This window comes from Candidatus Goldiibacteriota bacterium HGW-Goldbacteria-1, assembly GCA_002839855.1.
Classification (GTDB): domain Bacteria; phylum Oederibacteriota; class PGYV01; order PGYV01; family PGYV01; genus PGYV01.
This window is the reverse complement of sequence record PGYV01000011.1, coordinates 1-55,798: the sequence shown is the minus strand read 5'-3', so window position 1 is coordinate 55,798 and position 55,798 is coordinate 1. Positions and strand designations below refer to the sequence as shown.

Here is a 55,798-nt window from a genome sequence, read left to right as displayed (position 1 = left end):
CCGTTTCAGTTACTGTCTGTGTAGCCGTTTCGGTTATTGTCTCGGTAGCCGTTCGAGTAGCAGTTTCAGTTACTGTCTGCGTTACAGTCTCGGTTATTGTTTCTGTATTTGTCCGGGTAACGGTTTCAGTTACAGATGCAGTTACTGTCTGCGTTGTCGTCTGCGTTACCGTCTGCGTATTTGTGCCCGTGACACTGGGCGTAACCGAAGACGTCACGGTTGGAGTGGGTGTTTTATCTTCCTGAGTAGGCGTGGGTGTGGCGGTTAAAGTAACAGTCCGCGTTATTGTCCTGGTAGGAGTGGAAGTTGAAGTAATAGTAACAGTAGGCGATATTGTAAATGTTACCGTGATAGTGGGAGTAGGCAGGTCGCTTGTAAAAACAACAGTATCACTGATATCCCTGTCCGGTACAGCATTGGACCCAATAAGCGTAGTGCTTCCCGGCACAATTATATTTGTCTGCGCGCTTTCATTATATACGGAAACTGTCCCGAATCCAGAAGCGTCAGTTGTTCCGGTTACAGATGCAGTATTAAGTCCTGATACCCCCGATAAAGTTGATGAAATAAACATCGCGGCACCCGAAACATTAACACTTATTGCCTCAGCTGAATTAACCCTGTTTTCATATCGGTCAACCACATACAGATTAATTGTGACAAGAGCGCCAATTTCCACATACTCCTGCGTGGAAAGCGCCCTAATATGATCCGCATTACCCGGCAGCCATGTAAGAACAATATTTTCATCCCTGTCCGGCATTGAAACTGAACCCGCATAAGAACTATCCGGCGAAACAGTAACACTTTCAGCCGTGTAATTGATTACTGTAAATGAAGCTTCTCCTGTCAGAATGTCAGTTTGTCCTGTAATAAGGCCGGTCCCAATCCCCGACACTCCCGTTAACGTGGAAGCCGTGAATGTCGCATTGCCTGAACACGCAACAGAAACAGAATGCGCGCCGATTACGGTTAATCCGTCGCCGTCCACCACTTTTAAAGTAAGCGGCTTCTGCGCGCCCGCGGTTAATGTGCCGCCCGCGCTGTCTTCTATAACTACATGGTCGGCTCCCGCCGCTACAAATCTGACTTCAGTGCTTTCATCATAAAAAGGCGCACCCCACGCTGAAGAGTCCGGAGTAACTGTTATAATACCTGTAACTGAACTTTTTAAAACCAAATCAGCATATCCGGATAAGTTTGTCTGTCCGTAAACAATACCCGTGCCGGCGCCGCCCCATCCCGCGGGAACGCTGTCAAAATATCCGCCGGCGCCTGCAGTAACTGTTACATGCCTTGCGGCGCCTATTGTATTGCCTTCAACATCTTCAAGATATATCCTTATGGGCTCGCCTGTGCCAGCCGCGCCCATAACTGCAATGCCGTCATCAGCGCGCGCTGAAATGTGGTGAGGCGGAAGAAATATAAGGTATGTCTTTTCATCCCTGTCAGGAAATGCCTGTGACCCGGCAAGGGCAGACTGCGGCGTCACTGTTACCGGTTCCGCTTCCATGTCATTTACATAAAATTCAGCGTAGCCTGATAAATCAGTATTCCCGTAAACCATATTGCCGCCGGGCGCTGACCAGCCAACCGGAACAGAGACAAAATAAGCATTATTATTCATCGTAACTGTTATCGCCTGCACCACAGCCATTGAATTACCGTTTATGTCCACCACCTGCGCGCTCATCATAAAAGGCTCGCCGGCAGGAAGATTTTTGCTCTGCGGATACAGCCTTATGTGGTCAGGCGCGGAAACCGAGAAATAATATGACCTTCCGCTTTTGGCTTGATTACCCTCCACCCCTTCCACGTAAGCGTGCCACACACCTTCCGGCCCCGCGGGCGGAATAACAAAATCATTATAAAAAACTTTATATCCGGTGCCCTGGCTGTCATAATCCATCGCAGCGTATGCCGACACCGTAACACCGGAAGGGTTATAAATAATGATATTCGCCCCTGCAACGTCATAAGCGCCAAAAGGGTCTGAAACCTGCGCGGCAAATCTTACCGTCCCGCCGGACGCATGCGCGTCTTTTGTATTCCCCGCGGCGTCATAACTTTTAATCCAATCAACACCCACATATTCCGTTGTATAAACAGCAAGATTGGAGCGTTCCGTTGAGTTATGATAAATATTAAAATGAGAATCGTTGTTTCCCGTGTTTTCAAAACGAAGTACAACTTTATACCCGGCAGGTATTTCAACCGGCGCGGTTATATTCACATTCCTTGTGTACACAATCTGCGCTCCGTCAGCCCTGTTTATGTTGTTGAAAGCCGCCGTTCCTATAAGAGCGGAGTTGAATCCGTTAGTATAAAACAAATACGCGGTGCCGTTCATACTTACGCCGCCCGTACTTAATATAAGAGTGATTGGAATATCCTGGGTTATCCTAAGCCCCCGGTATAATTCGGGAGAAAGCGCAAACGTCACGCCCGTGTACCTTGGCACCATTGTATAACTTACCCCTTGGGCTCCGCCTGCCGCGGCTGTATCAGTAAGGGTGGTAAGGCTTCTTATATGCACTGCCGGCGATTGAACAGGCCCATGCAGCCACAAAGTCTTATTTACAGCGTCTTTATAAGCGGCTGTTGTTTCTTCAGATACTTCGCAGGAAACAAACGGGAAATTAATACCCGTAAATAAAAGTTTTGTTATATCTGTTTCGCCGCTTTCAGCGGTGCCGGAAACCTGTTTTCTGAAAACTATATGATAATCATCGCCGTTATTTATATGAATATCCGGCTTCCCGTTTCCGTTGGAATCATAAGCCGGGTTTACGTAATCCCACGTTCCGTCCCCGTTTGTATCGCCGGCAATCTGAACCGAATCACTGCCGTTTAAAATATATGTCGGCCAGCTCTTTGTATGCGAAGAAATACTGATATCAAAATTACTGTCAGCTCCCGAAGTATTGCTTGCCGTCAGGTCAATATCACCGTGCTGCCCGACAGACACAACCTGGGATGTCTGCGGGTTAACCGACAGCCCGCCGACAATTATTTTAACTGTTTTACTGTCGTTATTGGTGTTCATATCGGCAATGCCTGTGTCGCCCGCAAGGTTTGTGTACATCTTTATTGTATATTCACCCGCAGGCACTGTGCTTATATCAAACCTGCACCCCGCTTCTGCCTGCTCTGACGTCGGCACTATAAGATTGACAGCCGTAAAAGTGGAATCAACAGGGTTGAATCCTGCCGGCCCTGTGATGCTTATACGGACAGGCAGGTCTGTCCAGTCCCTTAACCCGTAATTTACAGCAGTCCCGGTTATCATTACATATCCGTCGCTGTTCTGATAAGCCCTGCCGTCCGCCGGGCTTGTTAAAGCCAAAATTCCGGTATCATGCAGTTTCCCTTTTCCGTAATCTATTTCATTCTGCATATCTGTCTGCGCCTGTCCGTTTAAGGTATTTCCATATCCCCATATAATTTCCGCCACAGACCTTTGCCCCGCCTGAATGGCTCCAAGGTTCCATTCAAGTGCCGTTGAAGCCTTTCCTGAAAAAGAATTTGAATTTGTAAGAGCCGCCTGCCTTATTTTCAGCCAAAGCTGATTCTGATTGCTTGCCTGATGCGCCGCGCTTGAAAGAAAGCCTGAAAATCCGCCGTAAGAAATAACGCTTCCCGAAGAATTGTATCCAAGCATGGTGTCATTAGCCGCGTCAAAAGAACAATCATTTCCGTTTTCAGAACCATTCAGGCTCCAGTCACACCCCTGAAAAAACCTTACATTAACTGCCGTACCCGGCCCGTTGTTGGTAATATAATAAATTGTCGCAAACCATTTTCTATTGCCCCTTATTATTGTCTTTTTATTTACAAGAAAAGGAAGTTCTGTGCCTCCAACTGTCGTCTGAAAAACAGTGCTTATTACAGCTTCTGTCTCACCCCACGGCGTATTATTAAGGTGAGTGTACGTTGTGCTTGTGTGGGTAAAATCCCTGGTAACAGATGTGGAAGGGTTGCCGTATTGAAAAGTATTTCCGCCATAAGTGTACCTAAGCGCAAGCTTGGCGCCGCTGTCTGTGGAAAAATCCTGTCCAAAACCGTTATCCCCGCTTCTTCCAAGATGGTCATATAAATCAATTCCATTTATTACATCAGCTTCCCCGTTATACGGATAAATAATAGCCGACATCTGGCCGGCGCTTTGCAGCGGCTCTTCAACCATTATGGAAAAATTAGGCTGCGGCGGCGATAATACAACTGAATAACCGCTTACAGGGTCATCATAAAAATAAACGTGCCCCTTATCAAGATACCACTTAATATCACTTTCATCATTTATAATTTCAACGCCGTCGTCCCTTAATATTTTCCTTACCCTGTACCCTTTAGGCACCGGCACTTTCATGCGGTACCACTGGCCGTCTTTTTTGCCGGACAGCTCCGCGCGATAGAGCGTGTCCTTAAGTTTACGGACCTTTACCGATGCTTCTCTGTAATTCTCATGCCCTTTAGGCGCGCCTTTTCTGCCGGCAAGTTTTTGAAGTTCAGAAGGTTTTATAGTTGTTTCGGAAACACGCGCGTTTCCATTATTAATTTCACGCTTACTTCCCCCCACCACTTCACCGGTTTCATCAAACGACCTGTAGATATATACTTTTCCCGCAGGGTCATAAGCGGTGTAATTTTCCGCCCCATTGGAAACACCTGCAAAAACAGCACAAAACGCGCATAGAAATATAAACACACGCGTGATACATGCTAACCGCGAGCGCTCTAATAAAGCGCCTGTAACCGCCCCCGTTTTAAACATAACTTACATATACACCAATTCCTTAAGATTTTCAGTGATATTAATCATTGATGCCTTTGATGCGCCTTTACAAATTCCACAGCTTTATATACTTCCCTTGTCACATCGGCCATAAACTGCATTTCCATTTCCTTTAATTTGGTAAAAATATGCCCCCTGTCCGTTACTACATATCTGGCAGGAAGGTTATTTAAAGCATACGCAAGTATATCCATCTTACACCTGTCGCACTTGCATATATCTTCCCTTGACTCAAACTGTTCTTCAATATTTCTTCTGGTGATGTCTTCCATATAATTCTTGAGTATAAAGCCTTCTTTTTCCGCCTGCATTTTCCCTGCCTCCGTTTATATAATTATATTTTTTAATAATTCCTTTATTCTTTTTAAACAAATACCCTTGTCTGAAAACTCTTTAATTTTTCTGCATATAAAAACATCTTTTTCCGTATAAATACGCCTTTGCGCAGCCCTCATTGGAAGTATCAGCTGATGACGCTCCCAATTTCTTAATGTCTGTTGGTGTACATTTAGAACCTCTGCGGCCTCATTAATAGAATAAATTCTTTTATACAACTTAACCGCGGGCATAACTGTATCTTCCATAATTAATAACATCCTCCTTATAATATATACATTATAATTATACTTTTTTAGCATGCCAATTGTCAAGTACTTGATAACACTTTTCGAAATACCCTTTATTTATAACAAAATAATCTTCTGCCCTGTGAAATTGTTAATTACATACCTGCCGCATCAAAGAACCGGATAGTGACAAATATACATAAACCCTTTGTATTTTATGATAAAAAATCATTTTCCTTTACTTTTATCCCGTCATCTTCTATAATTAAATATGTTAATTATGTAAATCAGGGAGGTTTTCATAGTGAAAACAACACACCGATTATTATCCTTAATTTTTATTCTGTCATTTCCTTTCCTTATCTATTCATCTGTAACTTCTGTTACTGTGCAGAATTACGGCTATGCCGGCCAGTACCTTCAGGCCACAAGTACTGACAATCCGGTTTTCCACCTTAAAATAAACGCCGATGCGCAAGGCGACACACTTACACATTTTGCAGTGCAGAATTACAAAGACAGCTGGTACATAGGTTCTGCAGTGGAACCGGATTCAATTGCGCCAAACAGCGTTAAGTTATGGTATATGCCTGTTGACGCGCCGGAATTTGACCCTGCAACAGCGGTGCTTGTAGGCACGCTTCCTTCCGATTTCACGCAGACTTCAGGCAATAATAACTGGTGGTATAATAATTTTAATTTTGTGGTATCAAACAATTCCGGATTATGGGTTACAGTTGATATTTCCGGATCACCCGGCCAGGGCACAGTTGAATTTCAGGGTGAAAATATTTCCTTTAACTCGGGAACGGCGGATATTTTGGACCTGCCTTCATCGCCCCCTGTAATGCTTATCACTCAGACCACACCCGCGGACCTGCTGGAAATAACCCACGACGCCGGCACAATGCAGCCCGCGATTTCAACAGGCCAGGAAAATATTATCCCGTTTTCCTTCAGATTCTATAACGCTTCGGGGCCAAATTCCGCTCCTATAGTGGCGGCAGGGCTTACCTTAACCGTGCAGACTTTTTCACCGCTGGGTGTAACACTTGCCCCGTCAGCGCTTATACAGTCAATAAAACTTCAGGACAAAAATTCAGGGACAGTTTACGGCACCGTGTCAGGCGCGTCAATCCCATCTTCCACAAACCCAATTGAAATACCGCTTTCCCTTCTTAACATACCCGCAGAAACAACTATTACGGCAAACGTCGTAATAAGCGCGGTTTCATCAACAATAACCGCGGGAACTAACTTTATCATTTCACTTAACGAACCTTCTTCCTTTTTGGCTTATGATTTTTATACTATAAAAACCGTCACAGTTGCAGCTTCAGCCGTTGACACAACGGGTTTCCCTATCTATTCAAACTTCACCACTCTTCAAAAAAACTGCAGCGAAATCAGCGCATCATTTACGGATATAATCCCTTTGACCATAAACGAAGGGCAGGTCAATGTGCCCCTTGTAAAAATGATTCTTAACAACCCGGGCAATTCACTTACAGCTTCCGGCCAGGTTTACAACCTGAAACTTCAGGTTACCGACAATTCCGGAACGCCTATCATCCCCTCATCACTTTTTTCAAAGATATCGGTAACAGACCTTTCCGGAACAATAATTTACGGCATTAAAGACAGCACAATTGAATCTTCCGGCAGCATAATAAACATACCCCTTATAAATTCAGTTGGAATTGCTTCCGCATCATCAGCCACAGTTACAGTCAGGGCCAATATAAGTTCTTCAACAACCGCAGATGATTTCAGAATTGTAATTGTGCCGTCTTCGGATATACTTGCGCGCGACATTAATTCATTCTCGCCGGCTTCTGTCACATCAGCTTCATCCGTGTACACTTCGCCTTCAGCCCTGCTTTCAAGTTCGCTTAAAGCCGGCGTTACGCCTTTAATGCCAAAGACACTTTATTCAGGACAGGCAGATGTTGCAATAATGCAGATATCTCTTTCATCCCCTCTTTCATTCGGAGAAGGCAATACAATAATGGCATACGGTATAACCCTTACCGCCCGCAATATTGACGGCGCGTCGGTCAACGCGGACGCATTTTTCTCCTCAATTAAAGTCTCAATTCTTTCGCCGGCAGTTTCCGATTCGGCCGTGATATCAGCGTTTTCATCAGACACGATATACATACCTTTTTCATCGCCTATTCCTTTAACATCCACCGCTTCTACAATAATCACTGTTACAGGCGATATCAAAGACAACGCGGCAGCCGGCAATGTCCGGCTGGTACTTAATTCCGCCGCAGCAATCGGGGTTTATCAGTATCTGGACCCGCTGAAACCGGTGGCTGTATCAGCTGCATTAGGGCAGACATTCCCGATGAGTTCCGGTACAGGTGCAATTGCCGGCGCTTCTGAAAAACTATCTTTCTCTACATATCCAAACCCGTTCAAGTACGGGTCAAAAGCAGCGCTGTCATATTATCTGGACACTGCTTCCGAAGTTACAATAAAAATATATGACCTTGCCGGACGCATGGTAAGGACAATAATGGAAAATAACATACTGCCTGCCGGCGCCCGTGAAAATGACTTCTGGGACGGCAAAGACAATAACGGCAGGACTGTCCTGGCAGGGACATATCTTGCCAAAATAGAAGCAGTATCTGCCGGAAAAACAAAAACCGAAACTAAAAAAATAACGTTAATAAAATAACGGGGAGTCAAAAATGAAAACAAAAATACTTATTATTCCTGCGTTAATAATAATTACCATATTACCCGCAGCGCTTTTTTCCGGAACCCTGTCATTCTTTAATGACATAAGCGCTAAAAACTCTTCCCTTTCCGGAAGCGGTGCGGCTTTTTCCAAAGAAGCTTTTTCTTCTTTTGTTAATCCTGCCGGCCTTGCGCTGCTGGAAAAACAGTCAGTCTCTCTTGCATTTTATAACTTGTTTGAAGGTTCTTACATCAGCGCGGCTTCTTACGCGATGCCCATATTAGAAGCCGGCACTGTTTCTGTATCCGGGCTTCTTCTTGATGCCGGCATAATAGAAGAACGCGACATTAATAACATAGTAACAGGTGAATTCAGCGATTCTTATAAATCGGTATTGTTATCATACGCGTATACCATGTTTCATAATTACAGCGCCGGCATAACTATAAAGTATTTAAATCATGATTTTTACGGCATATCTTCGTCAGGCTATGGAATGGATATGGGAGCTCTTATTAAACTGCCGTATGATATACGCCTTGCCGCAGGCATTGTTAACCTGATTAAACCTGTTTTTTCATATAATTCTTCATCGTCTGATACTCTAAGTTTACAATACCGCGCTTCTCTGGGCTATGAAATACCGGTGATAAATGATATACAGGGTATGCTTCAGCTTAGTGCCGGCCTTTCAAAAGAAGAATTCAGCCCTGATATGCAGTGGTCAGCAGGCGCATCCTATTCAGCATATGGAATTGGCACGGTTTCAGGCGGCTTAAATTCAGAAGGATTTTCAGCGGGTGCTTCAATTACATTATACGGATTCACGGCGGATTATGCTTATGTAAAAATGCCCTATGATTTTTCACACCGATTCGCCCTGTCTTACGGCTTTGGCGACGATATCAGGGCGGCCGAAAACAGAATTAAAGACCAAAAAGAAAAATTAAGGTCAGAACTTGTGACAAAAATAAAAACCGAAACGCTTGATTCCTTGAAACTTGATATAGAAAAAGCGTTATATTCACAGGACTATGACGCAGCCGCTGCCGCAGCCGATAAAGCACTGGCATGGGAGCCTTCCAATGCATTTTTTACGGCTAAAAAAGATGAAATTACGCTTTTATCAAAAAGAAAACAACTGTCATCTTTATTTGTCGAGGCTGATAAACTTATTGAAGACAAACTTTATATTGACGCCATGGTATCTCTTAAAAGCATCCTGGATATAGACCCTTCCAACAGTATTGCCTGGAAAAAATTCCGCGACACACAGGAAATCGTAAAAAAACTTGGCCAGGAAAATATTGTTCAGGAACAGAAGAACCGGGTTGTTATACAGAAAAATTTTGACGCCGGCCTTGATCAGTATACCGCCGGTAATTACGCGGCTGCCATTGAACAGTGGGATAAGGTCATAAAGGCCTCCCCGCTTCAGCGCCAGGTATATAATTACATAAAAAGTGCGCAGGATAAAATCCGCACAGTTGAAGTTAAAGCCGAAAAGCAGAAATCAGAACGCGAAAAAACCATTTCATCGCTTTACAATAAAGCAGTGCTCCAGTACACAAAAGGGGAATTTCAGGAATCAATGAAAACATGGCAGCAGCTGCTTGAACTTGACCCCGATAATGCGGATGCCAAGACAAATATGAAGAAAATAACGGAAGAATTTAAAAAGGTACAACAGCAGGAGCTGGGCTGGTAATTTTAAAAATCAGCCCGCAAAAGCAGTGAAAAAGTGTTTTGTTTTATTATACATATAGATAAATTTTCCCGGGACATCCTTTAAAAAGTCCATATAATTTACCTTTTCGGATAAAAGTGAAAATATCATTGCAATCACAAGTACATTCATCAGGTACACAAAAGACAGCGAAAAGAATATATTGCTGTCTTCGTGAAAATCACTCTGTGCTGTCTTCATTGAATAAAGCGTAAGGGCTATATGAAAAGACAGGCTGGCCCCTATTAAAAAAGCAATATATGGCAGGTACTGTTCTTTAGCGATAATATAGACCGCCAGAAATATGAATGTATAAAGCGGAAAAAAATACGGCGCCAGCGTAATTACAAAATTTGTCCTGTTAATAAGCACCCTTCCCCCGCTGGCTGACACTTCAAGTTTTTTTGCCTTTCCGCCAAAAAGAAAAGCCCAGAAAATATGAGTTAATTCATGCGCCATAACGTGCATAAAAACAGGTTTATATAACACAATATGAATAATTAGGTACACCGCAAAACCTATAAAGAATCCCAGTTCAATGCGTGAATTTATCGTAAGATTTTTAAGGATATCCGTAAACGCAAGTGTGACAGGAAAGCACAGGATTATGGTTATTACCGTAAGTGGCAAAGCAATCATTCTGTTTTTCATTATTTAATTACTGTCACACTCCGCCGATGGCGGAAAGCCTTTGATTTATCTCGTCAAGCCGCTTTTTAGCGGTATGATTTTCCGCATCAAGCAGCAGAATAGCTTCCAGTTTTTCTTTTGATTCCTTCAAGGAACCCTTTCCATAAAGTTCCATTGCCTCTGAATAAATCTTCTTTATTTCATCTTCTATTACCGGTGTTAAATCTTTTATGTACTTAAGGGCAAACTCACTGCTTGGGTCGATTTTAAGTATTTTTCGCGATAAAGACATGGCGCCTGCCAGTTCCCTTGCACCATAGGCTTCTTCCACATTTTCGTGCAGTTCTTCAAGCCTTAACTTTAAACAGTTTTTTATTTTTTCATGATAGTCCTTGGCCTTTTTATCAAGAGGCCTTTTTTCAATGACTTTTTTTATCTCTTTAATCGCACCAAGGTAATCTTCCGACGACAGGCATTCAATACATAATTTAAAAGCCTCAGCTGCCACTTCCGATTCCACATCATTGCCGAATTTTTCTCCTAAAAGCGCTGATTTTATTTTTTCATAATTTTCCGCTATTTCTTTTGAATCGGGTTTCAGGTCAAGTCCCCGCTTCAGATAAAGCATACCCTCAATAGGGTTGCCTTTGTCATTTTCTTCCATCCCGCGCTTATATAACGCTTCTATTTCACGCTTAAGTTTAAGTTCGGCGGCCTTATGCCGCGCACCCGCTATGTAGGTTTTTGCCTGCATATTATTCTGGTCAAGTTTAAACACTTCCTGCCATTTTAGGACGGCCGCTTCTATGTTGCCGGTTTTATAAATTTCCACGCCCTGCTCAAGAATTCCCGGTATCTGCGCGGCACGGCCTATGTTTTCTTCGGCGCTTTTAATATACGACTTAAGCTGCACATTGCCCGGGTCAAGGCCAAGCCCTTCCTGCCATTTTACAATCGCGCCTCTGATATTTCCCTTTTTATAAATAAGCATGCCTTCATTAATTATGGTCCTTACATTTTCCTGATGCTGTTCCGAATTTAATCCGGCTTTTGCCGCCTTTAAATTTTCTGCCGCTTCCTTATTATCAGGAAATTTTAGAAGCAGTTTTTCAAATACCAAATGAGCTTCACCAAATTTTCCGGAATCTAAAAGCTGCTTTCCGTGCTTTAATTCTGATGTCTGTTCTTTGCTTCCCTGCTCTTTCATCATGGTGTCAAGTATAGACTGTGCGGACGATTTGCTTGAAGTAATACCTTTCATGGCAAGGTCCAGTTCCTGCGGCGAAGTGGCGTTCTTCTTTGCCTCTTCTATTGTTATCAAACCCTGCTTATACAGCCTGATAAGAGACTGGTCAAATGTCTGAAGCCCGTCTCTTTCGCCGTCTTTAATCATGTCTTTTATAAGCCCAAGCCTGCCTTCTTCAATAAGCCCTTTAATTGTCGGGGTGACTATCATTACTTCTGCCGCCGGAACGCGCCCCACGCCGTCCGCTTTTGTGACAAGCCTTAAAGAAATGACAGCTTTTAAAGCGCCGGCAAGCTGCGACCTTACCTGCACCTGCTGTTCCTTGGGAAAAAAATCAAGTACCCTGTTTATTGTCTGTATTGTATCCATCGTATGCAGCGTGGAAAAAACCATATGCCCGGTCTCTGCCGCGGAAATGGCTGTGCCCACAGTTACCATGTCCCTCATCTCGCCTATTAATATTACATCCGGGTCCTGCCTTAAAACATAACGCAGCGCGTTTCCAAACGAATCTGTATCAAGGCCCACTTCACGCTGGGTAATACTGCTGCGCTTGTCTGTATGCACAAATTCAATGGGGTCTTCTATGGTGACAATATGATGGTAATAAGTTTCATTAATGGCATTTATCATAGCGGCAAGAGATGTAGATTTTCCGCTTCCTGTTGTTCCGGTTACAAGTACAAGCCCCCTTGGATAAAGGGCAATTTCTTTTAAAACAGGCGGCATGTTTAATTCTTCAAGTGTGGGAATTTTTATAGGTATGGCCCTCATTACAACTTCCAGTTTCCCCATCTGCCTGAAAGCGTTTGCCCTGAACCTGGCCACCCCTTCAAGATTATATGCCAGATCCATTTCATTGGTCTCTTCAAATTTTTTACGGGTTTTTTCATCTGTCATGGTCTGTATTATTTCGCGCATATCCGCGCTTGATAATATTTCCATTTCAAGGGGGGTAAGCCTGCCGTCAACCCTCATTATTGGCGGCCTGCCTTCTTTCAGATGAAGGTCAGACGACCGTTTTTGTATCATTAAATGGAGCAAATCCCTTAGGTTCATCAGTAAAGCTCCCTTATTTTATTTAAAAGGTCATGCTTACGCCGAACCTGTGCGTGTTTTCAAGCATCACGTTCAGATAGTGCTGGTAAGCGTAATCAACAGAAAAAGTTTCCATTTCAACGCTTGCTCCGGCGGCAATTATGTAGCAGTCATTGTTGGGGTCTACCGTAATACCGCCCCTTAATGCCACTTTCTGTACCTGCATTGAGCGGTCAAGAAGAAAACCATATTCAACAGCGCCCGAATAAGCGCTTATTTCCGGAGAACCTTTGGAAGTCTCATCAGCTTTTATCTCGCCTGCAAGTAAAAAATCCGCGGTTATTCCGTAATATGCCCCCAGCCTTAAAGAGTACGGCACTTTTTCAGCCAGTCCGCTGCTCCATGTAAGCTGTGAAATTATGTCTTTAGCGGTAAATGCGACCGCAAGATTCTCTTTAAAAGCGGCATGTACGGAAGCGTCCGCTGAAAAACCTGACGCGCTTACTGTTTTACCGTCCACTTTCAAATCGCTGTTATTTCCAAGATACTTAAGGTTAACGCCCACAGAAACCTTGGGGTACTTATATTTAATCATTCCAAAATACTGGTTTACCTGCATCCCCCACGATAAAAGCGCTGTTAATTCCGACCAGTCAAGTTCCGTATCACCGGTGAATTCCGCGCCAAACTTAACCGAAGTATAGCTGATGCTTGCCCCCAGCGCGCCGTAACCGCCGGTGTCGCCCTGCCCGTAAGCGACAAAAAAGTTTGAAATATTGCCTTCGCCTATGCCCAGCATTGACGGCACATAAGTTAAGCTCATGCTTTTTTTCTTGTCCAGCATAGCAAGCGCCGCGGGATTCCACCACGAAGCATTGCCGTCTGATGCTATCGCGGTATAAGCGCCGGCAAGCCCTGTGGGCCTTGTCCCGGCCTGCGAATCAAGAAACGTACCGCCCTGAAAATCTGACTGCGCCGCGGATAAAACACCGCCGGATAACAATATGGATATACCACATACAAAAAATATCATCTTCTTTTTCATCTGTTTTATCCTCTTCCCCGGTTATTTTATTACAGCTATAACCCTTGAAATATTCTCTTTTCCCGATGTTTTTTCAATCTGCATCTTTATTACGTATACGCCGTTTTTCACATACGCGCCGGAATCATTCTTGCCGTCCCACGCATAATAATATTTCACTTCAGCGCCGTAGGGATTAAGGTCATTTCCCGTAAACAAAGCGGTATCAGATGAGTTTTTGTATTCGCTTTTCCTTACAAGGGCTCCATTTAAGCCGTATATTGCCACCTTAATATTTTCCACCCCGGTAATGGAATCCGTATAATATATCTTTGAACTTTCCTTTACGGGGTTAAAACCTTTTGTGCTTGAAAATTTAAAAGTAGCCAGAGGAACCGCGGGAGTTACATACATAAGGGCAAATACGTTATTTGCCGTAATTGACGTAACAGAAAATTCAAAATAATGGTCTGTGCCGTTGGTAATGGCATTCCCGGGATTTACCACCTGCGTCCAGACATTGCCGTCCCATCTCCATACTGTGATATTTGTTTCATCCATGCCAATGGCAGTCAGCGTATTTATTTCAGGGGTTCCAAAATGCAGCCTTACAACTACATTTGCCAGCTGCTGATTTATGGTAAGCGGCAGCTGATGAGGTGAATTTAAAGCAAAACTTATGGGGCTTCCAAGAACGGTGTTTGATGACGGAAGCGAAGGCGCCGTTACGTTGGATACCGTAATGGCTGTGGGAGAAACCGCCGTGCTTCCCTGGTCTAATATTCCCGCGCTTGGCTGTACAAGATCTGTTATTCTCATACATGTGGCGCTTGTTTCACCAGAACCTGTCAGATTTACATACGTAACGTTTGCTGTTGTAACATAAAAATTATAGGAATATGCGCCGGGGTAATCGTTCTCCGAAATCGCGGTAATATTAACGGTGTAATTGCCGTCCGCCAGACTGACCGACGGGGTAAACGACAATATGTTTGTCCCCGAAACGTGCGATACAGAACCCTGAACATTGTTGCCATTTGAATCCTTTACCACTATTGTGGAAGAATTCCAGTCAACCAAAGACGTCCCGCCGGACAGTATAACCGCGCTTATTTTAGACACCACAAAATTAACCTGTGTTGAAGTGGAATCTGACAACGCCAGGGTGGAACCGGTTGAAGACTGCACGGTGGCTCCGTTATTTGGCACGTATGGTATTGATGTATCCGCAACCGTAAAGCTGAAAGTTTTTGCCTCTCCGATATTATTTGCCGCATCCACAGGTATTACCATAAAAGAATACAGGCCGCCCATTGTTATAGGGCTGTCCGGTTCATACTTTATGGTCCATGAACCGTCGGCATTGGAACCGCTCCACGTCACTTTTCCGCTTACGCGCGTCCCATAAGGGTTGTACAGAATAAAAGTTGAAAGGTTTTCAGGCCCGGCGCCCACGCCGGCGTCTGTCAGCATTATTCTTACCGGGTTTTGCGCTGTAATTGCAAAAGGCTGAACAATTTCATTCTGTGAAGGATACTCCGAAGAAGTTATTATTACAGGCGCTATATTATCCGCCGAAGGCACTGTCTCGTCAGCTTCCACCATGAAACTTGCAGTATCCTGTAAAGACGCAAGGCCATAACCTCTTTCATCAGAAATATGGCCGACTGTTTCATCATAAAAATAACTTGGGTAAGCATGGTACTGATAATACCGGTACGAGGCATTTATTGTACCGCCCATACCATCACTGCACGTTACAATCTCGTTTACAATTTCAGAATCCGGTTTTACTCCCAGGGATTTTCCTACAAGGACGCTTTTTGCGCTAAATGAATATATTCCGGGATCCGAAATATCATCAACTAAAAAAACGCTTGTGGTACCCGTGAATTTGCCGCCGCCCTGATAAGTTAAGGGGTTTGCAAACACAGAATCCCAGTCATTTCCTTTTTGATCATCACCCCTTGAGTATATGGGAGCTTCAGGATACCCGCAGGGATTGCCTGGAAGAGTGGTAAAATTAAAGCCGGACATGGGAAGGCCATCCCCATAATTTGGAAAATCTATAAAGGTATATATAGGATCATTATCTACCAATGGATTATTATCAGTCCCGTACTTTGCCAAAATATTCCCGGCGCTGTCATAAAGGCGGGTATCAAGATACACATAAGGGTAATTTCTGTAATCGTGATTAACACCGGCAATTTCCGGATAATCAAATCCAAGGTTCTGTAAATTGGCAGGCGTTGCATTTGTAAGTTCGTAATTAACCACAATAATTGCCGCTATCTGCGGTTCGGCCGGATTAGAGTAATGAGTATCAATGGAATAAATTGTGGTTTCAAGCTCCACAGTTGTAATCTTTAATGCCGCGGCTTTGGTAATAGTGGTATTGCCGGCGTAATCAGTCAGCAGGAAAGAATATGAAAAATCCCCGTCGGCCTGTATTGTACCGGTATTGCTTTTACCGTCCCATAATATTGGCGCGTTATATCCGGAAGTCCCGTCAAGAACCATTGTCTTAATGGTAACGCTGTTATAATAAATATTAAAGTTTATGGTGCTCTTTTCATTAAGGTAATAAAACAGCTGAAACAGCCCGGTGTTTGGATTATACGGGTTCGGGTGCGCGTCAGGAATGCTGATAGAAGGCCTTATGGAATCCAGCCATATATTTCTTGGCGCGGTAAAAGGGTCATTTCCCGCTTTTATAAAGTTCTTATTAAAATGCCCTTTAACATTTGCTCCGGACAGGTCAAATTTATAAGCTTCTGTGACGTTAAATATGCAGTTATAAATCCCGTTATTAAGAACAGCGTCATTATGAAGCGCAAGGTTGCCGTCGTCAAATAAAGCTATACCCACGGCAGACTGCGCGATATCCACCGACGCGTTGCCGCCGGTTACCGGCATGCCTGTTGCCGCAGTAAAAACAGCATACTCCAGAGACATATAATCATTTAATAAATTTCCCGCCTGAAGATTGCCGGCGTTTAACCTTAAGGTATTCTGCGATGAATTATTGGGGTTTGGGGAATAACCTGTCACCCTCCACGTGCGCGTTCCGTCATAAACATAAAAAGGATTGGCAACCGTGGGCCCGGAAACAGGCAATGCTGCCGAATACACATAGATATCCGTCGCAGTCACGGAAACAGCGGATAATGACGCATAGGTCTGCAATGTGTCTATGACCATCATTTGAAATTTTACATCACTGCCAATCCTGCCATAATTTCCGGCAGTGGGAGAAACAGTAAAATCAAGCGATGAAATAACGTATGCGGCTTTAATATTGGCGGGAAGAACAGCTAAAACCAGAAATAGAGATACCAGAAAAAATAATCTTTTCGAGATATTTTGCAAAGTATCCTCCTAAACCTGAAAATGATTTCTTATAATATATAATATCATATTCTTTTTTGTTGTCAACCGTCATATAAAGTATTATTTTTAGCATCTTGTTAATTTGTTTATTTAACCAATTACCTTTTCGCCTTTATTTACTGCCTTCAATTACTGCTATTTGTCCATAAAGACAAAAAGGAGGCAGGTATTATAATACCTGCCTCCCTTAAAAAATGTTCAGTTTTTGCTTTTATTAGAAATAGTACCTTATAATCAGCGAATTAACCGCCGCGCCTTCAGCAAGACCAAAATAAAATTCATTTTCAACATCCGTATGTTCATCGCCGGGTATTGTTATCTTATTTTCCGTCCTTGTCATTCCCGCTGTCATTCCGACAGCGCTTGCAATACTTAAATTTTTGCTAAGCGGAGTAAGAAATACTTCCAATTCAATCCCCGCGTTTATTCCAAAACTGATACCTGTGGAAGTAAGCCCTGTTTGTGAATACGCCGCAAGGCCGAAACCCGCGCCGCCGACAAAATACCCGTAAACATCCGCCGCGTTAAATACAGGCAGCGCCACTCCTCCGCCTAATGACACGGTTGTGGCATCCCTGTAAGAAAGTCCGGCATAAGCGTCTATTGCAAAATTATCACCCTGCCAGAAACGCATTACCGCCTTGCTTTTGAATACATCAATTCCCAGCGCGATTTTGTCGGTATACGGCATTTTCTCTTCAGCAAAAACAGACAAAGAAAACAACATTAATGCAGCCACAAATACTAATAATTTTTTCATGCCTTTTTTTCCTCCGCTATTTTTTCCGCGAACTTTAAAAGCAGCCTTAAACCAAAACCGGATGCCCCTTCAGACGCGTATGTTTTTCCTTCCATATTATATGCTGTCCCTGCAATATCCAGATGAGCCCACTTAACGCCGTCCGCGAATTCTTTTAAAAACATCCCCGCCGTTATCGCGCCCGCCCTCTTCCCGCCTGTATTTTTAATATCAGCGGTCTTGCTTTTTATCATCTCACGGTATTCTTCCCATAACGGAAATTCCCATAAACGTTCACCTGTTATTTCCCCGCACTCTTTTAAAAGCGCCACTATTTCAGGATTATTCCCCATTACCCCGGCTGCGTTGCTGGCAAGCGCCGCCGAACACGCCCCGGTTAAAGTGGCAATATCCACCATTACATCAGGTGAATATTTTTTTATGGCATATGTCATCGTGTCGCAAAGAATCAGCCTTCCTTCGGCATCAGTGGAAATAACTTCAACGGTTTTCCCCGACATTGTTGTCAGTACATCACTTGGTTTATACGCTTTGCCGTCAGGCAGATTTTCCGTCAGAGGCATAAGCGCCGTGATATTTATTTTAAGATTAAGCTCTGCAGCCGTCTTCATCGCCATTATCACAGCAGCAGCCCCGCTCATGTCATATTTCATGTCTTCAATTCCGGATGAAGGTTTTAGCGAAATGCCTCCCGAATCAAATGTAATGCCTTTCCCGATAAATACGAGCGGTTTTGCACTTTTATTACCACCCTTATACTCCATTATTACAAGTTTCGCGGGTTCATCAGTTCCCTGTGCTACCGCGTAAAACGCGCCCATTTTATTTTTCTTAAGATCAGCCTTTTCCAGAACCGACACTGTCATCTTTTTTCCTGCAGCTTTTTTTGCCGCAGCAGCAATAAATGAAGGGGTGGCGCTGTTAGGCGGTGAATTTGCCAGGTCGCGCGCAAGCATTACATTTGCCGCTACAATATGTGCTTTTCTTGCAGCGGCTTCTTCAGCCATGCCGCAGCACGCTGTTATTTTAACAAACGGATTTTTATCCTTTTTTGATTTAAACGAATCAAAAGTATAAGCTGCAAGCAGCGCGCCTTCGCAGGCAGCCTCCGCAAAATTCGGCCCTATTCCTTCAAGCTGCAGCGCCAGGCTGTCAAGCCCCTGCGCTTTAGTTTCCAAGGATGCCATCGCCCCAAGCTCTCGCGCCATTTCCACGGTAAACTTTACACCATCTCCCGCACCCAATTTCAGAATGCGTCCGCCGTTTTCAAAATCAATCCTCTTTTTTTTGTATTCCATCTCTCCCATAATAAATCTGGCTGTCAGGGCAGCTTTCGCCTCCCCGGCGCCGTTAAGCAAAACTTCAAATTTCATGATTTTCCTCCACTTTGAACTGAAGAATGAAATCGCTCACTTTTTCTTCAATGAATTTATCCGTAAGTTCTATTATTTTTGTCAGGCGCGCCCTGTCCGCCTTAATGTCAAACGGGGCGGCAAAGACGCCTTTATTTTCAAGAAAGAGCATCCTTACATCTTCAAACGAATTCTCTATTTTAACGTCATAAGCGGCAGGGTCATCGGGCAGCGCCGGGAAAAAAATCCTTGTCCCAAAAATATGCAGCGGCCTTTTAAAAGGCCCAAGCCTTTTATCGCTCATTCCAAAAGCTTTTCTTAATATGTATTCCCTTGAATCGGCCTCCCCCGGAATTGTACCTGTCCTTCTAATTGTCGATGTGGCAGCCACACACAGGTTAATACCGGTTTCTTTGATAAAAAGGTCAAAAAAATCATCAATCAGGCTCATATAATAGTTAAGGCTGTTGCCGCACTGTTCAAAAGAAACAACAGCCCTGTCTTTCATTATTATATACTTAGACTGGTTTGACTCTTCCCCGCCCTGCATGACTATGGCACCGTCCGGCATTCTTCCAAACGATTTGATTCCGTGAGAGTCAGAAATACGGTCAAAGAGAGCCCTTATCTTTTTTTCGTCTATTTTTACAGGTATAAATATTGCCTCAAAAGCCACTGCTGTAAGCCTTGTATTTAATCCCATATTTCCTCCTTATTACACATAATCAATAATATCAGAAAGATTACTTTTGTAAAGGCGCATTTCACGCAACGTAAAACCCGTGGGCTTTATTATTGGATTTCAACCCGCGTTCTATTTATGGGATATGCCTTATCCTCTTTGGCTTATATATATCTTATGATTTCATTGACTGCTTATACCCCGCAGATGTATAATAACCATCAGACCTGCAAAACGACACGCCAAAACAGTTTTAATCTCCGCGGAGGGCGCATGAAACTGAAAGACAGATTTGTGTTAAGTTATTTCGCCGCAGGTTTTTTACCGCTTCTTCTGCTGGGAATCTGGAGCATAATAAACCTTAACAATTTGAACATTAAAACCATGTCTGCATTTTATAACGCGCAGCTCTTTCAGATAAATAATAATATTAACACCCTGCTGTTAAGTGTTAAACAGGATGTTGAAAGTTTTTCTGCAGATAAAACCCTGGCCTCTGTCTCTTATCATACTTTCACAAATTTTCTTGAAGCCGACGAAAAAACATTCAAATATCAATTTTCTTCACAGGAACAGTTAATAATAAATAAATTTCTTTCATACAAACAGGCACACCCTTATGTAAACTCCGTTTATATCGGATTTATAAACGGAGCTTTTGTAAGGTCTGAAATACGGCCAAGGCCCACAAAATACGACCCGCGTGTCAGGATATGGTATAAACTTGCCGCTGAAAATCCCGGAAAAACAATGCAGACGCAGCCTTATCTTTCGCTAACCTCTGATGACGTTAACATAGCCATGGCTAAAACAATTTACTTCAATAGCGAACTCCGCGGGGTTTTTGGAATTGATTTAACCCTTGATAGAATCAGCAATTTTGTACACAATATAAAACTGCTTAAAGGCAGTTACATAATGCTGGCAGACAGCAGCGGTATGATACTTACAAATCCCGACAAAACAAAACTATTCAAGCATATTTCAATACTTAACGGCAAAACAATAAGTAAAATTATGGAAAACCGGGAAGGATTCTTAAAAATTCCTATGGATAAAATACCATCGTATATTTTTTATTACACCTCCCCTGAATTGGGCTGGAAAATATGCGCCGTAGTTCCTGTAAGAACCGCGCAGGAACAAAGCCTGAATATATTATTCGGCATGGGGCTGTCCATAATAATACTGGCAATTCTATGCCTGCTGGCTTCATATTATATGGCTGATAAACTTTCAAATCCTTTTAACCGGCTGATTAATGATATGCGCGGCCTTTCCGAAAAAATAAAAAACCGCGGAAATATAGACAAAATAGATATCCGCGGAGATGAAGAGGTTCAAAACCTGGCAAAAGCTTTTAACAATATGGGTAAAAACCTTTCCGACGCGTACAAGGAACTTGACAGCAACTTTAAACGTGTTACCGAGCTGGATAAGCTTAAATCCGCTTTTGTCTCTATGATTTCCCACGAACTTCGCACTCCCCTGACAATTATAAAAGGTTCGTCTTTGCTGCTAAAAAAATCAATGGATACGCCTATAAACAAAAAACAAAGCGAGCTGCTGGAAATGATTGTAAACAGCGCGAATAAATTTCAGATTATAATAGAGGACCTTCTTGACATTACAAAAATAGAATCCGGGGTTTTTTCCGTCAAAAAAACACTCTGTAATATTTCATCGGCTGCGGATGAATCCATAAATAACGTTTTTGAGCCTGCGCGGCAGAAAAATATTATGCTTATTAAAAATTATAATGATGAACTATTCTGGCAGGCTGATGTTTTCAGACTTGGCAGAATCTTTTCCAACCTTCTTAATAATGCCATTAAATTTTCCCCGGAAAACTCCGGAGTTAACCTTGAAATTGAAATACTTCCGGGCAGCATGACGGGCTTTCCTGATTACCTTAAAAACACGATAAAACCGGATGAAGAGTACCTGAAAATTTCCGTAACAGACAACGGCCCGGGCATTCAGGATATTTATAAAGATAAAATATTTGACAAGTTTTTTCAGGTGGAAGATATCCTTACCCGTAAACACCAGGGTGCCGGAATCGGGTTAAGCATCGCCAAGGGCCTTTCAGAAGCTCACGGCGGCTTTATCTGGGTGGTGTCTGACGGTGTGGATAAAGGTTCCAAATTCTGCGTTATACTGCCAAAAATATGAAAAATAATATTATATACGTGGTAGATGATGAACCGGCCATATGCAGGCTTATCCGCATTCTGCTGGAAGATTCGGAATATGAAATTAAAGAATTCCACAGCGGCGCCGAATTCTTAGAAGATCTGCAGCACAGCCCCCTTCCCGGAATTGTCCTGCTGGATGTTATGATGCCGAAAATGAGCGGGTATGATGTATGCAGTTTCATAAAAAATGACCCTTTATTAAAATCTATTAAAGTCATACTGTTTTCAGCGCTGTCTGAAAATGAAATGAAAGGCAAAGCGGAAGCTTCCGGGGCAGACGCTTATTTTTCCAAAAATATGGAACTTGAAGAACTTCGCGAAAAAATAACCGGCTTCATCTGATATTTGTTTTAATACCATTTTTATTATATTTGACCTTAAAGCATAAAGTCGTATATAATTAGTATATGGAGACAAAATGCTTGCTTATTTTCCCATAGGTTACATTCATTATATAGCTTTCACCCTTTACGTGCTGATGGCCGTATATATCCTTAAAAATGACCTGACTTCAAAAATAAACATATCCGCGGCCGGTATGATTATATGTTTCTCCCTATGGTCGTTTGGTCTTGCAATAAAACATAATCCGCTTATTTCACAGCAGGCGGCTTATAACGCGGAACGCATAGGTTCACTTGGGTGGATTATCTTCCCGTTTTTTACCCTGTGGTTTTTTCTTGAAATTTCATTAAGAAAAAAACTTCTTAAAATACCCTTTTTACTTCCCGCGCTTTTACTTCCCGGCTTATTTTTTTATACTGTTGAACTTTTGGACCTGCTTCAGTTGCAGCCGGTGCATTCTGTTTACGGATGGTATTCGCCCTGGGCGGAATCAAAATTTCCGCTTTTCTTTCAGATATATTACCTGTCTTACCTTATTATAGGACTTGCGCTTCTGCTTGAAAACGCCTATAAAAACAGAAGTACAATAAAAAAAAGGCAGGCTCTTGTAATTTTCTGGGGCACTGTCGCCGCAATATTCGCCGGTACATTTTCAGAGTTTATATCCCCCAAACTTTTTAATTTTTACGGGGTCTTTACCGAATTGTCCGACTTATACGTTATTATATGGGCGGCATCAATAACTTACGCCGTTACAAAATTATCTGTATCCAAACCAAACCCGGAAAATCTGGCACAGAAAATTGTTTCCAGCATGAATGAAAGCCTTGTAATCCTTGATGATTCTTTTAATATCACTTATGTTAATTCTTCTGCTTCAAAACTGCTTGGAATTCCGGAGGGAAGCAGAACAATACATAACTTCGTTTCAGTATTCCCATATATTGACGCCGGCATTTCTTTTTTTGATAACATTGATAAAACTTCAGGATCAAATACAATAAAAACTTTTGCCATAAACTCCCTTGGTAAAAAAATTCCGGTCTCAGTTTCCATTACCCTTATCATGGAAATGAACGAAACACTGGGAGCGGTATGCCTGATAGAAGACAGAAGCGAAAGTATCTTTTTTGAAGAAATGCTGCGCAAAGAACGCGACCTTGCCAAGAAATACATTGATATCGCGGGCGTTATGCTTATAGCCCTAAATAAAAAAGGGCAGATTATCCTTATAAATAAAAAAGGGTGCGAGATACTGGGTTATTTTGACCGCGAACAGCTTATCGGAAAAAACTGGTTTGAATACTTTATCCCGGAAGACAGCGCCGCTGACTCAAAAAATGTTTTTGAAAGGCTTTCCAAAAATACAATTATTGAAGGTTATGTTGAAAATTACATCATCCGTAAAGACGGCAAACGCCGCCTTATAAAGTGGTCAAACGCGGTAATGTTTGACGATAACGGTATGTTCTCCGGCACAATATCATCCGGCGAAGACATAACCGAAGATAAAGCCTATCATGAAGAAATGGCAAAACTTGTGGCGGCGGTTGAACAGATACCGTCTATGATTATCATGACCGACCTGTGGGGAAATATTACATACGTTAACCCAAAATTCACGGAAGTAACCGGGTATACAAAAGAAGAAACAGCGGGGAAAAACCCGAAAATCTTAAATTCCGGCGAGACTAAAAAAGAAAAATATAAAGAGCTATGGGATACAATCTCTTCCGGGCAGCAGTGGAAAGGCGAGCTTCGCAACAAAAAAAAGGACGGGTCATTATACTGGGAATCCCTTTCCATTTCACCGGTTATGGATTTCAAGAAAAGAATATTCGCTTATATTGCCGTCAAAGAGGATATTACAGAAAAAAGAAAACAGCAGGAGATTCTGCGCCAGAACTATGAGAAACTTAAGGAACTGGACACCCTTAAAACCAATTTCACATCAATGGTTTCTCACGAACTGCGCACACCCTTAACTTCTATAAAAGGTTTTGTTTCTTTTCTGCTGGGCGGAGTGGGAGGTAAACTATCCCCGGAGCAGAAAGATTTCGTCATGACAATAAAAAACAATTCAGACCGCCTGCTCTCCCTTATTAATGACCTGCTTGACCTTTCAAAAATGGAATCCGGTACTTTTTCCATCAGTAAAAAAACCACTGACATAATCCCTGTTATTGCTTCAAGCATCAGAGATATTTCATCAATCGCTGAAAAGAAAACAATTGCCATAAAAATGAACTCCGCATATACTTCGCTTAACATAAATATTGACGAATATAGAATATCCCAGGTATTGATAAACCTTCTGAACAATTCAATAAAATTTTCCCCGGCGGGTTCGCAGATAGAAATAGAAGTAAAAGAAGCCGCGAAGGAAACAGTAAATTTACCGGAATATGAAGATATCACTAAACTTAAATCAGAAAAATACCTGACAATACGCGTCATTGACCACGGCCCCGGGCTTACAAAGGATAACGCACGCCGTGTTTTCGACCGTTTCTATCAGGTGGAAGACATAAACACAAGAAAAGCTCAGGGCACAGGTTTAGGGCTTAGCATTGTGGAAAACATAGTACAACTACATGACGGCATTGTCTGGGCGGATTCAGAAGGCCCCGGTCTGGGATCTGTTTTTACCTTTATAATCCCCTTACAATAATTCATACTATTTTTAGGAGGTTTTTATGAAAAAACTTATTTTGCTGTTTTTTATTCTATTCCCCTTAACATCATTTTCGGCAAATCTTGTTTTAAATTCCGGCTTTGAAACAGACGCAAACGGCGACGGAGTTCCTGACAATTGGGTTAAAAATTCTCCCGACGGCATATCTTTGATACAGGGGCCAAACGGAAAATGCGCGCGGCTTGTAAACGCGTCAAACAGGTATATAGAACTTAATCAGGATATTCCCATTGATTCCAAAACAATAAAACAGATTACCGTAAAATCAAAGATAAAAATTTCAAACGTCATTAAATTTAAAGAAGAATGGGAAATGGCGCGCGTGATGGTCTTATTTTTTGATGCCAAAGGAAATCAGGTGGGCGGCTGGCCGGAACTTGGAAGGTGGAAAGGCACATTTGACTGGTCAGAAAAAGTAAACGTGCTTAACGTCCCGGAGAATGCCGCAAAAATCACCCTTCAGGTTCAGCTTGCAAACTGCATTGGCGAAATGCAGGCAGATGACATAAGCGTGGAACCCGGTGATAATTTACAAATTCCACGCGCGAAAGACGACCTTTTGATGAACGGCGATATGGAATTCGGTTCTTCCACGCCGTTTTATTGGGGAGGCTGGGTAAACGGCGAAGGCACCTTTGAAGCCCCGGGATATGAATCCCCTTCCTGTTTTAAAATCACCAACAAATCAAAGGCATATTCAATGATAACTCAAAAAGTTCCGGTTGTACCGGAAAAAATGTTCGTTGTAATACTTTCAGGAATGATAAAAACCGAAAATATTATTCAGGGCGGCAATCCCTGGGACAAAGCCAGAATCAGCATACTTTTTCTTGATTCTGCCGGAAACAGGGTCGGAGGCTGGCCCGCGGTTGCAGGGGAAACCGCGGAAACAATATCAGAATGGACAAAATGGGAAAACAACTATCCCGTGCCTGAAGGCACCGCTTTTATAGAGGTGTCGGCGGGGCTTCTTGACTGCGCGGGCACAATTTACATAGATAAGCTGCGCCTTGAAGCGCGCGACAGAAACGGCAAAGTATATCAAAACGTTGAAATTAAACAGGAAGACCGTTCGTCCTGGCGCGTTTTTAATCCCGTGCAGGACCCTTTCACACCTGACGCGGTTATTGACCTTACTTACCTTCAGGACGCGCCCGCCGGAAAACACGGTTTTATAAAAGCCGGACCTGACGGCTCTTTAATATTTGAAGACGGCACAAAAACGGCATTCTGGGGTACGAATCTGATGGGTCCGTCCATTTTTCGTTCCAAAGAAGACGTTGATTTGACAGTTAAAAGGCTTTCAAAATCAGGGTGCAACCTTGTAAGGCTTCACCATATGGACGCCCCGTGGTCTGTTCCCAACATCTTTGAATCCGGCGCGGATAATACCAGAAATTTCTCCAAAGACAGCCTTGATAAACTTGACTACCTTATATTCAAACTTAAAGAAGCAGGTATTTATGTGTTTCTTGACTTCCTGGTACATAGGGAGCTTAAATCCGGCGACGGTGCTGATAATTTCAAAACAGTCCCCCGCGGCTTTAAGGAGATAATATTTATAGATGATAAACTTCAGGACCTTACATACGAATACATAGAAAAACTTCTTGAACACGAAAACCGATACACAAAAGTCAAATACCTGCACGAACCCGCGATTATATTTTCTGAAATTGTAAACGAAAGTTCCCTGTTTTACGCGGACAGAAACAAAGATTTATCCCCTGCCGCAATAAAGAAACTTGATGAAAAGTTTAACGAATTTTTAAAACATAAATACGGTTCTGATGAAAAATTAAAAGAAGCCTGGCTAAAAAGCGGGTGTGCTTTACAGGAAAATGAATCGCTTGATAAAAAAAGCGTGGCGCGCGAACAGTTTAAAATAAACTGGGGCTCCTGGGACACAATGTTTGAAGCTGTATGTAACGGCCGCGCCTCTGATACAAAAAGATTTTATGCCGAAACAGAAAAAAAATTCTATGACAAAATGATAAACCGCCTTAAAGAAAAAGGGTATAAAGCCCTGTTAACCGGGAGCAATCACTGGGAACTTTGGGACGCGGAACTTGCCTTAAACGCGCAATACGATTTCATTGACCGCCATTCATACTGGGACCACCCTTCCGGCGGCTGGTCCATGCGCGAAACCATAAACTTTTCAAATTCACCTGTTTTAAAATCACGCTTAAACACCGTGGCTGAACTTGCCCACTGCAGGATGCTTGGCAAACCGTTTACCGTAAGCGAATGGAACTGGCTTCTGCCCAACCGCTACAGAAGCGGCGCCCCCGTTATAATGTCGGCTTACGCGAAACTGCAGGGATGGAACGCCATGATGCAGTTTGAATTCGGTACGGTCACTCCGCAGAATATACTTGAAAATTTTACCGATTTTTCGCGCAGCCCGGAAGCCCTTTCACAATGGATACCTGCCGCGCTTATTTTCAGGAACAATTACCTTTCAGAGAGCAAAACATCGACCGTGTCTTATCTTTCAGAAGACGATTTGTATAACAACCCCGCCACAGCTTTCAAGCTTGCCGGCGGAAGCTACGAAGCCCCGCTTTTAATGAAAGCGGCAAAAACGCTTGATGAATCAAAGAAAACCGCTGACGCGCCTGAAGTTGACAGCGAAGCGGCCTCTGATACCGGAGAACTTTTCTGGAACCTTGATGACGGCATTTTCAGGATAAACGCCCCAAAAATCCAGGGCGCAACCGGCTTTCTTAAGGGCGTTAAGTTAAAATTTAAAAACTTTAATTTAAAATGCCTGACAAATTACGCCTCGGTTTATCTTTATTCGCTGGACGGCAAAAACATAAACGAAAGCGGTAAGATAATACTTCATACTTCGGGAATATCCGACAACTCTTCCGTTAAATACAGCCCTGCAGGCAATTCAGTTATTTACGGCGGGTCATCCCCCATAATTATAGAGCCTGTCCTGACGGAAATTACTTTTAACCCCGGTAAATACAGGACAATGAAAATTTTCAGGGTGGATTCCAACGGTTACAGGCAGGCGGAATACAAAAACATTACAGCCAGAGACGGAAAAATTATAATTAAAACAGACGCCAATTCCGGCGCTATGGACTTTTTAATAGAGGTTAAAAGAAGAAAGTAAATACGCGCGCTAAACGTTTTTAAACCGGCACGCTCAGTTATTTAACTGCCTGATGGCGATTATACTCTGCCCGGCGTTATACGACTTGCCTTTTTTTACGCCGCCCCTTTGTTTGGCTTTTTCCATGGCTTCAAGAATATTTCTTGCTTCCACGTAAATTTTGCTTTCATTATAGCTGCCGGCTCCCGCGTGCCCCTTTTTTACCACGCACTCATACGTCATCATCCTGCCTGTATCATTGTTTGATTTTATGCCGCTGCCGGCTTTACTCTGCCTGTTGACCTCGTCTATAACAGACCTTGTTATGTTCAAGACTATATCCACGCCGTCTTCATGTTTAAGAAGTTCTTTATAATCGTCTTTTATCTTATCCGGCATGCCGCCTTTTACATATATCATCCCCAGGTTGTGCGCGGCATTGGCGTATTCAGGGTCAAAAATAAGGCTCTGTTTAAAACTTTGAACCGCCTTTGCCAGCAGCCCCTGTTTGTAATAAACAAGCCCGGCATCATTATAAAGATGCGCTTTTCTAAGGTTATCATCCGTAAGTTTTATGGCTTTAAGGTAGTTGGCGACCGCCTGTTCGTTATTGTCCTGCTTGAAAAAAATATCACCCATATTTGCGGGTATCAGGGCATTTTCAGGGTCATTCAATAATGCTTTTCTAAAATACTTAAGCGCGTCAGTGTAATCGCCAGTATTTTTAAAAAGGACTCCAAGATACATATTTATTTCCGCGACAATTTTTTCTTTTCCGCCCTTTTTAAGGGAATAAACTATGGAATTTTCCGGGCGGATATCTTTATCCTTAATTGAAAGAAGCAGCCGGCGCGCGTCGCTTACCCTTGCTTCGCTTAACGCAATAAGCGCCCTGTTTAAGGATGTGTCCCAGCTTTTTTCGCGGATGTAAGAATATATATATTCGGCTTCTGAAAACTTGCCGCTCATAAAAAGAATATCCGCGCGCAGTTTTTCGCCGCCTTTTATTAAAGAGGCTTTCTCCAGCGCAGCGTCAAATTTAAACTCGGCGATATCTTTTAATATCTCCTTTGAAAGCTCCAAATTTCAGTGAACCTCCCCCTTTATTTTAAAGCTTATTTCCGCCGTGCCCTGCCTGTTTTTTTCTTTATCCTTTTTTCGCGAAGCTGCAAAGCCCGCTGCGATGCTATCTCCGCTATCCTTGCGTCTTTTGAATATTTCGCCGCAAGCGAATCATAAATATCAGCGGCTTTCGCGTATTTCTTCTTACCTTCCATCTCGTACCCTTTTCTGAACTCTTTTTCAAAATTTACAAGTTTTTCCCTTTCAACCTCGCTTAAATGGGTTGTCCACAGGTGCCCCAATTCGGTAAAAAATGATATCAGCAGAATATTAACAAAATATGCGGGAAAAACAGATGCAAGCAGCAGGTTTAATATGGTAAGAAGTCCCCACTCTTCTTTTTTAAGCATGGTTTTTGGCATATTTGATGGTGCTTCGGGGCTTTTAGTTATTTTTTCTATTATTTTTTTAACATCTTCCTGAGGTTCCGGTTTAACTTCCGGCTTTTTTTTTGCCATTAAAATTCTCCCTGATATTAAATCAGTAAAGTCTCTTAATAATATTATACATCAATTTGGGGGATATCTGCAGGTTAATTTTTTCCGCGGCTTCTATCTTTCTGTATTTGTCAATTACGGCGTCAATTTCACTCTCTTTTATATTAAAGGCGGACAGTTTTAAAGGCAGGTCAAAACAGGAAAATAACTCCCTTATTTCCGCGTCTTTTTTTGTATCCGCAGCTGTTTCCTGAAACAAAAGCCCCATTGCCGCGTGCTCCCCGTGAAGAAATTCCCTTGCCCCTTTGGATGCCGTCATAGCGTGGGCAAACGCGTGTGCCGCAAATGAAGTTTCGGTATACCTTCCCAGGCATGACATCATTCCCGAATGAATTATATTAATATCCGCCATTTCTTCCCTTAAAACGACGCACGGGTTATGGAATTTTTCCGCGATTTCACTGAAAACAAACGCGGTTGAAGCCGCCCCTATATTTAATACAACACCGTCCTGTACCGGTATATTTTCCTGCCCGCCCGCGGCGCGTACCGTTTCAAAATACTTACACACCGCGTCAGCAAGCCCTGCGGCAAAAAATCCCATCGGAAGGGTGTCAAAGTACGCGTAATCTATGACAAGTTTATCCGGAAGCGCTGAATCCATTGTGTTCAAATACACGCCGTCTTTATCATACATGACAGAAACCGGAGTACATGCCGCGCAGGTTGCCGCGGATGTGGGAATAAGGATAAGTTTTAAATCAGACAGGTCCCTTTTTATAAGCTTGCACAGGTCCATGCACCTGCCGCCGCCCATTCCAATTATTTCTTTTACCCCGGATTCCATAATAATATTTTTAACCCTGAAAAATTCCGCAGGATTTATATTCCCCGAAAATAGCACCTTTACGATGTTTTCGCTTCCGGTAAAGACATGTGCAAACTGCCTTGTGACAAATGTATCCGCGATTAAAGCACAGCCCTGAACGCAGGGCACAACGGAATTAACCGCGCCCCTGCCTTTTATTATTTCAGAAGGAAATAAAAAGGACTCGTGCAGATAACCGCACGAGCCCGTAATATTGTCGTTATGAATCTTCTTCATTTTTATTTTGCCGGCTGCTCTACGTCCTTCATGCTAAGGGCGATCTTTCCGGTCTTAGAATCAACGTCTTTTACAAGCACAACCACTTTCTGCCCTTCTGTAAGCACGTCTGTCACATTTGCCACCCTGTCTTTGGATATGTTGCTGACATGGCAGAGCCCTTCAACACCGGGAAGAATCTCAATGAACGCGCCAAAGTTCATTATCTTGATTACCGTTCCGTTGTATATGGCGCCCACTTCGGCTTCCTGGGTAAGTTCTTTAATCATGCTCATTGTATGCTGCATTATCTCTTCATCCTGCGCGAATATCCTTACTTTGCCGTCCTGTTCCACATCAATTTTCGCGCCTGTCTCTTCAACAATCCTCTTAATATTCTTTCCGCCCGGCCCGATTAAATCCTTAATTCTTTCTTTATTAATATTTATCGTGCCTATCTTCGGCGCAAAAGGCGACATTTCCTCTTTATGCGCGCTTATGGATTTTTCCATCTTTTCTTTAATAAGAAAAAGCCTTGCTTTCTTTGCCTGTTCAAGCGCCTGTGTCAGAATTTCCAGCGTAACGCCCTTTATCTTTATATCCATCTGAATTGCTGTAACGCCGTCTTCTGTTCCTGCCACTTTAAAATCCATGTCGCCAAAGTGGTCTTCGGCTCCCTGAATATCGGTTAGCACTATAAATTTATCGCCCTGCTTTATAAGCCCCATGGCAATACCGGCCACATGTTTCTTTATTGGAACGCCTGCCGCCATAAGCGAAAGCGAACCGCCGCAAACTGTTGCCATTGATGATGAACCGTTTGATTCAAGTATGTCAGATACCACCTGTACTGTGTAAGGAAAGTCTTCTTTGGAAGGCATAACCGCTTTTAACGCGCGTTCTGCCAGGTTGCCGTGCCCTACTTCCCTGCGGCCAACGCCCCTTAACATCCTTGCTTCGCCCACGGAAAACGGCGGGAAATTGTACTGAAGCATATATGACTTTGTAAAATCACCTTCAAGTTCGTCAAGCCTCTGCGCGTCATCTTCCGCGCCAAGGGTTGTAACTACAAGCGCCTGTGTCTGGCCCCTTGTAAAGATAGCAGAACCGTGCGTCCTTGGAAGAATGTCAATTTCACATGTGATTTCCCTTATTTCATCAAACTTACGTCCGTCCGGCCTTATGCTGTCATTGGCTATCTGGTTTCTGATAATACCGGCTTCAATTTCTTCCAGCACCATTTTGGCTTCTGATATTTTTTCGCCCAGTTCTTTTTCCGGTGTCTCTGCTGTTATCGCTTCAAGCGCGGCTTTTTTTGCATCGGCAATTGCGTCATAACGTTTAATTTTATCAGCTATCTTCATGGCTTCCTGCATTTTAGACTTTGCAAGGCTTTCCACTTTAGCTTTAAAATCCGCGGGAATTACCTTAAGGATAACTTCCCTTTTTGGCTTTCCGCATTCTTTTTTGAACTCTATCATAAACTGACAGAGTTTTTTGATGTTTTCATGGGCAAGCCCAAGCGCTGAAACTAAGTCCGCTTCGCTTACAACATTGGTTTCGCCTTCTACCATTGTGATAGCGTCAATTGTTCCGGCAACCGTAATATTTAAGTCGCTTTCAAGCTGTTCGTCCATTGTCGGGTTTACCACAAACTTGCCGTCTATCCTTCCAACCCTTACCGCGCTTACAGGGCCGTCAAAAGGAATATCGGAAATATCCAGCGCCGCTGACGCGCCTATAAGTCCCAGCAAATCAGAGTCATTCTGCTTGTCAGCAGATATAACCGTGGCTATTATCTGGACTTCATAGAAAAAACCTTCCGGAAAAAGCGGCCTTATGGGCCTGTCAATTATCCTTGATGAAAGGATTTCTTTTTCTCTTGGTTTGCCTTCCCTTTTAAAAAACCCGCCCGGTATTTTCCCGGCCGCGTAAAACTTTTCCCTGTATTCAACCGTAAGCGGAAAAAAATCCGCGTTTGGTTTTGGGTCTTTTGCCGCAACAACCGTAACAAGAACCATTGTGTCGCCTGTCCTTACAACAACCGCTCCGCCGGCCTGTTTTGCCATCCTGCCGGTTTCAAACGATATTTTCTTTCCTGCTATTTCCACTTCCCTGGTTATATAATTCGCCATCTTTGGCCTACTTTCTTATGTCTAATTTTTTGATCAGGATTTTGTACCTGTCATAGCTCTTGCTCTTTAAATAATCAAGAAGCCTTCTTCTTCTGTTAACCATCTTAAGAAGCCCATGCCTTGAATGAAGGTCTTTAGAGTGTTTTTTAAGATGTTCCGTGAGATAGTTGATCTTTTCCGTGAGAATTGCCACCTGAACTTCCGGAGAACCTGTGTCTGTGTCATGAACCTTGTAGTTTCCAATCAATTCCTGTTTTCTTTCTTTTACGATAGCCATTTAGTGCACCTGACCTTTCTTTTTTTTGTTTTTCGGCCGCCGTTCGCGTCGGCAAAAACGACAGACAGCAGCCCGAATATGCCAGTGGGGATACCAAAGGCAGATATCAAAATATCACATTCACATGGGGTTGTAAAGTTTTATTTCAGGTATTCCGTCCGGAAAATGATTTCTACCCGTTTTTTCTCTGAAAAATATGGGCAATTTCACCTTCGGCAAGGTCAACAGCATTCTTATCTTCAAGATTTTTAACCGTAGGGTCCGCGCCGGCCCTTAAAAGTTCTTCTATAATTTCCCTGTTGCCTGACCTTACGGCGTTTATTATTGGCGTATCCCCGTATTTATTGCTTACATTAACATATGCTCCGGCTCTTATTATATCCCTTACAGCTTCCGCGCTGCCTTTTTCAGAGGCAAGCAAAAGTGTTGTATTTAGAAGCACGTCCCTTCCGTTTACATCTCCGTTTGCATCAATCAATTTTTTAAGAATACTTCTGTAACCTTTTTCTGCAGCGGCCATAACCGGGGTTGTCCCAAAAAGGTTCTTCGCATTCGGCGACGCCCCGTTATTAACAAGCATTTCCACAATTTCCGGATGGTTGTGTTCAACGGCAAAATGAAGCGGCGTGTATCTTCCAAACCCCTTGGCATTTACATTGGCACCCGCGGAAATAAGTTTTTCAACTATTTTAATATGGCCGTTTTTCGAGGCAAAATGAAGGGCGGTATAGGTGCCGAACCCGCGTTCGTCCACATACGCTTTTCTTTTTATTAATTCATCCACAATGGCTATTTTCCCTTTTTCGGCGGACCTTATTAAAATTGTATTGCCTTTGATATCTTTGATGTTGTGCTGGGCTCCCGCCTCTATAAGTTCCTTAACCATCTTTAAATCCCCGCGTTCCGCGGCAATCATAAGGGCTGTGGCGCCGTGTATATCCGCGGCATTGGCATTGGCATTGTAATTAAGCAGAAGGGTCAGCATTTTAATATTGCCCCTTTTTACCGCCACTATGATCGGGCTTTCGCCGTCGTTATTTTCATCATTTACCCTGGCTTTGGCCGAAAGCAGTTCTTTAACCGTTTCGTAATTTTCATTTTCTACGGCGAAAATCAGCGCGGTATAATTGCCCATGCCTTTTATATTCGGGTCAGCCCCTAAAATAATAAGTTCCCTGCAGATATCCGTATCACCGCGGATTGAAGATAATATCAGCGCAGTGTTGCCGTCGTAATCCGTGCCGTTAATTTCAGCTCCTGCTTTTACAAGCTGCCTTATAATTTCCAGATTCCCGTTTTCCGCGGCGGCCAGCAGGGCTGTTTTTCTTGAAGACGTCCTGGCATTTATCTCCGCGCCGGCTTTTAAAAGGGTTCTTACCACTTCAATATTCTCTTTAGTAGCCGCCATAACAAGCGGCGTATTTCCGTCCATATTTTTTGTATTAACTGCCGCTCCCGCTTTTATCAGTTTTTCTATAAATTCCATTCCTGCCCCGGCTGCAATCGCAAGAAGCAGGGGTGTATTACGTTCAAAATCTTCCGTATTTACGTCTGCTCCGGCGTCAATTATTTCAGCTGCAATTTCCATATTTCCTTTTTTTATCGCCTGGACAAGTTCTGACATTCCGGATTCTTTATTTTCAACCTTTGCGCCGGCCCTGACAAGCGCCTTTATAATTTCAGTACTGCCCCTTTCTATCGCAAGGCTGATAGCGGAGTAATTTCCAAAACCTTTTGCATTTGGATTTGCCCCTTTGTCTAAAAGCGCTTTTACATCCTCAAGATTGGTTTTAAAAACCGCCCCCAGAAGCTGTTCTTCAAGTTCCCCCATTATTTAACCGCCTCTTTGGCAGTCAGCAGAATCCCAATTTTCTGCTGCGTACGGTTTCTTATAAATGTACAGTTTACAATAAGCGCCATTTCGGAATTGCCTTCACTCAACGGCACTTGAAGATCATTGGATGTTTCCGAACTGAATGTAAGTTTCATAATGATTTCTTTTACCGCTGCAGGGATTTCAAGCCCGGAAAAAGGGGTGTTAAACGCGGTATGAGTTTTCATCCCCAATATTTTATACGCTTTTTCGTTTGCAAGGCGCAGATTCCCGGAAACGTCAAATATTACCACCGCTTCATTAAAACTGCCGCAAAGATCATGGGCAAATTCCTTAACCATTCCAAGTTCCGTGGTTTTCATAAGAATTTCCCCGTTTAAAAAGTTCTTTTCCTTTTCAAGTTCTTCTTTTTCTTTTAATTCCACATTTGCCTTTTCGGCCAGATAACTGCTGTGAAGCGCCACAATAAAAATAAACGGAATGTTAAGCAGCGTCTTTTCGGAAAAAAGATTGTATCCTTCCCCTCCGGATATATACCTGATATAAAGATAGACCGCGTTTACAACTATGGCAATTAGAATGCTTAATTTTACGGACTGGCTTAAAGCCGCCATAAAGATAGTCAGAAATACCGCAAGCACAAACTGAATATCAAGCTGCGAATAGATGTGCGAGGAGATTACTATAAATGAAATGTCCATCATAAAAATCAGATAATGCAGCCTGACACCCGCGTAATTAGAAGCGGGAATTGATATAAACAAAAAATTGCTTAATGCTATCAGCACAATAAAAACGATTGATACCACAGGATCTTCAGCAATCACTTCATAATTATATAACGCCAGCAGCACTATGGACAGCGAGAGTATGGCCCTTATATAAATAATATTGCGTTTCGAATCATTGGCGGAATTTTTCAAATTAAACTCCTTTCACAACGCTCTAATTTCTCATTTCCTGTCAAGAATTTCCTTAACCTGTTCAATAAGTTCATAAGGGTCAAAAGGTTTTATTATGTAATCATCGGCGCCTGACTGCAGCCCCTCTTCGGCGTCGCCTTTTTGGCCTTTGGCGGTAAGCATCACTATTTTTGTACCCTTAAAAAGCGGGTTTTTTCTTATTTCCACGCATGTTTCATATCCGCTTAATCCCGGCATCATGATGTCAAGAAGTATAATGTCCGGTTTCTTTTCCGTTTTCAGTTTTTCAAGGCATTCTTCGCCGCTGTTGCATTCAATCACTTCATAATTGGCAAGTTCAAAAGATATCTTTACAATTTTAACTATATCCGGTTCGTCATCAACCACCATAATCCTTAATTTTTCAGACATTTGCCACCTCTTTATTTTGAAATAAGTTTAAGGTAAAGCCACGATGAAACAGCCACAAGCAGCGACGCCGCAAAAAAACAGGTGAATGAAAACGCTTTAAGCATAAGCAGCGAGTTTTTTACCGTTTCTATTGAAGCTTTTACCGACTCTGTTTTTCCGGCGTCAAGAAATACGCTTTCTTCAGAAAACATCTGAATATGCCTTCCCAATTCCGGTAATAACACCACCGACGCGTAAAAATGCGCCAGTACTGCCGCCGCAAGAATAACAGCCGCGACAGCAGGAAACACCCAGTAATTATTCTTTTCTTTCACTATGCCGGTAAGTTTTTTTATAGCCCCAGACATATACAGCGCCGCAACGGCAAGCAGCAGCAGTCCCGATTCATAAATTATTACATCTATGCTCATTTTGCGCCCCTGTATTTTTCAAGCTCATCAAGAAGCCTGCTGAATTTCATAACCGCCGCCACGCATAGCGCCGCGGAAATAAAGAGAGAAATATAAGCAAACATCTGTATCCACGAATTAACCGCGCTATTTTTTGTAAAAACAGCCGCTCTGAAAACTAATAGGACAGAGTATATAAGTATTCCGGACGGCGCTGCCATCATAAGGCCATAGTAAGTGGACTTATTGAAAACAACATTATATTTTCTTGCAATCATACCAAAGACAATAAACCCGGCCCAGAAAAAAATCCCCCCGGCTACCGCCATAACAAGACTATAAGCCTGTAACAGTTCTTCAGTCATTCATCCACCTTCACCATAAATTTACTTATTCTACCTTGTGCTGCCCCATATCTTTTCAATTACCTGCCTGGACTTTGTTTTTCCCACTATTTCAGAGAAAGAACTTTCAAGGGAATTCAAAAGCAGAATCATTTCTTTCATTCCCATCCTGTTTCTGTCAATACCATGTTTTTTAAATTCACTGTCCACTATCGCAAGCCCTATGTTTCCAAGGCTCTCTGATGCTATCCTTCCTATTTCAGGGGTTTTAAACCTGGACCTTTTCAGCAGCCCCGCTGCTAAAAGCCCGAACAACGCGGTTTTAGCTTTTTTTTCATCTATATTTAAATGTTCAATTACATAGTCTATATTATTGTTTCCGTCAAAACTTACCATCAGGTTCCATTCGTGATTCAAAAAATCAACCGATAATGTCTTATTATCAGTGAACATTGAAATCTTTAAGACTTCCCTGCCGGGAAGAAGATAATCGGAAATATCAGTATCGGTATCCAGCAGTTTTCTTGAACTTTCAAGAATTACGTTTTCAACAGACAAATTCAGCGTCTGTGTTTTTACTTCCTGCGTTTCTTCAAAGTAAAAAGAGCCTTCTTCAATTACAATAAGCATCTTAAAAAGGGCTTCTTTAACTTCATTAGAATCCGCTTCCTGAGCGTGGGTGATAATGCCGTTATATATATGAATCAAACCTTTGGCTTTTTTATGATCTACATTTAAAATACCGGTTTTATGATAGTTACAGAGAAGCCTTAGCATCCCGGCAACACTTATGCTGTTTACCGTCCCCTTCATTATAGTCCTCCTTTAAGAGCGCCATACACATACATATTACATCACTTTTTTATATGATACAAGTATTTTTCTGCCCCTGCAAATTCAATAATTACCTTAAATTATATGGTTTTTCTAACCTTTTCACCCTTTAATTTATTAACTAAACCTGTATTTCGTCCAGTTCAGAACCATCCGGAAGCAGGCCAAGCCCGGGGGTTTCTCCTTTTTCAATAATCTTATACCTAATACATTTTTTATATTCAGAATTGCAGAACGCCTCTATAAAACGGCTCTTTTTATCCGGGTCTTTTATCTTTCTTATGACAAAACACCCCTGCGCTTTATCACATTTTTCGCCCGCGGCTTTTAACGGCAATAAAATATAAAAAACAGCGCCTTTACCCGGCCCGTCAGATTCAGCCCAGATAGCGCCGCTGTGAGCTTCCACAATATTTTTTGAAATTGCAAGCCCAAGCCCGATTCCGTACCCCCGGTTTTTTATATTTTTAACCTGATAAAACCTTTCAAATACTCTTTTAAGATTTTCTTTCTCAATACCCGGACCCCCGTCTTTTATTGATATACGAATATACTCTTCCCCTTTTTCGCAGACCGCATTCGCATAATCCGGAATCTGCAGCTCTTCTTCATGCATTTTTCCAAGATTTATTTTTATCTCTGTGTCTTCAGCGCTGAATTTTATTGAATTGTTTAATATATTAATAAATACCTGGGAAAGCCGCATTGGGTCAGCTGAAATTACCGGCACTGCCGTGTCCTGCTGAACTGTGACCCGGATTTTCTTTAACTGCGCGACAGATGAGATGTCTTTTACCGTGGACTCTATAACATCCTTTATATGCGTATTTTTTTTATCAACAGAAAATGTACCTGATTCAATCTTAGAGAAATCTAAAAGTTCATTAATCAGGGAAAGCAGCCGGTCAGAATTACTTCTGATGATCTCAAGGTATTCCCTCTGTTGCTCTTCAATTTTTCCGCCTACGCCTTTCAGCAAAAAAGCCACAAAGCCCTTTATTGACGTCAAAGGGGTTCTTAACTCATGGGATATCATTGCGATAAAAGTGGACTTTAACATATCCACTTCTTTTAACTTTTCGTAGCTTGATTTCATTATTTTTTCTGATATTTTAATCTGCGTTATATCTTTCAGCATCAGACCCATTCCTTCGCCCACCTTAAATGCCGACCCGCTGAAGACCATGTGCTTTAATTTAACATCAGGAACCATATCGTCTATTATAAAAGGAACTCCTGTTTTTATAACTTTGACGAATTCATTATAAAGCCCGGATATTTTGACGTCATCATACACTTCTTCAATAGGATTACCTATAACATCTTCTTTTTTTGTACCCTCCGTAAAAAAAGACATAAATGCCGCGTTAGCATCAAGCAGCTTTAAATCCCGGTCCCAAATACTAAGCGAATCTGTGGCGCTTTCAAGAAAAAACCTCAATTTTCTTTCGCTTAATTCAATTTCTCTGGACATTTTTTTACTGTCAATTGAATATAAAATTGTCTGTATAAAATTAACGCCGTTAATATCGCCTTTTACAAAATATGACTGCGCCCCCACATTTGTAGACTCAACAGCCATTTTTTCATCTTCGTTGCCTGTGGTTATCATGACAGGTGTTTCGCTGTCAATTTTCCTTATTCTTTCAAGCCCTTTAAGACCTACGGAATCAGACAGCGAAAGATCCAGAATAATAATATCAAACTTTTCGTTTTGCAGTTTTTCAATGCCGGTTAATATATTTTCAACCGATACTATTTCAGGTTTTATTATGCCGGAGCCGGCAAGCATGTTTTTCATAAAAAAAACATCACCTTTATTGTCTTCAATAAGCAAAACCCTTATAGCCCTGCGTGTCATATACCCACCCATTTTTGGCGTCTTATCAGCAACAGTCCCACTATATAAATTATAGCATATTTACAGCCGCTATTTTTTTATAATAGGCTTCACAAGTAAATAACAATATTTATGGAAAACCTGTTTAACCGGGCGCGCAGGAGCGCGCCCCCTGCGATATCAAAAGATTTCCATAACAATATAATAATCTGTTATAGATGAAGCATATGCCCAAGTTTTTCCATTTTTGTCTTCAAATACCTGCGGTTAGTTTCATTGGGTGTTATTTCCAAAGGCAGGCGTTCCACTATTTCCAGGCCATACCCGCTTAACCCGATAACTTTTTTTGGATTGTTTGTTAACAGTTTTATCTTTTTTATTCCAAGGTCCGCTATTATCTGCGCCCCTGTGCCGTAATCCCTTAAATCCGCCTTGAAGCCAAGGGCTTCGTTTGCTTCCACGGTATCAAGCCCTTTTTCATACTGCAGTTTATACGCCTTCATTTTATTTATAAGCCCTATGCCCCGGCCTTCCTGCCTCATATAAATAAGCGCACCCCTTCCCGCTTTTCCAATCATCGACATCGCCGCGTGCAGCTGGTCTCCGCAGTCGCATTTTAACGAGCCAAGCACATCACCTGTAAGGCACTCGGAATGCACCCTTAAGAGCACCGGCTCCGGTGTTTTCACATCACCCATTACCAGCGCAAGATGAAGGTCTTTTTCTTCTTTATCCGTATAAATATAAAGTTTAAAAGTGCCGTATTCAGTGGGCAGAACAGTTTCCACGGCTGACTTAACTGTTTTTTCTTTTTCCCTTCGGTATTTTATCAGTTCTTCAATTGTAAGAATTTTCAGGTTATGTTTTTTTGCGAATTCCACAAGTTGAGGCATCCTTGCCATTTCGCCGTCTTCATTCATAATTTCACAGATAGCCCCGCCGCATACTTCGCATCCGGCAAGGCGCGCCAGATCAACCGCGGTTTCCGTGTGCCCCGCGCGTTCCAAAACCCCGTTCTTTTTTGCCGCAAGCGGAAACACATGGCCGGGTTTATGAAAAGCGGCAGAAGTGGTATTTTTATCCGCCGCAAGTTTTATGGTAATAGCCCTGTCACGCGCGGAGATGCCTGTGGTAGTGCCCTCTTTGGCATCAATTGAAACAGTAAAAGCAGTGCGGTGCTTGTCTTCGTTCTGTTCAACCATCTGGCTTAATCCAAGCCTTGCTATCTGTTCTTCTTCCATTGAAAGGCATATAAGGCCGCTGCCTTCCTTTGCCATAAATGTTATAATTTCCGGGGTGATTCTGTCAGCAAGGCAGATAAGGTCGCCTTCATTTTCCCTGTCTTCGTCATCTACAACTATCACCATTTTACCGGCTTTTAAGTCGGCAACCGCTTCTTCCACTGTTGCTAATTTATAACCTTCCATGATAAGTGCTCCCGGTGTCAGATTTTTTCTTATGAATACATATCAACCAAAATACCCCTTATTCTGTCTATGGTAGCCAGAAGGTCAAGCGTTTCCTCCTGGGAATTAAGAATCTGGGCAGTCAGTTTTTCAAGCTCTTCATCCACTTTTTCCACAAGCACATATACCTTTTTACGCCTTGCCATCACCTTTGAACTGTCGGAAAACTTAACCGTATACATTGTTTCCACGGCTTTTTTCATGAAATTTTTAACAAGGCTTTTATATTTGTCAAGTTCCGTAAAAGTGCGCCTTTTTACAAGCACCTTTGCCTGCTCTGACAATTCTTCAATAAGCTGGTCCAGGTTCTTTTTAACCTGATCCTCTGTGGCATCAGTAAGCTGCTTCATAAAATTCATTTCATTTACTTTGTCCCTGGCAATGAATTTTGTGCCCTTTTTCTCTTCTGCTTTTTTGTTTCTTCCGGTGCCGCCCACGTTCTTGTCATGAGGCATCCCGGCCGCGTCAAAAACTCTCATTTTTAATTCTCCGTCCTTTTATTTGTCTGCCGTTCCACATACTTACTGATTATATCAAATTCCAGGTTTACTTTTGTGCCTTTATTATAAAATTTTACGTTTGTTGCTTTAAATGTCTCCGGTATTACAGAGACTTTAAAGCTGTCTTTGTTTACGTCAAAAGCTGTAAGGCTTATGCCGTCAACTGCAACAGAACCTTTTTCTATAATATATCTGGCGAACTTTTCAGGGTAACTGACGGCAATAACAATATTGCCGCTTTTTTTATCCACAGATTCTATCCGGCCCGTGCAGTCCACGTGCCCCTGCACAATATGCCCGCTTAAAAAACCGTCCGGAGTCACGGGGAATTCCACATTTACATTGCTGCCCGTGCGAAGCGCCGACAGGGTGCTTTTTTTCATGGTCTCCGCGGTTACATCCGCCGCAAACTCCCTGGCGTTTTTTATCAGGGACGCTGTCAGACACACGCCGTTTACCGCTATGCTCATCCCTTTTTCAGAATTTTTGATATTTTTATTAAGCCTTATTTCAAACACTTTAAGCCCGCCTTTGGAACGCACGGCTTTTATCTTTGCAAGGTCAAAGACTATCCCGCTGAACACTTTTAACCTCCGGATATTTTATTTCGCCGGAAATTAATACATCCGGCCCGAACTGTTTAACGGTATGGTTTTTTAATTTTATCGCGTCGTGCATCTTTTCAATTCCCATCTCCCCGGCAAACGGTATACCGTCGCTTCCCATTATAACAGGCGCGATATGTATATGCGCTTCGTCTATAAGCCGTTTTTTAAGAAAAGACGCTATCACCGTGCCGCCGCCTTCCAGCAGTACGCTTCTTATACCCCTGCAGAAAAGTTCTGACAGCACTTTGTCCGGAGCCGGTTTTTCTTCATTACCTTTAAGGTATATAATATTTATGCCCCTTTTTATCATCCTCTCGGCTTTTCTTTCTTCCATCCTTTTTACCGCCACATAAATATCTTCAGGCGCGCTGTTTAAATATATATTGCCTTTTTCCGGCATCCTGCCGTTTGTATCCAGAATTATTTTCTTAATTTTTTTACGCTTGTCAATTCTGCAGTCTAAAAAGGGATTATCATTTATAACCGTATTAATCCCCACAAGTATTGCGTCGCACATTAAACGCATTTTCTGCGCCTCCTGCCTTGCCGGCGCGGAAGTTATCCATTTGGATTCCCCGTTCTTTAAAGCCATTTTTCCGTCCGTGGAAACAGCCGCCTTCATGACAACATACGGTTTTTCTAAGGTTATATTTTTTATAAAAATCCTGTTTAACCGGCACGCTTCATCATGAAGCACCCCTGTTTTTACTTTTATTCCGGCTTTTCTAAGTTTATTAAAACCTTTGCCGGACACAAGCGGGTTGGGGTCTTTCATAGCGCATACCACTTCTTTTACACCGGCATTTATTATGGCATCCGCGCACGGCGGCGTTTTGCCAAAGTGAGAACACGGCTCCAGATTGACGTATAAAACAGCGCCTTTGGCTTTTGACCCAGCCTGCTTTAACGCTTCTACTTCAGCGTGCGCAAGCCCCGCTTTTTTATGATACCCTTCGCCTATAACCCTGCCGGATTTCACGATAACACATCCCACTAAAGGGTTAGGCGAGGTATGCCCTTCTGCTTTTGCCGCAAGTTCCAGCGCTGTTTTCATGTAAAATACATCTTTATTATCTTTCATCGTCCCGCCTTTATTAATATAAATAATAAGTTAATTTTATCATATTGCAGTTGAAATGGTTAAAGAAAAATAGATTTTACATTGGAGGCTTAGATGCTTGGATGCTTGGAATTAAAAATTAAATCTAAAATCTACTGCCGCGGGCTGAAGACCCGCGTCTACCAGATCTTTCCGACCTTCCGACCTTCCGACCTTCCGTCCTTCCGTCCTTCCGACCTTCCGTCCTTCCGTCCTTCCGTCCTTCCGTCCTTCCGTCCTTCCGTCCTTCCGTCCCTCCGTCCCTCTGTCCCTCTGTCCCTCCGTCCCTCTGTCCCTCCGTCCCTCATCTTTTTCTTCAGTTAATTCTGAATAAATATTTTCCCGACAATCAGCTGTTTTGAATAGTTGTTTCTTATCATATACATATAAATTCCCGCCGAGACATCAGCCCCGTTGCCGTTTTTTACGTCCCAGGTTATGAATGTGCTTTCGGCTTTAATTGACCTTACATGTTCGCCTGTAATGGTGTAAACCACAAACACAGACTGCGGCACCATGTTGGCCACTTTAAGCACCCCGTCTTTTGCCGCCGATTTGCTGAAAGGATTGGGGAAGACAATAGGCTCTCTAAGCGGGTATTTTGCTATTTCTGATGTGGCAGTTTTTGGATTCTGCCCCGCCTTATATACAGAATCATTCCAGTTTACCGTAACACTGTTATCTATGGAATCCGAATGTATTGCATCCAGCGTCAGGCTGAATTCAAGCACAAGCTGTTTTCCCGCTTCAAGCACATAGGACGGGTCAAGGACAAAAGTGACAGTTCCGCCCGATACCACGGGGTCAGACGCCGTCCTGAAATCTGTCCCCCTGAAACTTGTCCCCGGCGGCAGTACGTCATTAATGGTTATATTATACGCCGGCGACCCGGACTTGTTTGTTACAACCATCCTGTACTTTATCTCTGAACCCACCAGCGGGTTTTCTCCCGTAACTGACAGCTTAACTTCAAGATCCGCCGGTGTGGGAATAGGCGTGTGCGTATGCGTGCGGGTAAACGTGTTGGTAAATGTGTAAGTGACCGTATTTGTGAAAGTTTTCGTGAAAGTGTTTGTTACTGTGGGGGTAAATGTATTGGTATTTGTGGCTGTATTTGTGTGAGTGCGGGTAAAAGTATGCGTCCGCGTGTTTGTAAACGTCCTTGTAAAAGTACGGGTGTATGTCTGTGTGAAAGTGTTTGTGACAGTCGGCGTGTTTGTATGAGTGCGGGTATTCGTAAATGTCCGTGTGTACGTCGGGGTGTATGTATTTGTGGGCGTATTTGTGTCAGTGGGCGTGTTGGTATATGTGCGGGTATTTGTAAATGTCCGCGTGAATGTCGCTGTGTATGTGTTTGTAGGCGTATTTGTGTCAGTCGGCGTGTTGGTATTTGTCCTTGTATTTGTAAACGTCCTTGTAAATGTCGGCGTGTATGTGTCCGTGGGCGTATTTGTGTCGGTCGGCGTGTTGGTGTTGGTTCTTGTATTTGTAAACGTCCTTGTAAAAGTGGGTGTAAAGGTGTTGGTATGGGTGAATGTATTTGTAAAAATTGTCGTTGCCGTGTATGTATTTGTATTTGTCCTTGTGGGAGTATGTGTGCGCGTATCAGTGGATGTATAGGTATTTGTAAAAGTAAAGGTTTCGGTCGGGGTATTTGTATAAGTCCTGGTATTTGTGTTTGTAAATGTATTTGTAACAGTTGAAGACGGCGGAACCGTATTGGTATGGGTAAATGTATTTGTGTTTGTGGGCGTGTTTGTATTGGTTCTTGTATTTGTATTTGTGAACGTATTGGTGACGGTGGCAGAAGGCACTACCGTATATGTTTCCGTAAACGTATTTGTATTTGTGGGGGTGTTGGTATTGGTGTGGGTGTATGTATAAGTCCTTGTATTGGTATTTGTGAACGTATTAGTGGCGGTGGCAGAAGGCACTGCCGTATATGTGTCGGTAAACGTATTTGTACTTGTCGGGGTGTTGGTGTTTGTATGAGTGTATGTATAAGTCCTCGTATTCGTGCTGGTAAAAGTATTGGTGGCCGTGGCTGACGGCACAACAGTATAAGTCTCTGTGAAAGTATTTGTATAAGTACGGGTAAACGTCTGCGTGTGTGTAAAGGTGTTTGTGGGTGTATTTGTAAAAGTATGCGTGTTTGTAAAAGTATTGGTAAAAGTCCGCGTGAAAGTATAAGTATTTGTCCTTGTGTTTGTAGGGCTGTGGGTGTTTGTAAAGGTATTAGTGGGCGAATTTGTATACGTGGGCGTCCTTGTAAAAGTCGCGGTATTTGTATTTGTGTTTGTAAAGGTGGCGGTATATGTCCTGGTATATGTAGGCGAATTTGTGTTTGTATATGTCCTTGTGGGCGTCTGGGTAAACGTGGGCGTCCTTGTAGGCGTCAGCGTATACGTGTGCGTAAAAGTTCTGGTGAAAGTCGCGGTGGGTGTAAATGTCCGCGTGAATGTGGGCGTGTTTGTCCAGCACCTTTTGTCAAATTCAACGGTGTTGGAATTTCTGCTGCCGCCGTTCCATACCACGCGGCCGTAATTATTAGCCGTCGCGCAATTATCCTCCGCCTGAGTAATCTGCCAGGAATAATCAACTATGACAAAACTTACGTTTAAACATTTATTTCCTTCAAACCCCATTGGAAAAGAAATATCAACAAAATCACCATCTGCGGGTGACTCTATAAAATTAGGCCCCGTACTTGTATTTTGAGCTCCAGTATACTTGTATTGAAAATCAAGGGTAGCGGTAGAAGGCACCACCATATCCGCAATATCGTGGATTACAACCGGGTCTTCCGTGAATCCGCCTGTATTGCATATCTGAAAAGTAACCGTCACATCTTCCGTTGTAATGTCAGATACTTTGCTCATGGATTTTACAAGCGTAAAGTTTGGCGGAGGCGGAGGGTCTTCCGGCACAAGGGTGAATCCCTGCCTCATATACAGGCATGGATGTCCCGAATTTGAAGCTGTGGCGGAATAAGAACGCATTTTTACCCTTAAACCCGTTCCCGGGTCAAACATCTGTTTGCCCCAGGTGGTGCCTGTTACAACAACGGCATCGCCCCACGAAGAATGATTATATGTGGGCTGATACCAGTCTGCTGCCGGCGGAGAAGAGCAGTCATAAGTGGAAGTGTTTAATTTTACCCCGTCATCAGATGACATGTATGCGTGCTGTCCGTCGCTGTAAGTTACATCAAGAACCCACGACGTATAAATTTCACCCATACCTGTATCCCTGTTTAGAGCGGCAATTACGTTTCCACCGGTGGCATTAAGATAGGCAATAGGTACACTAACGCAGGGTACAGGGTCTGTTGAATCCCAGTTCACATAATTAAACGAGCCCATAGAATAACCGTTTATCCACACATCAGTTATGTCATCGCCGTTTACGCATAATGTGGCACTTGTCATTGTGGCGGAATAAAGGTTAAATGTGACAATATAAAAAAAGGCTGCCAGGAGAACTCTTTTAAGCATAAATTTCATACCGACCTCTTTTATATTAATTATTTTCCTTAAATATATTATCTCACAAGATATTTCGGAAGTCTATTTCATAATGTAAAACGGCATGTTGTTTTGATTTAACGTTTAATCAAAAATGGACAAAAGGACGGAGGGACGGAGAGACGGAGAGACGGAGAGTAAAGACAGAAATTATACACAATTTGAAAATTGGAACGATACAAACAGTAATGGCGTTGGGTGTGTTTTTTCAGTGCGTGCCGCCCTAACATAGTGTGTATGCGGCAGGGGCGGTTTAATGCTGCGCCGGCAAATCCGTATGTGCCGCGGGCTCACGGTTGCCAATGAATTAACCCGAGTGATGATTTCAAGTTTATTTGGATACAAGGATACCAATTTGCGGCGCGCGCTGAAAAAATATACCCAATGCCTGTTACACTAAGGGACGGAAGATAAAAACAAAAATCGAAAAATAGAAAGGCAAAACACCTGTTACGCTGATGAACGGAGGGCCGAAATAAAACAAAGACAACCTGCCGCACCTTAAAAGGTGCGCCTACCAGATCCAAACCAAGCTGCCCAGCTGCCCAGCTGCGAATTTCCACTAATTCTGTATGAACATCTTCCCTTTTATAAGCTGTTTTGAATAATTATTTTTTATTATATAAAGATAAATTCCGGGCGACACCCTTGCCCCGTTCCCGTTCTTCATATCCCAGTATATTTTGGTATTTTCCGCTTTTAACGAAATTACGTGTTCACCGGTAATTGTATAAATTACAAAAACGGACTGCGGCACCATGTTTGCCACTTTCATTTTCCCATCTTTTGCTTTTGCTATGCTTACAGGGTTAGGATATACCACAGGCGCGATTAAAGGGTAAACCACAACATCGGATTCAGCCTTATCCGGATTCTGCGCGTTTGTAAACACAGAATCGTTCCATTTAACAACAACACTGCTTTCAAAATAATCAGCCGTTATCCTGTCAATTGTAACGGTATAATCAAGCGTTATCTGCCCACCCGCAGGCAATACATAAGACGGGTCAAGCATAAACACAACGGTATTTCCTGTCTGTACCGGAGCTGATGCCGTCCTGAAATCCGTGTTTTTAAAACTTATGCCGTCAATAAGCTGCGCTGTTATCTGCAGATTGTAAGCGGGCGAGCCTGTAAGGTTAATTATTTCCATCCTATATTTAATTTCCGCGCCCGGCCTCGGGTTTTGCCCCGTGACAGATAGAACTACTTCCAAATCAGCCGGAGTTGGAATAGGTGTTGCCGTATAAGTGCGGGTGAAAGTATTTGTAAACGTGGGTGTATGCGTATATGTAAAGGTTTTTGTAAACGTGTTTGTAACTGTGGGGGTGAAAGTACGTGTAAATGTGGCCGTGAACGTAAATGTCCTTGTATTAGTAAATGTCCTTGTGTTCGTAAATGTACGCGTATGGGTCCTTGTGTAAGTATGCGTGAAAGTATTTGTAACTGTAGGCGTATTTGTCTGCGTCCTGGTATTTGTGTGAGTCCTGGTATTCGTAAAGGTTCTTGTAAATGTGGGAGTCCCCGTATCCGTGGGCGTGTTTGTGTAAGTCCTGGTATTTGTGTGAGTCCTTGTATGAGTGGGCGTGAATGTGTCAGTTGCCGTATTGGTATTTGTGAAAGTGTTTGTATTGGTTCGCGTATTTGTATGCGTCCTTGTATGCGTAAAGGTCCTTGTATGCGTAGGAGTGAATGTGTCAGTGGGCGTATTGGTGTTTGTGAAAGTGTTTGTATTGGTTCGCGTATTCGTATGCGTCCTTGTATGCGTGGGCGTGAATGTGTCAGTGGGCGTATTGGTGTTTGTATAAGTATTTGTATTGGTCCTCGTATTCGTATGCGTCCTTGTATGAGTAAAGGTCCTTGTATGCGTGGGTGTGAATGTGTCAGTGGGCGTATTGGTGTTTGTGAAAGTGTTTGTATTGGTCCTTGTATTTGTAAATGTCCTTGTAAATGTCGGAGTATATGTGTCGGTGGGCGTATTGGTGTTTGTAAAAGTGTTTGTGTTGGTTCGCGTATTTGTAAACGTCCTTGTAAATGTGGGCGTATATGTGTCAGTGGGCGTATTGGTGTTTGTAAAAGTATTTGTGTTGGTCCGCGTATTTGTAAATGTCCTTGTAAACGTAGGCGTGTATGTGTCAGTGGGCGTATTGGTATTCGTAAAGGTGTTTGTGTTGGTTCGCGTATTTGTAAACGTCCTTGTAAATGTAGGCGTGTATGTGTCAGTGGGCGTGTTGGTATTTGTCGGAGTGTTTGTGTCCGTATGGGTATTTGTAAACGTTCTTGTAAATGAAGGCGTACTTGTAAACGTCGGCGTATAGGTGTCTGTAGGGGTATTTGTATCCGTAAAAATTTCAGTGGGTGTATACGTATTTGTATGCGTCCTGGTATGCGTGTTTGTCCTTGTGTCCGTGGGCGTATAGGTGTTTGTAAAAGTAAACGTCTCTGTGGGGGTATTGGTATAAGTCCTTGTAAACGTCTGTGTGAATGTATTTGTGGCGGTGGAAGACGGCGGAACAGTGCTGGTGTGGGTGAATGTATTTGTATTGGTGGGCGTGCTGGTGTCCGTGGGCGTATCTGTAAACGTCCTTGTATATGTACTTGTATATGTATCCGTGGGCGTATTGGTAAATGTAGCGGTATTTGTATCGGTGGGCGTGCTGGTATTTGTATTTGTGTCCGTGGCTGTACGCGTGAACGTGACTGTGGAAGTTGCCGTTGCAGTAACAGTTATTGTCGCGGTAGGTGTGACTGTCCTTGTGTTGGTCATTGTATCAAAGAATGTATTTGTTGCGGTCGGCGTCGCGGTTCTTGTTGAAGTGTTGGTCCTTGTAACGGTCACAGTAGCAGTAAACGTGACAGTGGGAGTAGCCGTATAAGTTATGGATGTGGTGGCCGTAGCCGTGGATGTGCGCGTTACAGTAACCGTTGCCGAAGGCGTTGCGGTTATGGTGACAGTACTTGTGGGTGTTGAAGTGGCAGTACTTGTCAGCGTATTAAAAGGAGTTGCAGTATTTGTGGATGTGACCGTGCGCGTGGCGGTTACCGTTGAAGTTCTGGTTGCAGTGGCAGTTGCCGTAAAAGTCACCGTCCCCGTAGCTGTAAAAGTCACAGTGGCAGTCGGAGACGCGGTAACAGTCATCGTGCTTGACCTGGTCGGAGTGTATGTAACAGTCTGTGTATTTGTCCTTGTAGGCGTGGCTGAATTTGTAGATGTTCTGGTAAAGGTCGGCGTTGGCGGCTGAATCTGCACTGTGGCAACAGACGTCATAAAAGGCGTGCCAAGCGAGTTTTCAATCCAAACCACATTGGTCACAGACTGCCATGTATTAGTGGGTGTGGCGGTAGGAATAGAACACGGCTCCGCGCCTGTGTCAGGGTCAGTCACTCCCGGCGCTGTTTCTTCCTGAACCACGCCAAGCGTGTCATATAAGACAAACCATTTATAATCATCTTTTACAAGTACTCCGTGGCCTGAATAATCATCATTAACCGGATCAAAAGGATTTGCCCCGCTTATCGCGCCGTTTAACCGTATATTCTGCCCGGGCTGAAGCTGGGATCCGTAACTTAAGTTAAGCTGTATATACCTGTTTGCAATCCTGTCAGCAGCCTCCGTGCAGGTTGGAATTGTTGCCGTCGTTGAATTAACGGTTATCACGTTGCTTTGATTTGGATTCTGAAGGTCGCGGTTGTACCATGAAGCCGCAGGGGTAAATGTGCCGTTAAACCACGCCCTGACATATAATCCGGTTATATCTACCGGTGTTGTGCCTGTATTGTAAATAAATATTTCTATATTCATCCTGTCATTTGTTGCCGGATTATTTGATACCGCAATCTGCATATTAAGTCCGGCTGACGCGTACGCGGAAAAAAACGCAATAAATGCCGTGGCAAGCAAAAACACTCTGCGCGCTTTTATTCCGCTCTTTTTAAACACTTCAATCTCCCCTGCTTTAATCTATTCTTCCTGTCCAGGTAAAACACCCGTCGCTTCCGGGCAATGAATTATTCACGGTCCATCTGATAGTTCCGCTGCTTACAGTTCCGCCGCCGTTATTAATAACTGTCGTCCTTGGCGGAATTGGGTCTCTGATAACTATATTTGACGGAAGTTCGCCTGTATTTTCCCAGCATATTGTAAAAGCAACAGTTTCGCCCGCTTTTATTACATTAGGATTTGCCGTTTTTGTGACAGACAAAGCTTCAATACAGCCTATGCGTAATACTGTTTCATTGGATACAATAGGCTGATTATTGGTACTTTCCATCCTTGCCACGTTAGTGATGTTATTACATGTCCCAACAATGCCGCGCCAGGTAAAAGAACCCGCATCATTTGAAATACCGGCCGGAAGATTCCAGGTAAACGGCGTTCCGCCAAGACAGCCCGTACATGCGGGGCTGTTTATTCCCACCGGTATATCATCTATAACCTTTCCGTCTGAAACACTTTTTGGAACATATACCGCAAAATTATCATACCCGTCGCTTACCGGATATGCGGTATCATCACCGCCCTGATTGCCCACTCCCGGGCGCCAGTCATTATAAGTTCCGGTTCCCCTGCAGTCCCAGTCCGCAGTGTACATTGATGTGTCAAGGTAATTAATATCCCACCCTGTCGGTTCCGCGTCGCCCCTTGGCCACACCTTTGCCTGAATTCTCTGGCCTGTGGCTTCATTTATAACGTTAATTCTTACCCTGTACCACTGCCTTGCATAAACAGACCCCATCCTTGGCGGGTTTACTTTTGCGGGGATATCAGGATAAACTTTCTGGACAAAAAAGTTTCCCGGTGTGGTATCAATTGAAATACCAACGCCTATTGACCTTGCGGCGGTGCCTGTCTGTCCGTTTGTCCTTATAATTATCATTGCGTCTGCGCCGCTGTACCCTTCATCCTGAATAATTACATCACTAACTATCATACCCTGACAGAACTGGTCGCTTGTATCAGTGCCGCTTCCATCATCCAAAACAAGCGAAGGATAATGGCCGGCCGCAGTGGGGCTGTACCTGTTACCCTGCAGATAGTTGTCGCCTGTGCCGCAGTCATCGTGTATGTGCCACCTTCCATTATATCCATCCTCGGGAATGTGCCTCCACCCGGTAGGCGCCGTTGCATAATATTCCGTCCCGTTAGTGAACTCATCAAAGTTGTGGTAATTCTTTACGGACATCCCGTTTACTTCCCATTCAAGAAAATAAGTTATTGTGTCTCCCTGATTCAACACATCGGAACTTTGTGATTTTTCAAGGTTCAGCGTTGCCTGCCCTGTTTTAATGGAAACCGTTGAAGAATCGGTAAGAGCACCCATAGATGCATTTACCGTGTTATCAATAGTTGCCGGTGTAACATCGTGATCGCCGTTTAATTCATAAACAATCCACAAAGTGCCTTCTGTATATCCGGGCGCGCCCACCTTTGAAGGCAGCGTCCATGTCACGGTTCCCGTTGTGGCCCCTACAGCAGGTGCACCTGTAAGCCTTAACGCAGGCCCTGCTTTTACAAACCTAAGGTGATTTCCTGACGGTACAGGGTCTGTTATGGTAACAGGCCCTCCGTTGGCGTATTTGTAATTGATGGTGTAAACAAGCTGGTCTCCGTCTTTTGTAACAACACCTTCCGCGGCTTTATGAATATCAAGATAAGGCGGCGGAACAGGTATGTTAAACGGAATCATTCTTGCCCCGCACGCGGGTGCCGTGGGCGTTACCCAATGGTCTTTGTTAAGAGGCGCTTTTTCCACAACAATACTTAAATATAAACTTGTAGCCCCGCATCCCGAAAAATCATCGGCAGACGGCATAACAAGATTGTAAACAACTGTCTTTTTCTGCCCTTCGCCGCCTTCACAGTCAGTACAATCCATTGTATCGCCGTAAACAGGGCCGTCTCCCATTGTTGTATTATCGCCAAACCTGTCGCCCGATGACGATGCAGGCCCTAATGTCTGAACGCCTATTCCGGCAGTACTTACCAGAAACCACTGCCCGAATGTTGAAGGCGGTTTTCTTGTACTCTGATCGTGAACGGCAATTAGAATGTCATTATCCGTATTATCACCAAGGCATACTTCAACCGTTACGGTAAATGGCTCGTCAAATCCGGGATTGGTTGGCACCATAGAATAACTTAATATTTTGGGATTGTCAGCGTATGCAGCTGCAGAAAAAAGAATAAATATAAATAAAGATAAAATTTTCCCTGTAAAATTCTTTTTAATCATTAATCTTCTCCCCGTCAAATATAAATATCTTGTCAGGAATTGCATTTGCTTATAAACAAACTCCCTTACATATTATATTCAATTTATATTGTTTAGTCAATAAAAGACGGAGGGACGTTATTGTAAACTAAAGTGTGTAAATTAAAAAAAAGAGGGTTTTCTCGCTGTATAATGGTTGCTTTCCTACCACGGAAAAAGACCAAACACAGGAGGAACCCTCTTTATGAAGACTTTGTATTTAAACAAGACAAGTATAGCAAAAGCATTGGACCTTATGCCAGAAGAAATTTCAGAAAATTTTTGGTCAGACGCAGAACTAAAAATGAAGGAGTATATAAAATACTTCTTGGAACAATCTCTATTTTATGAAGCCGCCGAGTTTATAGACCGCGGTTGGCACGAGAGAGTTAAAAACGGTAAAAAAATATACAGAAACGGCAATAGAAAAAGAAAGTCCTTGTTAACTCACTTTTGCGGAGAGATAACGGATTTCGAAGTTCCAAGACTAAGAAATGCCATGTTTAAGTCTAAAATTCTCGAACGCTATTGCAGAAAGACACGCGAATTTGAACATGCATTATTAACTATGTATATAAATGGACAGAGTTGCAGAAGAGTTAAAAGAACAATTAAAAAGATATTCGGTGTTGATTTGTCAGCCGCCTCAGTTTCTGCAGTCTTGCAGTCAGCGCAGGACAAACTTGATGAGTGGCGTAATAGAAAAATAACCAAAAATTATGTCGCATTGGTTATTGACGGCGTACATATAAACTTAAGAGTTGGTTTAAAGTCAATAAGAACAGGCAAAAAAACAACATCAGGAGTGGTAATTACGGCTATGGGCATACGAGAAGACGGCAGCAAAGAGATACTGGGTTTTAAAACAGCATCCGGAGAATCTAAAGAAGCTTGTTATGGATTACTTAACGATTTATATAACAAAGGCCTCCGTTTACCCTCCGGCGCCCCTGTTATCATAGATGGAGCGGAAGGCTTTGCCTCTGCTGCAAATGAAGTTTTTCCTTACAACCCTCAACAACTTTGTGTATTCCACTTCATAAAAGGCGTGGCTGAATATGCCGAAAGCAAAAAAGAAGCTACCAAAATACAAAAAGAACTATCCTTCGTCTACAAAACATACCTAAAACAAAAAGATGTAAAAAACGCACTGGAAACTATTATTAAAAGTTATTGGAAAATTAATATGAGAATCGCCGGATATATAAATAAGCATTATTTGAAAACCCTGACCTATCTTGAATATGATAGAAACTGGCACGAAGCTTTCAAAACCACCAATTACATCGAAAGGTCATTTAAAGAAATCGGGAGAAAACTTTATGATGTAGGAGTATTTCCTAACATACGGTCTGCCGAGAGAATTATATTTCTACAGATTTTGGAGTTAAACTACAACGAAAATGGCGAGAAACCCTATTATGCTTAATTTAATTTACACACTATTCTTGACAGAATCCGGAGGGACGGAGGGACGGAGGGACGGAAGGACGGAAGGTCGGAGGGTCGGAGGGTCGGAGGGTCGGAAGGTCGGAAGGTCGGAAGGTCGGAAGGTCGGAAGTAAGATCGGTGGTTTGACGTCTTGGTTTAGATCTGGTAGGCGCACCTTTTAAGGTGCGGCAGTTGAATTTGTGTTTTTTAATTTGTAAAACACGCACCCTGAAGGATGCGGCTACCAAGGCTAAACCTTTAAATATTAAATATAAAAAAACGAGACGCAATACATTGCGCTTGTTTTATGTTTTTAGATTTGTTTTTGATATTTTAGGGTTTACTTCCGTCCCTCTGTCCCTCTGTGCATCCGTCCCTCGGGTTTTTGTGCCGTGCCGCAGATTTTACTTCCGTCCCTCCGTGCATCTGACCATCCGACCCTCTGCCCTTAATATCTTGGTGCGGATGGGGGGAGTTGAACCCCCACACCCTTGCGGGTACTAGTACCTGAAACTAGCGCGTCTGCCATTCCGCCACATCCGCACAAATATTAGTGTGATATAAAGATTTACCACATAATTAACCATGTGTAAAGCGTATAAATTTACAGTACCATTACAAGATTAAATACAAAAAGGACAGAGAAAGCCTTGGCTTTCCCTGCCCTTTGTACCACTCCCCGCCCCTGTTAATTATCTATTTTACAAAAGCAAATGACGCTGAAATAAAGAAAATAAACAGCATGCACAGAACAACATTTACCGTGGCCTTTGACACCTTCATGCAATTTCCTCCGCTTTGTATTTATTATTCCCTTGTGCAGTATGACAGAATAAGCGGAAAAAAAGTTCCATTTATTTAAAAGGAAAATAAAGAAAAAACAGGTGTGGATATCTTATTTTTTTTGATCAGATTGTATTGTTGTTGAAAAACCGGGATTTTAAGACGTGAGTTTAAGTTCCACTACCGCGGGCTAAAGACCCGCGTCTACCAAACCTTACAAGCTTCCTATCTGCTGCCTTTCCGCTAATGCTTAAC

At 42.9% G+C, this 55,798-nt stretch carries 36 protein-coding genes, 1 tRNA gene and 2 pseudogenes; 9 read left to right on the top strand and 30 right to left on the bottom strand.

Annotated elements, in window-relative coordinates:
• The 3 genes from CVV21_11120 to CVV21_11110 all read right to left on the bottom strand — a co-directional run.
• Positions 1–4,774, bottom strand: a 4,774-nt coding sequence (locus CVV21_11120) for a hypothetical protein (GenBank protein PKL90825.1), incomplete at its 3' end; no start/stop codon positions are given.
• Between the two features lie 44 nt (positions 4,775–4,818).
• A complete protein-coding gene (locus CVV21_11115) occupies positions 4,819–5,067 on the bottom strand; it encodes a competence protein ComFB (protein PKL90831.1) in 249 nt (82 codons plus the stop codon).
• 54 nt (positions 5,068–5,121) lie between these two features.
• Entirely contained in the window at positions 5,122–5,445 is a 324-nt protein-coding gene (locus CVV21_11110; GenBank protein PKL90824.1) for a hypothetical protein, read from the bottom strand.
• Positions 5,446–5,665: 220 nt separating this feature from the next.
• Here CVV21_11110 and CVV21_11105 point away from each other — a divergent pair, with 220 nt between their 5' ends.
• On the top strand, positions 5,666–8,050 hold the full coding sequence (locus tag CVV21_11105) for a hypothetical protein (GenBank protein ID PKL90823.1): 2,385 nt from the start codon (positions 5,666–5,668) through the stop codon (positions 8,048–8,050).
• 13 nt (positions 8,051–8,063) lie between these two features.
• Entirely contained in the window at positions 8,064–9,761 is a 1,698-nt protein-coding gene (locus CVV21_11100; GenBank protein ID PKL90822.1) for a hypothetical protein, read from the top strand.
• 9 nt (positions 9,762–9,770) lie between these two features.
• On the opposite strand, the gene CVV21_11095 is transcribed toward CVV21_11100, so the two are convergent.
• The 7 genes from CVV21_11095 to CVV21_11065 all read right to left on the bottom strand — a co-directional run bounded on the left by CVV21_11095 (position 9,771) and on the right by CVV21_11065 (position 19,925).
• Positions 9,771–10,430: a hypothetical protein gene (locus CVV21_11095; GenBank protein PKL90821.1), complete on the bottom strand. Its 660-nt coding sequence runs from the start codon at positions 10,428–10,430 to the stop codon at positions 9,771–9,773.
• A gap of 13 nt (positions 10,431–10,443) precedes the next feature.
• Positions 10,444–12,714 carry a hypothetical protein gene (locus CVV21_11090; protein PKL90820.1) on the bottom strand — a complete coding sequence of 757 codons (2,271 nt, stop codon included), beginning with the start codon at positions 12,712–12,714 and terminating at the stop codon, positions 10,444–10,446.
• A 22-nt stretch (positions 12,715–12,736) separates the two neighbouring features.
• Positions 12,737–13,738 (bottom strand): hypothetical protein, encoded by a 1,002-nt coding sequence (locus tag CVV21_11085; protein PKL90819.1) that lies wholly within the window; start codon positions 13,736–13,738, stop codon positions 12,737–12,739.
• Between the two features lie 21 nt (positions 13,739–13,759).
• On the bottom strand, positions 13,760–17,089 hold the full coding sequence (locus CVV21_11080) for a hypothetical protein (protein ID PKL90818.1): 3,330 nt from the start codon (positions 17,087–17,089) through the stop codon (positions 13,760–13,762).
• 235 nt (positions 17,090–17,324) lie between these two features.
• Entirely contained in the window at positions 17,325–17,870 is a 546-nt protein-coding gene (locus tag CVV21_11075; protein PKL90817.1) for a hypothetical protein, read from the bottom strand.
• Positions 17,867–19,243, bottom strand: a complete 1,377-nt coding sequence (locus CVV21_11070; protein PKL90816.1) for a leucyl aminopeptidase — start codon at positions 19,241–19,243, stop codon at positions 17,867–17,869. The genes CVV21_11075 and CVV21_11070 overlap by 4 nt, the downstream gene beginning before the upstream one ends.
• On the bottom strand, positions 19,233–19,925 hold the full coding sequence (locus CVV21_11065; protein ID PKL90815.1) for a hypothetical protein: 693 nt from the start codon (positions 19,923–19,925) through the stop codon (positions 19,233–19,235). Before CVV21_11065 ends, CVV21_11070 begins: the two co-directional genes overlap by 11 nt.
• Before the next feature lie 117 nt (positions 19,926–20,042).
• Here CVV21_11065 and CVV21_11060 point away from each other — a divergent pair, with 117 nt between their 5' ends.
• The 4 genes from CVV21_11060 to CVV21_11045 all read left to right on the top strand — a co-directional run bounded on the left by CVV21_11060 (position 20,043) and on the right by CVV21_11045 (position 28,272).
• A complete protein-coding gene (locus tag CVV21_11060; protein ID PKL90814.1) occupies positions 20,043–22,079 on the top strand; it encodes a hypothetical protein in 2,037 nt (678 codons plus the stop codon).
• Entirely contained in the window at positions 22,076–22,444 is a 369-nt protein-coding gene (locus tag CVV21_11055; protein ID PKL90813.1) for a two-component system response regulator, read from the top strand. Before CVV21_11060 ends, CVV21_11055 begins: the two co-directional genes overlap by 4 nt.
• Before the next feature lie 76 nt (positions 22,445–22,520).
• On the top strand, positions 22,521–25,118 hold the full coding sequence (locus CVV21_11050; GenBank protein PKL90812.1) for a hypothetical protein: 2,598 nt from the start codon (positions 22,521–22,523) through the stop codon (positions 25,116–25,118).
• Between the two features lie 25 nt (positions 25,119–25,143).
• Positions 25,144–28,272 (top strand): hypothetical protein, encoded by a 3,129-nt coding sequence (locus tag CVV21_11045; GenBank protein ID PKL90811.1) that lies wholly within the window; start codon positions 25,144–25,146, stop codon positions 28,270–28,272.
• A 33-nt stretch (positions 28,273–28,305) separates the two neighbouring features.
• Here CVV21_11045 and CVV21_11040 read toward each other — a convergent pair whose 3' ends face one another.
• The 17 genes from CVV21_11040 to CVV21_10960 all read right to left on the bottom strand — a co-directional run bounded on the left by CVV21_11040 (position 28,306) and on the right by CVV21_10960 (position 45,608).
• Positions 28,306–29,334, bottom strand: a complete 1,029-nt coding sequence (locus CVV21_11040) for a hypothetical protein (GenBank protein PKL90810.1) — start codon at positions 29,332–29,334, stop codon at positions 28,306–28,308.
• A 32-nt stretch (positions 29,335–29,366) separates the two neighbouring features.
• The gene (locus CVV21_11035) at positions 29,367–29,831 is read right to left on the bottom strand and encodes a hypothetical protein (protein ID PKL90809.1); all 465 of its coding nucleotides are present in this window, start codon (positions 29,829–29,831) and stop codon (positions 29,367–29,369) included.
• Between the two features lie 22 nt (positions 29,832–29,853).
• A complete protein-coding gene (locus CVV21_11030) occupies positions 29,854–30,915 on the bottom strand; it encodes a hypothetical protein (protein PKL90808.1) in 1,062 nt (353 codons plus the stop codon).
• A 2-nt stretch (positions 30,916–30,917) separates the two neighbouring features.
• Positions 30,918–33,029 carry a polyribonucleotide nucleotidyltransferase gene (gene pnp, locus CVV21_11025; GenBank protein ID PKL90807.1) on the bottom strand — a complete coding sequence of 704 codons (2,112 nt, stop codon included), beginning with the start codon at positions 33,027–33,029 and terminating at the stop codon, positions 30,918–30,920.
• Between the two features lie 7 nt (positions 33,030–33,036).
• On the bottom strand, positions 33,037–33,306 hold the full coding sequence (locus tag CVV21_11020) for a 30S ribosomal protein S15 (protein ID PKL90806.1): 270 nt from the start codon (positions 33,304–33,306) through the stop codon (positions 33,037–33,039).
• Between the two features lie 172 nt (positions 33,307–33,478).
• Entirely contained in the window at positions 33,479–35,137 is a 1,659-nt protein-coding gene (locus CVV21_11015; GenBank protein PKL90805.1) for a hypothetical protein, read from the bottom strand.
• Positions 35,137–36,063 carry a hypothetical protein gene (locus tag CVV21_11010; protein PKL90804.1) on the bottom strand — a complete coding sequence of 309 codons (927 nt, stop codon included), beginning with the start codon at positions 36,061–36,063 and terminating at the stop codon, positions 35,137–35,139. Before CVV21_11010 ends, CVV21_11015 begins: the two co-directional genes overlap by 1 nt.
• A 30-nt stretch (positions 36,064–36,093) precedes the next feature.
• Positions 36,094–36,474, bottom strand: a complete 381-nt coding sequence (locus CVV21_11005; GenBank protein ID PKL90803.1) for a two-component system response regulator — start codon at positions 36,472–36,474, stop codon at positions 36,094–36,096.
• An 11-nt stretch (positions 36,475–36,485) separates the two neighbouring features.
• Complete coding sequence (locus CVV21_11000; GenBank protein PKL90802.1) at positions 36,486–36,884, bottom strand: hypothetical protein; 399 nt, start codon at positions 36,882–36,884, stop codon at positions 36,486–36,488.
• A complete protein-coding gene (locus CVV21_10995; protein ID PKL90801.1) occupies positions 36,881–37,228 on the bottom strand; it encodes a hypothetical protein in 348 nt (115 codons plus the stop codon). Before CVV21_10995 ends, CVV21_11000 begins: the two co-directional genes overlap by 4 nt.
• 30 nt (positions 37,229–37,258) lie before the next feature.
• On the bottom strand, positions 37,259–38,020 hold the full coding sequence (locus CVV21_10990; GenBank protein ID PKL90800.1) for a hypothetical protein: 762 nt from the start codon (positions 38,018–38,020) through the stop codon (positions 37,259–37,261).
• Positions 38,021–38,162: 142 nt separating this feature from the next.
• Positions 38,163–39,914, bottom strand: a complete 1,752-nt coding sequence (locus CVV21_10985) for a hypothetical protein (protein ID PKL90799.1) — start codon at positions 39,912–39,914, stop codon at positions 38,163–38,165.
• Between the two features lie 179 nt (positions 39,915–40,093).
• Complete coding sequence (locus tag CVV21_10980; protein ID PKL90798.1) at positions 40,094–41,308, bottom strand: bifunctional 3,4-dihydroxy-2-butanone-4-phosphate synthase/GTP cyclohydrolase II; 1,215 nt, start codon at positions 41,306–41,308, stop codon at positions 40,094–40,096.
• A 29-nt stretch (positions 41,309–41,337) separates the two neighbouring features.
• On the bottom strand, positions 41,338–41,826 hold the full coding sequence (locus CVV21_10975) for a DUF327 domain-containing protein (protein PKL90797.1): 489 nt from the start codon (positions 41,824–41,826) through the stop codon (positions 41,338–41,340).
• Between the two features lie 2 nt (positions 41,827–41,828).
• Positions 41,829–42,446: a riboflavin synthase gene (locus tag CVV21_10970; GenBank protein PKL90796.1), complete on the bottom strand. Its 618-nt coding sequence runs from the start codon at positions 42,444–42,446 to the stop codon at positions 41,829–41,831.
• Positions 42,409–43,536, bottom strand: coding sequence for a riboflavin biosynthesis protein RibD (gene ribD / locus CVV21_10965; GenBank protein PKL90795.1), 1,128 nt, complete (start codon positions 43,534–43,536; stop codon positions 42,409–42,411). The genes CVV21_10970 and ribD overlap by 38 nt, the downstream gene beginning before the upstream one ends.
• Positions 43,537–43,874: 338 nt before the next feature.
• Complete coding sequence (locus CVV21_10960) at positions 43,875–45,608, bottom strand: hypothetical protein (protein ID PKL90794.1); 1,734 nt, start codon at positions 45,606–45,608, stop codon at positions 43,875–43,877.
• A 166-nt stretch (positions 45,609–45,774) separates the two neighbouring features.
• On the opposite strand from CVV21_10960, the pseudogene CVV21_10955 reads away from it, so the two are divergent.
• A pseudogene (locus CVV21_10955) lies at positions 45,775–45,993 on the top strand (hypothetical protein).
• Positions 45,994–47,640: 1,647 nt separating this feature from the next.
• Here the strand turns inward: CVV21_10955 and CVV21_10950 are convergent.
• Both CVV21_10950 and CVV21_10945 read right to left on the bottom strand, forming a co-directional pair.
• On the bottom strand, positions 47,641–51,018 hold the full coding sequence (locus CVV21_10950) for a hypothetical protein (protein PKL90793.1): 3,378 nt from the start codon (positions 51,016–51,018) through the stop codon (positions 47,641–47,643).
• A gap of 16 nt (positions 51,019–51,034) precedes the next feature.
• Positions 51,035–53,356 carry a hypothetical protein gene (locus CVV21_10945; protein ID PKL90792.1) on the bottom strand — a complete coding sequence of 774 codons (2,322 nt, stop codon included), beginning with the start codon at positions 53,354–53,356 and terminating at the stop codon, positions 51,035–51,037.
• Positions 53,357–53,534: 178 nt separating this feature from the next.
• Between CVV21_10945 and CVV21_10940 the strand changes: the two genes are divergently transcribed.
• Together CVV21_10940 and CVV21_10935 are read left to right on the top strand one after the other, a co-directional pair.
• On the top strand, positions 53,535–54,758 hold the full coding sequence (locus tag CVV21_10940) for a hypothetical protein (protein PKL90791.1): 1,224 nt from the start codon (positions 53,535–53,537) through the stop codon (positions 54,756–54,758).
• A gap of 48 nt (positions 54,759–54,806) precedes the next feature.
• A pseudogene (locus CVV21_10935) lies at positions 54,807–54,893 on the top strand (transposase).
• A 324-nt stretch (positions 54,894–55,217) separates the two neighbouring features.
• Here the strand turns inward: CVV21_10935 and CVV21_10930 are convergent.
• Positions 55,218–55,303 (bottom strand) — tRNA-Leu (locus tag CVV21_10930).
• Positions 55,304–55,798: the final 495 nt, after the last annotated feature.

Bases quoted from the DNA above. Each gene is read 5' to 3' on its own strand.
- CVV21_11115 (PKL90831.1), bottom strand. From the start codon at position 5,067: ATGGAAGACATCACCAGAAGAAATATTGAAGAACAGTTTGAGTCAAGG.
- CVV21_11100 (PKL90822.1), top strand. From the start codon at position 8,064: ATGAAAACAAAAATACTTATTATTCCTGCGTTAATAATAATTACCATA.
- CVV21_11095 (PKL90821.1), bottom strand. From the start codon at position 10,430: ATGAAAAACAGAATGATTGCTTTGCCACTTACGGTAATAACCATAATC.
- CVV21_11090 (PKL90820.1), bottom strand. From the start codon at position 12,714: ATGAACCTAAGGGATTTGCTCCATTTAATGATACAAAAACGGTCGTCT.
- CVV21_11085 (PKL90819.1), bottom strand. From the start codon at position 13,738: ATGAAAAAGAAGATGATATTTTTTGTATGTGGTATATCCATATTGTTA.
- CVV21_11075 (PKL90817.1), bottom strand. From the start codon at position 17,870: ATGAAAAAATTATTAGTATTTGTGGCTGCATTAATGTTGTTTTCTTTG.
- CVV21_11070 (PKL90816.1), bottom strand. From the start codon at position 19,243: ATGAAATTTGAAGTTTTGCTTAACGGCGCCGGGGAGGCGAAAGCTGCC.
- CVV21_11065 (PKL90815.1), bottom strand. From the start codon at position 19,925: ATGGGATTAAATACAAGGCTTACAGCAGTGGCTTTTGAGGCAATATTT.
- CVV21_11060 (PKL90814.1), top strand. From the start codon at position 20,043: ATGGGATATGCCTTATCCTCTTTGGCTTATATATATCTTATGATTTCA.
- CVV21_11055 (PKL90813.1), top strand. From the start codon at position 22,076: ATGAAAAATAATATTATATACGTGGTAGATGATGAACCGGCCATATGC.
- CVV21_11050 (PKL90812.1), top strand. From the start codon at position 22,521: ATGCTTGCTTATTTTCCCATAGGTTACATTCATTATATAGCTTTCACC.
- CVV21_11045 (PKL90811.1), top strand. From the start codon at position 25,144: ATGAAAAAACTTATTTTGCTGTTTTTTATTCTATTCCCCTTAACATCA.
- CVV21_11035 (PKL90809.1), bottom strand. From the start codon at position 29,831: ATGGCAAAAAAAAAGCCGGAAGTTAAACCGGAACCTCAGGAAGATGTT.
- CVV21_11030 (PKL90808.1), bottom strand. From the start codon at position 30,915: ATGAAGAAGATTCATAACGACAATATTACGGGCTCGTGCGGTTATCTG.
- pnp (PKL90807.1), bottom strand. From the start codon at position 33,029: ATGGCGAATTATATAACCAGGGAAGTGGAAATAGCAGGAAAGAAAATA.
- CVV21_11020 (PKL90806.1), bottom strand. From the start codon at position 33,306: ATGGCTATCGTAAAAGAAAGAAAACAGGAATTGATTGGAAACTACAAG.
- CVV21_11015 (PKL90805.1), bottom strand. From the start codon at position 35,137: ATGGGGGAACTTGAAGAACAGCTTCTGGGGGCGGTTTTTAAAACCAAT.
- CVV21_11005 (PKL90803.1), bottom strand. From the start codon at position 36,474: ATGTCTGAAAAATTAAGGATTATGGTGGTTGATGACGAACCGGATATA.
- CVV21_11000 (PKL90802.1), bottom strand. From the start codon at position 36,884: ATGAGCATAGATGTAATAATTTATGAATCGGGACTGCTGCTGCTTGCC.
- CVV21_10995 (PKL90801.1), bottom strand. From the start codon at position 37,228: ATGACTGAAGAACTGTTACAGGCTTATAGTCTTGTTATGGCGGTAGCC.
- CVV21_10990 (PKL90800.1), bottom strand. From the start codon at position 38,020: ATGAAGGGGACGGTAAACAGCATAAGTGTTGCCGGGATGCTAAGGCTT.
- CVV21_10985 (PKL90799.1), bottom strand. From the start codon at position 39,914: ATGGGTGGGTATATGACACGCAGGGCTATAAGGGTTTTGCTTATTGAA.
- CVV21_10980 (PKL90798.1), bottom strand. From the start codon at position 41,308: ATGGAAGGTTATAAATTAGCAACAGTGGAAGAAGCGGTTGCCGACTTA.
- CVV21_10975 (PKL90797.1), bottom strand. From the start codon at position 41,826: ATGAGAGTTTTTGACGCGGCCGGGATGCCTCATGACAAGAACGTGGGC.
- ribD (PKL90795.1), bottom strand. From the start codon at position 43,536: ATGAAAGATAATAAAGATGTATTTTACATGAAAACAGCGCTGGAACTT.
- CVV21_10945 (PKL90792.1), bottom strand. From the start codon at position 53,356: ATGCAATTCCTGACAAGATATTTATATTTGACGGGGAGAAGATTAATG.
- CVV21_10940 (PKL90791.1), top strand. From the start codon at position 53,535: ATGAAGACTTTGTATTTAAACAAGACAAGTATAGCAAAAGCATTGGAC.